At 67.1% G+C, this 56038-nt stretch carries 52 protein-coding genes and 1 other RNA gene (1 of these 53 cut by a window edge); 18 read left to right on the top strand and 35 right to left on the bottom strand.

Annotation, left to right across the window (positions count from 1 at the left end; translation table 11 throughout):
• From gph to ssrA, 3 genes are all read left to right on the top strand, one after another.
• Positions 1–257, top strand: the 3' portion of a protein-coding gene (gene gph, locus AXA74_RS17470) for a phosphoglycolate phosphatase (RefSeq protein ID WP_029577243.1). It extends 418 nt beyond the left edge of the window; the window shows 257 of its 675 coding nt (coding positions 419–675); the start codon falls outside the window, past its left edge; its stop codon occupies positions 255–257.
• 261 nt (positions 258–518) lie between these two features.
• Positions 519–1697 (top strand): MFS transporter, encoded by a 1179-nt coding sequence (locus tag AXA74_RS17465; protein ID WP_032964332.1) that lies wholly within the window; start codon positions 519–521, stop codon positions 1695–1697.
• 78 nt (positions 1698–1775) lie between these two features.
• Positions 1776–2164: a transfer-messenger RNA gene (ssrA, locus tag AXA74_RS17460) on the top strand.
• Between the two features lie 236 nt (positions 2165–2400).
• Here ssrA and AXA74_RS17455 read toward each other — a convergent pair.
• Genes AXA74_RS17455 through AXA74_RS17445 form a run of 3 tightly spaced genes read right to left on the bottom strand, consistent with a single transcriptional unit; the run spans position 2401 to position 4995 of the window.
• Positions 2401–3189 carry an SDR family NAD(P)-dependent oxidoreductase gene (locus tag AXA74_RS17455; protein ID WP_029578576.1) on the bottom strand — a complete coding sequence of 263 codons (789 nt, stop codon included), beginning with the start codon at positions 3187–3189 and terminating at the stop codon, positions 2401–2403.
• Positions 3174–3995, bottom strand: a complete 822-nt coding sequence (locus AXA74_RS17450; protein ID WP_032978157.1) for an alpha/beta fold hydrolase — start codon at positions 3993–3995, stop codon at positions 3174–3176. The genes AXA74_RS17455 and AXA74_RS17450 overlap by 16 nt, the downstream gene beginning before the upstream one ends.
• A 40-nt stretch (positions 3996–4035) precedes the next feature.
• Positions 4036–4995: a tripartite tricarboxylate transporter substrate binding protein gene (locus tag AXA74_RS17445; RefSeq protein ID WP_095075182.1), complete on the bottom strand. Its 960-nt coding sequence runs from the start codon at positions 4993–4995 to the stop codon at positions 4036–4038.
• Positions 4996–5119: 124 nt separating this feature from the next.
• Between AXA74_RS17445 and AXA74_RS17440 the strand changes: the two genes are divergently transcribed.
• From AXA74_RS17440 to AXA74_RS17430, 3 genes are all read left to right on the top strand, one after another.
• The gene (locus AXA74_RS17440) at positions 5120–5851 is read left to right on the top strand and encodes a Crp/Fnr family transcriptional regulator (RefSeq protein ID WP_126623594.1); all 732 of its coding nucleotides are present in this window, start codon (positions 5120–5122) and stop codon (positions 5849–5851) included.
• Between the two features lie 263 nt (positions 5852–6114).
• Positions 6115–7554, top strand: coding sequence for an NAD-dependent succinate-semialdehyde dehydrogenase (locus AXA74_RS17435; protein WP_032978160.1), 1440 nt, complete (start codon positions 6115–6117; stop codon positions 7552–7554).
• A 103-nt stretch (positions 7555–7657) separates the two neighbouring features.
• Positions 7658–7933, top strand: a complete 276-nt coding sequence (locus tag AXA74_RS17430) for a hypothetical protein (protein WP_029578580.1) — start codon at positions 7658–7660, stop codon at positions 7931–7933.
• Positions 7934–7937: 4 nt separating this feature from the next.
• Here the strand turns inward: AXA74_RS17430 and AXA74_RS17425 are convergent, their stop codons facing one another.
• Both AXA74_RS17425 and AXA74_RS17420 read right to left on the bottom strand, forming a co-directional pair.
• A complete protein-coding gene (locus tag AXA74_RS17425; protein ID WP_029578581.1) occupies positions 7938–8462 on the bottom strand; it encodes a DedA family protein in 525 nt (174 codons plus the stop codon).
• A 16-nt stretch (positions 8463–8478) separates the two neighbouring features.
• Entirely contained in the window at positions 8479–9210 is a 732-nt protein-coding gene (locus AXA74_RS17420) for an SDR family oxidoreductase (RefSeq protein ID WP_029578582.1), read from the bottom strand.
• 149 nt (positions 9211–9359) lie between these two features.
• Between AXA74_RS17420 and AXA74_RS17415 the strand changes: the two genes are divergently transcribed.
• Positions 9360–9680, top strand: coding sequence for a hypothetical protein (locus AXA74_RS17415; protein WP_029578583.1), 321 nt, complete (start codon positions 9360–9362; stop codon positions 9678–9680).
• A 12-nt stretch (positions 9681–9692) separates the two neighbouring features.
• Here the strand turns inward: AXA74_RS17415 and AXA74_RS17410 are convergent, their stop codons facing one another.
• Positions 9693–11303: a sensor domain-containing diguanylate cyclase gene (locus AXA74_RS17410; protein WP_029578584.1), complete on the bottom strand. Its 1611-nt coding sequence runs from the start codon at positions 11301–11303 to the stop codon at positions 9693–9695.
• Between the two features lie 71 nt (positions 11304–11374).
• Entirely contained in the window at positions 11375–12937 is a 1563-nt protein-coding gene (locus AXA74_RS17405; protein ID WP_032955821.1) for a sensor domain-containing diguanylate cyclase, read from the bottom strand.
• Positions 12938–13317: 380 nt separating this feature from the next.
• Here AXA74_RS17405 and AXA74_RS17400 point away from each other — a divergent pair, with 380 nt between their 5' ends.
• A complete protein-coding gene (locus tag AXA74_RS17400) occupies positions 13318–14157 on the top strand; it encodes a universal stress protein (protein ID WP_029578586.1) in 840 nt (279 codons plus the stop codon).
• A 15-nt stretch (positions 14158–14172) separates the two neighbouring features.
• Here AXA74_RS17400 and AXA74_RS17395 read toward each other — a convergent pair whose 3' ends face one another.
• The 3 genes from AXA74_RS17395 to AXA74_RS17385 all read right to left on the bottom strand — a co-directional run bounded on the left by AXA74_RS17395 (position 14173) and on the right by AXA74_RS17385 (position 16730).
• Positions 14173–14601 carry a YidB family protein gene (locus tag AXA74_RS17395; protein ID WP_029578587.1) on the bottom strand — a complete coding sequence of 143 codons (429 nt, stop codon included), beginning with the start codon at positions 14599–14601 and terminating at the stop codon, positions 14173–14175.
• Positions 14602–14682: 81 nt separating this feature from the next.
• Positions 14683–15891, bottom strand: a complete 1209-nt coding sequence (locus AXA74_RS17390) for a lytic murein transglycosylase (RefSeq protein WP_032955822.1) — start codon at positions 15889–15891, stop codon at positions 14683–14685.
• A gap of 32 nt (positions 15892–15923) precedes the next feature.
• Positions 15924–16730: a ferritin-like domain-containing protein gene (locus tag AXA74_RS17385; protein ID WP_032955823.1), complete on the bottom strand. Its 807-nt coding sequence runs from the start codon at positions 16728–16730 to the stop codon at positions 15924–15926.
• A gap of 53 nt (positions 16731–16783) precedes the next feature.
• Between AXA74_RS17385 and AXA74_RS17380 the strand changes: the two genes are divergently transcribed.
• Complete coding sequence (locus AXA74_RS17380) at positions 16784–17917, top strand: GNAT family N-acetyltransferase (RefSeq protein WP_032978163.1); 1134 nt, start codon at positions 16784–16786, stop codon at positions 17915–17917.
• Here the strand turns inward: AXA74_RS17380 and AXA74_RS17375 are convergent.
• Complete coding sequence (locus AXA74_RS17375) at positions 17914–18393, bottom strand: cyanophycin metabolism-associated DUF1854 family protein (RefSeq protein WP_029578591.1); 480 nt, start codon at positions 18391–18393, stop codon at positions 17914–17916. The two genes, AXA74_RS17380 and AXA74_RS17375, sit on opposite strands and share 4 nt — an antisense overlap.
• A complete protein-coding gene (locus AXA74_RS17370) occupies positions 18390–20666 on the bottom strand; it encodes a cyanophycin metabolism-associated ABC transporter (RefSeq protein ID WP_029578592.1) in 2277 nt (758 codons plus the stop codon). The genes AXA74_RS17375 and AXA74_RS17370 overlap by 4 nt, the downstream gene beginning before the upstream one ends.
• A gap of 265 nt (positions 20667–20931) precedes the next feature.
• On the opposite strand from AXA74_RS17370, the gene cphA (AXA74_RS17365) reads away from it, so the two are divergent.
• From cphA (AXA74_RS17365) to AXA74_RS17345, 6 genes are all read left to right on the top strand, one after another.
• Positions 20932–23544 (top strand): cyanophycin synthetase, encoded by a 2613-nt coding sequence (gene cphA / locus AXA74_RS17365; protein ID WP_060833236.1) that lies wholly within the window; start codon positions 20932–20934, stop codon positions 23542–23544.
• 70 nt (positions 23545–23614) lie between these two features.
• Positions 23615–26188, top strand: coding sequence for a cyanophycin synthetase (gene cphA, locus AXA74_RS17360; protein WP_032955825.1), 2574 nt, complete (start codon positions 23615–23617; stop codon positions 26186–26188).
• 146 nt (positions 26189–26334) lie between these two features.
• Entirely contained in the window at positions 26335–26865 is a 531-nt protein-coding gene (locus AXA74_RS17355; RefSeq protein WP_029578595.1) for a cytochrome b, read from the top strand.
• 303 nt (positions 26866–27168) lie between these two features.
• The gene (locus AXA74_RS17350; protein WP_029578596.1) at positions 27169–27369 is read left to right on the top strand and encodes a CsbD family protein; all 201 of its coding nucleotides are present in this window, start codon (positions 27169–27171) and stop codon (positions 27367–27369) included.
• Positions 27370–27416: 47 nt separating this feature from the next.
• Positions 27417–27581, top strand: coding sequence for a DUF1328 domain-containing protein (locus tag AXA74_RS23975; RefSeq protein ID WP_029578597.1), 165 nt, complete (start codon positions 27417–27419; stop codon positions 27579–27581).
• A 77-nt stretch (positions 27582–27658) separates the two neighbouring features.
• Positions 27659–27991: a BON domain-containing protein gene (locus tag AXA74_RS17345; protein WP_029578598.1), complete on the top strand. Its 333-nt coding sequence runs from the start codon at positions 27659–27661 to the stop codon at positions 27989–27991.
• Positions 27992–28068: 77 nt separating this feature from the next.
• Here the strand turns inward: AXA74_RS17345 and AXA74_RS17340 are convergent, their stop codons facing one another.
• The 10 genes from AXA74_RS17340 to AXA74_RS17295 all read right to left on the bottom strand — a co-directional run bounded on the left by AXA74_RS17340 (position 28069) and on the right by AXA74_RS17295 (position 37251).
• Positions 28069–28938 carry a PhzF family phenazine biosynthesis protein gene (locus AXA74_RS17340; RefSeq protein ID WP_029578599.1) on the bottom strand — a complete coding sequence of 290 codons (870 nt, stop codon included), beginning with the start codon at positions 28936–28938 and terminating at the stop codon, positions 28069–28071.
• Between the two features lie 93 nt (positions 28939–29031).
• Positions 29032–30408, bottom strand: a complete 1377-nt coding sequence (locus AXA74_RS17335) for a 4Fe-4S binding protein (RefSeq protein ID WP_032955826.1) — start codon at positions 30406–30408, stop codon at positions 29032–29034.
• A 27-nt stretch (positions 30409–30435) separates the two neighbouring features.
• Entirely contained in the window at positions 30436–31278 is an 843-nt protein-coding gene (locus tag AXA74_RS17330; RefSeq protein ID WP_029578601.1) for an FTR1 family iron permease, read from the bottom strand.
• A 10-nt stretch (positions 31279–31288) separates the two neighbouring features.
• A complete protein-coding gene (locus AXA74_RS17325) occupies positions 31289–31621 on the bottom strand; it encodes a cupredoxin domain-containing protein (protein ID WP_029578602.1) in 333 nt (110 codons plus the stop codon).
• A 2-nt stretch (positions 31622–31623) separates the two neighbouring features.
• Entirely contained in the window at positions 31624–32163 is a 540-nt protein-coding gene (locus AXA74_RS17320) for an iron transporter (RefSeq protein ID WP_029578603.1), read from the bottom strand.
• Between the two features lie 171 nt (positions 32164–32334).
• Entirely contained in the window at positions 32335–32895 is a 561-nt protein-coding gene (gene phaR, locus AXA74_RS17315) for a polyhydroxyalkanoate synthesis repressor PhaR (RefSeq protein ID WP_029578604.1), read from the bottom strand.
• Between the two features lie 94 nt (positions 32896–32989).
• The gene (locus AXA74_RS17310) at positions 32990–33727 is read right to left on the bottom strand and encodes a 3-ketoacyl-ACP reductase (protein WP_029578605.1); all 738 of its coding nucleotides are present in this window, start codon (positions 33725–33727) and stop codon (positions 32990–32992) included.
• A gap of 49 nt (positions 33728–33776) precedes the next feature.
• Positions 33777–35402 carry a class I poly(R)-hydroxyalkanoic acid synthase gene (gene phaC / locus AXA74_RS17305; RefSeq protein WP_032955828.1) on the bottom strand — a complete coding sequence of 542 codons (1626 nt, stop codon included), beginning with the start codon at positions 35400–35402 and terminating at the stop codon, positions 33777–33779.
• 143 nt (positions 35403–35545) lie between these two features.
• Positions 35546–36304, bottom strand: coding sequence for a peptidoglycan editing factor PgeF (gene pgeF / locus AXA74_RS17300; RefSeq protein WP_029578607.1), 759 nt, complete (start codon positions 36302–36304; stop codon positions 35546–35548).
• On the bottom strand, positions 36292–37251 hold the full coding sequence (locus AXA74_RS17295) for an RluA family pseudouridine synthase (RefSeq protein WP_032955829.1): 960 nt from the start codon (positions 37249–37251) through the stop codon (positions 36292–36294). Before AXA74_RS17295 ends, pgeF begins: the two co-directional genes overlap by 13 nt.
• Before the next feature lie 76 nt (positions 37252–37327).
• Between AXA74_RS17295 and AXA74_RS17290 the strand changes: the two genes are divergently transcribed.
• Positions 37328–38152 carry an outer membrane protein assembly factor BamD gene (locus tag AXA74_RS17290; protein WP_048940230.1) on the top strand — a complete coding sequence of 275 codons (825 nt, stop codon included), beginning with the start codon at positions 37328–37330 and terminating at the stop codon, positions 38150–38152.
• A 61-nt stretch (positions 38153–38213) separates the two neighbouring features.
• On the opposite strand, the gene AXA74_RS17285 is transcribed toward AXA74_RS17290, so the two are convergent.
• Genes AXA74_RS17285 through AXA74_RS17265 form a run of 5 tightly spaced genes read right to left on the bottom strand, consistent with a single transcriptional unit; the run spans position 38214 to position 43074 of the window.
• The gene (locus AXA74_RS17285; RefSeq protein ID WP_080700556.1) at positions 38214–39038 is read right to left on the bottom strand and encodes a polysaccharide deacetylase family protein; all 825 of its coding nucleotides are present in this window, start codon (positions 39036–39038) and stop codon (positions 38214–38216) included.
• On the bottom strand, positions 39035–39889 hold the full coding sequence (locus AXA74_RS17280) for a polysaccharide deacetylase family protein (protein ID WP_048940232.1): 855 nt from the start codon (positions 39887–39889) through the stop codon (positions 39035–39037). The genes AXA74_RS17285 and AXA74_RS17280 overlap by 4 nt, the downstream gene beginning before the upstream one ends.
• Positions 39890–39906: 17 nt before the next feature.
• Complete coding sequence (locus AXA74_RS17275; RefSeq protein ID WP_029578612.1) at positions 39907–41022, bottom strand: C45 family autoproteolytic acyltransferase/hydolase; 1116 nt, start codon at positions 41020–41022, stop codon at positions 39907–39909.
• Positions 41023–41056: 34 nt separating this feature from the next.
• On the bottom strand, positions 41057–42040 hold the full coding sequence (locus tag AXA74_RS17270) for a Bug family tripartite tricarboxylate transporter substrate binding protein (RefSeq protein ID WP_032978165.1): 984 nt from the start codon (positions 42038–42040) through the stop codon (positions 41057–41059).
• Between the two features lie 26 nt (positions 42041–42066).
• Positions 42067–43074, bottom strand: coding sequence for a Bug family tripartite tricarboxylate transporter substrate binding protein (locus tag AXA74_RS17265; protein ID WP_048940233.1), 1008 nt, complete (start codon positions 43072–43074; stop codon positions 42067–42069).
• Between the two features lie 120 nt (positions 43075–43194).
• Here AXA74_RS17265 and AXA74_RS17260 point away from each other — a divergent pair, with 120 nt between their 5' ends.
• Positions 43195–44103: a LysR substrate-binding domain-containing protein gene (locus AXA74_RS17260; RefSeq protein WP_029578615.1), complete on the top strand. Its 909-nt coding sequence runs from the start codon at positions 43195–43197 to the stop codon at positions 44101–44103.
• On the opposite strand, the gene AXA74_RS17255 is transcribed toward AXA74_RS17260, so the two are convergent.
• Positions 44076–46121 (bottom strand): ATP-dependent DNA helicase, encoded by a 2046-nt coding sequence (locus AXA74_RS17255; RefSeq protein WP_032955832.1) that lies wholly within the window; start codon positions 46119–46121, stop codon positions 44076–44078. The two genes, AXA74_RS17260 and AXA74_RS17255, sit on opposite strands and share 28 nt — an antisense overlap.
• 165 nt (positions 46122–46286) lie before the next feature.
• Here AXA74_RS17255 and tex point away from each other — a divergent pair, with 165 nt between their 5' ends.
• Entirely contained in the window at positions 46287–48668 is a 2382-nt protein-coding gene (gene tex, locus AXA74_RS17250; RefSeq protein WP_029578617.1) for an RNA-binding transcriptional accessory protein Tex, read from the top strand.
• Positions 48669–48729: 61 nt separating this feature from the next.
• Here the strand turns inward: tex and AXA74_RS17245 are convergent, their stop codons facing one another.
• The 7 genes from AXA74_RS17245 to odhB all read right to left on the bottom strand — a co-directional run.
• Positions 48730–50046 carry a tryptophan--tRNA ligase gene (locus AXA74_RS17245; protein WP_029578618.1) on the bottom strand — a complete coding sequence of 439 codons (1317 nt, stop codon included), beginning with the start codon at positions 50044–50046 and terminating at the stop codon, positions 48730–48732.
• Positions 50047–50089: 43 nt separating this feature from the next.
• A complete protein-coding gene (locus tag AXA74_RS17240; protein ID WP_029578619.1) occupies positions 50090–50428 on the bottom strand; it encodes a DUF3325 domain-containing protein in 339 nt (112 codons plus the stop codon).
• A complete protein-coding gene (locus tag AXA74_RS17235) occupies positions 50425–52029 on the bottom strand; it encodes a PepSY-associated TM helix domain-containing protein (RefSeq protein WP_029578620.1) in 1605 nt (534 codons plus the stop codon). The genes AXA74_RS17240 and AXA74_RS17235 overlap by 4 nt, the downstream gene beginning before the upstream one ends.
• A complete protein-coding gene (locus AXA74_RS17230; protein ID WP_029578621.1) occupies positions 52026–52322 on the bottom strand; it encodes a DUF3649 domain-containing protein in 297 nt (98 codons plus the stop codon). The genes AXA74_RS17235 and AXA74_RS17230 overlap by 4 nt, the downstream gene beginning before the upstream one ends.
• A gap of 148 nt (positions 52323–52470) precedes the next feature.
• Positions 52471–53562 carry a cell division protein ZapE gene (zapE, locus tag AXA74_RS17225; protein WP_029578622.1) on the bottom strand — a complete coding sequence of 364 codons (1092 nt, stop codon included), beginning with the start codon at positions 53560–53562 and terminating at the stop codon, positions 52471–52473.
• A gap of 77 nt (positions 53563–53639) precedes the next feature.
• Positions 53640–55067, bottom strand: a complete 1428-nt coding sequence (gene lpdA, locus AXA74_RS17220) for a dihydrolipoyl dehydrogenase (protein ID WP_029578623.1) — start codon at positions 55065–55067, stop codon at positions 53640–53642.
• 70 nt (positions 55068–55137) lie between these two features.
• Positions 55138–56038, bottom strand: a 901-nt coding sequence (odhB, locus tag AXA74_RS17215; RefSeq protein ID WP_060833235.1) for a 2-oxoglutarate dehydrogenase complex dihydrolipoyllysine-residue succinyltransferase, incomplete at its 5' end; no start/stop codon positions are given.

Below are 56038 nucleotides of genomic sequence, written 5' to 3'. Positions count from 1 at the left end.
ATGCCAAGCCGCATCCGCTGCCACTGCTGCACGCCGCCGAACAGGCAGGCTTCGCGACCAGCCGCTGCATTTACGTGGGCGATGATCTGCGCGATATCCAGGCGGCCCATGCGGCCGGCATGCCCGCCATTGCCGCCGCCTACGGCTACGTCAATGAAAACGAAGACATCGCCCACTGGCAGGCGGAAGGCCGGGTAGACTCGCCGCTGGCCCTGTGGGACGCCATCCGCCCGCTGCTGCCGCGCGGCCAGGCTTGAGAGCATAAAGAGGCACGCCCCGGCAGGGCGTGCCCCGCCCGGCGCCACGGGCGCCTCATGGGGTCGGACAGGCATTGTTCGATCCAGCCAACCACTTCTGGCGGCGCCAGCGTCTTTATCCCGACGCATTCCCGCCGCAAAATACAGACAATCCCCGGGCTGTCGCGCCGCTCGCGCCTGTTGTTCCTTCTCGCCCGCTCCCCCCTGTTTACCTTTCACCCACCGCCTACCGTGGTCCTGGCCACGGGAATCGAGAGATCCATGCTATTACCCATCGTGCTGCTGTCGGCGGCCGGATTCACTATTCTGACCACCGAATTCCTGATCATCGGCCTGCTGCCGCCCATGGCGCGCGAACTGCGGGTCACCGTCTCGCAGGCCGGCCTGCTGGTGTCGCTGTTTGCCTTCACCGTGGCCAGCGCCGGCCCCTTCCTGACCGCGCTGGCCGGCAATATCGAGCGCAAACGCCTGTTCATCGGCGTGCTCATCCTGTTCGGCCTGGCCAATGTGCTGGCCGCCTTGGCGCCCAATATCTGGATCATGGCCATCGCGCGTTTCGTCCCCGCGCTGGCCCTGCCCGTGTTCTGGTCGCTGGCCAGCGCCACGGCGGTCGAACTGGTCGGTCCGGCCCATGCCGGACGGGCCATCTCCATGGTGGCCTTCGGCATTGTCGCGGCCACGGTGTTCGGCATCCCCATCGGCGTGCTGATCTCCGATGCCTTCGGCTGGCGCGCCGCCTTCGGCGTGCTGGCGGCGGTATCCTTCGGCAAGGCCGTTCTGCTGGCCCTGAGCTTTCCGGCCATCCGCGTGGCCGGCGAGGGCCTGCGTTTCGGCGCCCAGTTGCGGATCCTGCGCGATCCCATGGTGATCGGCCATGTCCTGCTCTCGCTGCTGATCTTCACGGGCATGTTCACCGCCTATACCTATCTGGCCGACATGCTGGAACGGCTGGGCGGCTTTGACGGGCGCATCGTGGGCTGGAGCATGATGGGCTTCGGCGCCATCGGCATCGTCGGCAACAGCCTGGGCGGGCGGCTGGTCGACAAAAGCCCGCTGGGCGCGACCACGGTGTTCACCGCCCTGATGGCGGCCAGCCTGTCGGTGGTCACCTTGGTCATGGACGCGCCCCTCACGCTGGCCCTGACGCTGGGCGCCTGGGGCGTCGCCCAATCCGCGCTCTTTATCGTCTGCCATGTGCGCGTCATGAAGTCCGCGCCGCAGGCCCCGGCTTTCGCGGCTTCGCTGAACATCTCGGGCGCCAACATCGGCATCGGCCTGGGCGCCGTGGTGGGCGGCGATGTCATCGACCAGCTGGGCCTGCCTGCCCTGGGCTGGTCGGCCGCCCTCATCCTGGTGGCCGCGCTGGTACTGGCCATCGGCCTGATGACGCGCGCCCGTCGCCGCCAGGCGCCGCCCGTCTGCGACGGCATGGCCGGCTAGGCAACGGCCCCGGGGACGCGCCGAGCCCTTGAAATCCGGCGCCCCGCCCCTATTTGACGTACAATACGAAGTTCCCTAGGGGCCGATCCGGATTCGACGTGGGTCATGAAACAGCTCAGGGCATGCCGAGCACCAGTAAGCTCGTAAATCCACTGGAAACAAACAAACGCCAACGACGAGCGTTTCGCTCTCGCCGCTTAATCGGTGAGCCGTTGCACTGATCTGTCCTTGGGTCAGGTGGAGGAAGGCAACTTCCTAGGGGGGCAACCCTCGAACCACAGCAACGTTATTCACAAGGAATCGGTCTGCGCTGGGGTCACACGGCTCAGATTTAAATTACGTGAATCGCCTCGGTCCGGCCCGTTGATCGGCTAAGTCCGGGGTTAAATCCAAATAGATCGACTAAGCATGTAGAACTGACTGCGGAGGGCTTGCGGACGGGGGTTCAATTCCCCCCGGCTCCACCAATTCCGACAGTCCTGGACAGGGCTGTACAAGAGCGGCAAGGGAAACCTGGCCGCTTTTTTTTGTCTGCCGCCGCGCCCATGGCAAACAGGCGGCACGCCGGTAACACCGGCAATGCCGCCCGCCATGCCCGGGGCCGGCGCCGCTCTATGGCGGTGTCCGGCTCCTGCTGCTACGCACACTCGGCCGAGCTTTCCCGGCTTCGTCCCCCTTCCCTTCACGACAGACTTGCCGCGGCCTAGAAAGCCGCGTAGCCGCCATTGGCGGCGATGGCCTCGCCCGTGATCATGCGCGATTCACTGCTGGCCAGAAACAGCGCGATATTGGCGATGTCCTCGGGTTCGCCCTCGCGGTTCGGATAGCGCAGCCTGGACGCCTCGGAGGCCGGCTGGCCGGCGTCCTCGTGGTTGAGGATGCGTTCGGTGCGGATGCGGCCGGCGCAGATGGCGTTGACGCGCACGCCCTTGGGCGCATAGCTGGCCGCCAGGGCCCGGGTGAGGGAGATCACCGCGCCCTTGGCCGCCGTATAGGCGTGGCCGGCGAAGCTGCCGCGCAGTCCGGCACCCGAGGACATGTTGACCACCGTGCCGCCGCCCGCCTCGATGATGGCCGGGATGACGTGGCGGCAGCAGAGCATGGTCCCGTCCAGGTCGAGCCGCAGCGTGCGCGACCAGAGGTCCAGGTCCACCTGATCCACGGGCCCGTCGTAGGGCCTGGAGCCGCCCGCGCAATTGAACAGGATGTCGATCTTGCCGAATTCGGCCAAGGCGGCGGCCACCGCCTGTTTCACGGCCGCCTCGTCGGTGATATCGGCGGCCAGGGCCTGGGCGCGGCCGCCGGCCAGGCGGATTTCCTGCGCCAGCATGCCGGCGGCCTGCGCGCGCAGGTCCACCAGCACGACAGCGGCGCCCTCGGCGGCAAAGCGGCGCGCGGTCGCGCCGGCGATGCCGCCGGCGCCGCCGGTGATGAAGGCGACGCGGCCGGCCAGCCGGCCCGGCGCGGCGGCCCTGGTCAGGCCGCCGGCCATGCGACGCCGCCGTGGCGGGCCAGGAAGCTGCGCAGGTCGGCCACGCAGCGCTGCGGCAGGTATTCGCAGATGCTGTGCCGCTCGCCGTCGTAGACCAGGATCTCGGCCTGCTTGAGGTGGTCGCGCATGGGTTGGTAGGCATCCATCGCGCCGATCTTGCCCATGCCCGGAATCACCACCAGCGTCGGGCATTGGATGCGGTGCAGCTGGTCGCCCCATTCCTGTTGCGCCATATAGCCGACGAACTTGCCGATCCAGGGCAAGTTGTTGTCGGCCAAGGTATCGAGGAACTGCTCGCATTGCGGCGTGCCCACCAGTTGCGGCGGAAAGCGGTCATCGATGGTGTCGGCCAGGAATTGCCGCAAGCCGCGCCGGGCCACTTTGTCCAGCCAGGTCGAGGCCTGGCTGTTCTTCAGACCCGGGGCGGAGCCGAACAGCGCCAGGCTCTCCACCCGCGCCGGATGCTGCATGGCCAGGTACTGGCCCACATAGCCGCCGGCCGAGTTGCCGACGAAATGCACCCGCTGGCAGCCCAGATGGTCCAGCAGCGCGAGCATGTCGGCCACCAGCACATCGAGGTCCAGCGGCGCATCCAGCGAGGGTACCTGCGAGCGGCCATGGCCGCGCAGATCGACGCGCACCACGCGATAGTCGCGGCACAGGGCCGGCACCCAGGAGTAGAAGCGGTCGGCGCGGGCCATGGCGCCATGGACCAGCAGCAACGTGGGCGCTTCGCGCCATGGGTCGGTAAAGTCGTCGACGTAATAGCTCAGGCGCAGGCCGTCGCGCTCGTAAAACGCTTGCATATGACAATCTCGCTCTTCAAAGGACGGGCGGGCCCGCCGGTCAGTCCAGCTTGATGCCGGCGCGGGCGACGAATTCGCCCCAGTCCTTGATCATCTGGCGCATCTGCGCGGTGTGTGCTTCGGCGCTGTTGCCGATCAGCTCCAGCCCCAGTTCGCGCGTGCGCTTGAGCACTTCGGGGTCGCGCAAGGCGGCGGTGTAGTACTGGTTGAGCTTGGCGATGACCGCGTCCGGCGTCTTGGCCGGGGCGTACACGCCCCAGAAAGTGTCCGCGTTGACGCCCTTGATGCCGCGCGACTCGAAGGTCGGCACATCGGGCAGCAGCGGGCTGGGCGACGCGCCCGTGACGGCCAGGGCGCGCAGCTTGCCCGACTGGATATAGCTCAGTGCCGTGGTCGTGCCGCCAAAATACATCTGCACCTGCCCGCCCAGCAGCGCGGTCATTGCCGGCGCCACCCCCTGATAGGGCACATGCTCGATCTCGATGCCCGCGGCGCGGCGGAACATCTCGCCGGCCATGTGGGTGGAGGTGCCATAGCCGCCGGAAGCAAAGTTCAACATGCCCGGCTTGGCACGGGCCAGCGCGATCAGCTCGTCCAGGGTCTTTGCCGGCACCGAAGGATGGACCAGCAGAACAAGCGGCGCGCGCGCCAGCATGGTCACGCCGCGGAAGTCCCTGGCCGTGTCATACGGCATATTCTTCAAGAGCGAAGGGTTGACCAGCATCGAGAGATCGCCGCCCAGCACGGTGTAGCCGTCCGGCGCCGACTGCGCCACATGACCGGTGCCGATCACCGAGGCGCCGCCGGGGCGGTTGTCCACCACCAGGGGCTGGCCCGCGGCCTCGGCGACGGGTTTTTGCAGCATGCGCACGAGCACGTCGGTCGTGCCGCCGGCCGGATACGGCACGACGATGCGCATGGGGCGCTCGGGGAAGGCATCCGCCAGTGCCGGCGGAGCGGCCAGGAGCAGGGCCAGTACGGCAAGAAACCAACGCTTCATGAATATCCTCACAGCCAGTCAGAGAGTGTGCACGGGATTCTAGGGAGCGGGGACGGCGGCAAATATCAAGTACATTACATTTCCTGGAATCCCCGGGGCCGCGCCCCGCCGATAGAGATTGACGATGACCGCAGCGGCAGCACCGGAACCCGCCCGCGAGAAGGGCCGCGACGCGATACTGGCCCACCTGCGCGCCAGCCCCTGCTTTGCCGACATGCCCGGCCATGTGCTGGCCGCCTTCGCCGACATCGCCCAGTGGCGCACGCTGGCCCACGGGGAACTCTTCGCCAGCCGCGGCAGCGAAGCGCCCGGCGTGGTGCTCATCATCCGGGGCGCCATTCATACCAGCTCGTTTTCCGGCGAAGGCCATGAATTCGCGCTGTCCATGCTCGAATTCCGCGGCCTGTGGGGCCTGGCCGCCGTCCTGGACGGCGGCGGCATGATGCGCGACAGCCGCGCCTGCCAGGAGACCGAAATCCTCATTCTTCCCAAGCCCGCCTTCCTGGCCATCGTCGAGCGCGAGCCCGGCCTCTACCGGCATTTCGTCACCCTGCTGTGCCAACGCATCCGCACGGCCCATGCCATCATCGACGAGCTGGCCCTGCGCACGCTCAACCAACGCCTGCCGCGCCTGCTCTGCGCCCTCTCCGCGGACCGGCCGGCCACCGAACGCGGCATCGCCGTGCCGCAGACGCAGGACACGCTGGCAACCCTCATGGGGGTCTCGCGCAATGCCGTCAACCGCGAACTCAAGCAATTGGAGTCCCTGGGCCTGGTGGGCCTGGGTTATGGCGGTATCTGGGTGCGGGACGTGGCCGGCTTGAAAGCCCTCTATACGCAAGCGGATCCCGCTTAAGGGGGCTCCATGCCGGTCCGTTGCCGCCGGCTGGCGCGCAAGGCCCAGGCCGGAGAGTCCGGCGGCGTCCTCTCCCACGGCAATGCGCCCAGGGTTTCAGCATGGAATCATTCTTTCTATACTGGTCCGGACACACTGCCGCGGCGCAGGCCGATCAGCGCCCGCGCCCGGTGCGATCCCGGCCGCCTGCCCATGCGCGCAACCGACGGCCAGGATGGCGCGCCCGGCATGATGCCTTCCCTCCGTTCAACCATGGAACCCTCATGAGCGACTATCCCGACACTTTGCTACTGATCGACAACGAATGGCGCGAAGCCCAGGGCGGCGCGCGCATCGATGTCGTCAACCCCGCCACCGGCCAGAAGATCGGCCAGGTCGCGCGCGCCAGCCAGCACGATCTCGATCTTGCCCTGGCGGCCGCCCAGCGCGGCTTTGAAACCTGGCGCGACATGTCCGCCCACGAGCGCTGCGGCATCATGCGCCGCGCCGCGGCCCTGTTGCGCGAGCGCGCCGACGCGGTCGCGCGCCTGCTGACCCGCGAACAGGGCAAACCGCTGGCCGAGGCCCGCGGCGAGGTGCTCGCCGGCGCGGAGATCATCGACTGGTTCGCCAATGAGGCCCTGCGCGTCTATGGCCGCATCGTGCCTTCGCGCAACATGGCCGCGCAGCAGCTCGTCATCAAGGAGCCCGTGGGGCCGGTGGCGGCTTTCACGCCCTGGAACTTTCCGGTCAACCAGGTCGTGCGCAAGCTCGGCGCCGCCCTGGCCGCGGGCTGCTCCTTCCTGGTGAAGGCGCCCGAGGAAACCCCCGCTTCCCCGGCTGCCCTGCTCAATTGCTTCGTCGACGCCGGCATCCCCAAGGGCGTGCTGGGGCTGGTCTTCGGTTCCCCGGCCGAAATCTCCGCCTACCTGATTCCGCATCCGGTGATACGCAAGGTCACGTTCACCGGCTCCACGCCCGTGGGCAAGGAACTGGCCGCGCTGGCGGGCCGCCACATGAAGCGTGTGACGATGGAGCTGGGCGGCCACGCCCCCGTCATCGTGGCCGAAGACGCCGATGTCGAGCTGGCCGTGAAGGCTTCGGGCGGCGCCAAGTTCCGCAACGCCGGCCAGGTGTGCATTTCGCCGACGCGCTTTCTGGTGCACAAGAACATCAAGGCCGAATTCGAACGCGCCTTCGTGGCCCATGCCGAAAAACTCAAGCTGGGCGACGGCCTGGCCGAGGGCACGACGCTGGGCCCGCTGGCCAATGACCGCCGCCTGGCGGCCATGGACAAGATCGTCAGGAACGCCAGCGAAAAAGGCGCTCGCGTGGCCACTGGCGGCTCGCGGGTGGGCGGCGCCGGCAATTTCTTTGCGCCGACGATCCTGACGGATGTTCCGCTCGATGCCGACGTGTTCAACGAAGAGCCCTTCGGCCCGATCGCGGCGATCCGCAGCTTCGATACCCTGGATGAAGCCATCCATGAAGCCAACCGCCTGCCCTTCGGCCTGGCTGCTTACGGGTTCACGCGGTCGATCAAGACCGTGCATGCGCTGTCCCGCCGCCTGGAAGTCGGCATGCTGTGGGTCAACCAGCCCGCCACGCCTTCAGCCGAACTGCCCTTCGGCGGCGTGAAGGATTCGGGCTATGGCTCCGAGGGCGGCCCCGAGGCGCTGGAGGCCTACCTCGTGACCAAGGCGGTCTCGGTCGTCGGGGTCTGAGGCCGGGGCGGCCTGGCGGCCGGGCGTTATCGATTGGCGCGCGCGCGGCACGCGGGCGCGCCGATTGGCGATACCTTGGATACCGTCATACCAAGGAGCCGCCATGCGTGCAGAAGACATACTCCCCGACCACGTCGATCATCTCGACATCGACGGCCTGGCCGTGCGCAAAGGCACGGTGGCCGCCTTCCTGGCCAATGCGCGCGCCTGGGGCGATCGCGCGCGGGATGCCGGCAGCCGCAAGGCGGCCGAGGCCCGATTGCTCGCCAGCCTGCCGGCCTTGCAGGCCCTGGGATTGTTCGACGTCCTGGTGCCGCGCGATCCGGCCTTGCGCCGCCTGATCAACGCGGCCCAGGGTCAATACGAGCAGATGAGCTGAGCGGCTACGGTAGCCATTGGCTGCCCAGCCAGCCCGGGGCCAGCAGCGCGGCCGCCCAGAGCAGGGCCGATGACCAATTGGCCGCCTGGAAGGCGGCCGCCCGCATGCCGAAAACGCCCGCGGCCAGCGGTACGGTGGCCCTCAAGGGACCGAAGAAGCGGCACAGCACGATGCTCAGCACGCCCCAGCGCTGCACGAAGGCGGCCGCGCGCAACACCATGTGCGGGCGCTGCCTGAGCCAGTTCCAGTGCATGACGCGCGGACCGGCCCAGACGCCCAGGGCAAAGGACACCCAGTCGCCCAGCGCCGCTCCCAGCGAAATCGCCAGCCACACGTCGACAAACCCGGCTTCGCTCAGGCGGATGGCCGCGCCGATGGACAGCAGAAGCGCCGTGCCGGGAATGAACAAGGCCACCAGCGGCAGGGATTTGACGAAGGCGAGCACGAAGGCCAGCGGCGCAAGCCAGGGCCCCAGCGCCGGCAGCTTGGCGGCCAGCGCGGCATAGAGCGCGTGCAGCGATTCGAGCATCGGTGAAGGCAGGCCCCTAGGCCAGGCCGCCGTTGGCGCGCACCACTTGACCATGGACCCAGCGGCCGTCGGGGCCGGCCAGGAAACCGACCACATTGGCGATATCGACGGGTTCTCCCAGGCGCTCCAGCGGCGGGGCCTTGGTGAAGGTGGCGATCTGCTCGGGCGTCTTGCCGGTGAAGAACAGCTCGGTGGCCACCGGGCCGGGCGCCACGGCATTGACGGTGATGTCGCGGCCGCGCAGCTCCTTGGCCAGCACGCGGGTAAAACCTTCGACCGCGGCCTTGGTCGCCACATAAATGCCATAGCCCGGAAGATTGGTGGCCACCAGGGTGCTGGAGACATTGACGATGGCACCGCCCGCGCGCAGCCGCTGGGCGGCCAGCCTGAGCGTATTGAATACGCCGCGCACATTGACTTCCATCATCTGGTCGAACACCGTGTCGCTGGCATTGGCCAGGGGCACGGTCTGCAGCACGCCGGCGTTGTTGACCAACACATCCAGGCCGCCCCATTCCGCCTCGACGCGGTCGAACAGCGATGCCGCGCTGGCGGCGTCAGCCACATCGCCCTGCACGGCAATGGCGCGGCCGCCCTGCTCACGCAGGCCGGCCGCCAGCGCCTCGGCCTCGCCGCCGCGCGAAGCGTAATTCAGGGCGACGGCATAACCGTCCTGGGCCAGACGGGTGGCGATGGCAGCGCCTATGCCGCGCGATGCGCCGGTAATCAGTGCAGTACGGAAAGTCATGATGTCAGCCTCGTGTCGGGATAGGCGGATGATGAAGGACTTGCGCAAAACGATAATCTTGCCAGCTTTGTCATCAAAATTCCGTCTGCGTCGACAATCCGGGGCCGGGCTTGGCTACACTGGACCTGTCATCAAGCGCACGAAACCTTATGAACTGGCATGTATACCGGGTACCCCCTCTGGACGCGGGCTGGGATTTCCTGCTGACCGTGGCCGAGGCCTTGGCGCTGGCCGAGACATCGCTGGACGAAGGGCTGTCGCGCGATGATTGGCGTGCCGCCTTCAATGACGCCCAGGCCGCGGCCGAAGACGCCGGCTGGGAAGGCGACTTCCGTGGCGAGCCGCATATCCTCATGCTGCCCCTGGCGGGCCGGCTGGCGCCCGGCTTCGTCTGGAAGCAGGACAAGGCCGGCCTGTGCTTCGTGGCAAGCCCCTGCGCCCTGCCCTGGCTGGAAGCCGCCCAGGGCTGATGCGGCAAGCGCCTATTTGGCGCTGGCGATGATCTGCTGCGCATCGCGCATCCCCTGCGCCGTCATGACGCGCACGCGATTGCGCCCCTGCTCCTTGGCATCATAGAGCGCCTTGTCGGCGCATTTGATGACCGTATCCAGGTCCGGCCCGTGGTCGGGATAGCGCGCCACGCCGATGGACAGCGTGATCGGGGAGCAATCCTCGATGCGCGCCTGTGCCACGGCCTGGCGCAGGCGTTCCGCGAAGGCCGCCGCGCCGGCCAGCGAGGTGCGCGGCAACACCACCAGGAACTCATCGCCGCCCAGGCGGGCCACGGCATCGCCGCCGCGCGCCTGCGCCTCGATCATATGGCTCACCCGCGTGACCGCCAGGTCACCGATATGGTGGCCATGCTGGTCGTTGACACGCTTGAAATGGTCGATGTCGAACGCGATCACGGCCACGGGCGGCCCTTGCGTCTTCAATTCTTCCAGGGCCAGCGCGAGGCCGCGGCGGTTAAGCGCCCCGGTCAGGGGATCTCTGGAGCTTTCCTGGCGCAGCCGCCCCATGCGCTGCCCGATGGCCGAGACGCCCAGCAACAAGCCGCGGCGCAGATCGGCGGCCTCCTGGTACCAGCCCCGGATAGGGCGCAGTCGCTCGCTGACATCGCGCTCTTCCATCCGGCTGGCGATGGCCGCCAGCTGCCGCAGCGGGCGGGCGATGAGGTTGGAGAGCCAGAGGATGCCCGCGATCGCCAGCAGAATAGCCGGCAAGGCATAGAGCAGCGTGAGCGCCAGCGCGCGGTCCACGCGGGCCAGGGCCGCCTCGGTGGGTTTCTGCACGATCACGCCCCATCCCACCGACGCCACCGGCGCATAGCCCCCCAGCATGTCCACGCCCTCCTGGTTGAAAAAACGCATGGCGCCATGCTCGCCGCGCCGCACGGCCTGCTCGGCAGCGTTGTGCACGCTCTCGCCCTCGCGCTCGGCGACCGGGTGGTAGATCAGCATCCCCGAGCTGTCCACCACATAGGAATAAGAGCCGTCTTCATAGCTGTGCTCGCCGAGGATGGCGCGCACGATGCTGGGCGCATGCAGATAGATAGTGCCCGCGATATAACCCAGGGTCTGCCCATCGGCGCCGAAGATGGGCTGCGACAGCGACACCAGCCAACGCCCACTGTAAGGCGAACGAAACGGCTGGCTGGTCAACGGCCCCTGGGCCGCCATGGCGAGCTTGGCAAAAGGATGGATGAGGCGCTGGCCCGCCAGCCCTTCGGTATGCGAAGAGTCTGCCAGCACCACGCCCTTGGCATCGACCACGATGATGGAATTGAACAGGTCGCTCAATTGCACCAGGCGGTCGACCATGGCCTGCATGGCGTCCCTGTCCAGCGTGGGCTGCGCCTGCAATTCGTCGGCGGAGACGAAAAGCAGGCGGCGGCAACTGCGCAGATAGTTTTCGGTCACGCGCGCCAGCTTCTCGGCGTAGACGCGATGCGCCTGCAAGGTGTCCTGGATCAGCACGTCGCGCTTGACGCGATAGGTCGCGTAGAAACTGGCCGCCAGCGCCACGAAGAGAAAAAAAAGGCTGCACCAGAGGATCAGGCTACGCAGGCGAAAGCGTACGGAACTGTGCACCATGGGTCGGCTGAGAGCGTGGCGTTGCGTCTATCATACCGAGCCCGCGCCGCCGTCTCCTAGGCTCGCCTACCCTAGGCTGCGATATTGGCCGCGTCGCAGACGCGGTTGCGCCCGCCGCGCTTGGCCTCGTACAGCGCCTCGTCGGCCCGCGCCAGGACCTCGGTCAGGGAGGCGCCTTCGTGCGGATACACGGCCACCCCCACCGACACCGTGCAGGCGCCCCCGGGCACCGCCTGGAAGGACTCCACGGCGGAACGGATGCGTTCGGCGGCCTGCAGGGCCTGGGGCCGCTCGGTATTGGGCAGCAGCACCACGAATTCTTCGCCGCCCAGGCGGCCCAGGATGTCGCTGGCGCGGGCGCGGCTGCGCAAAAGCGCGGCGATGCCCCGGATCACGGCATCGCCGGCCGCATGCCCCAGCTCATCATTGATGGACTTGAAGTGGTCGATATCCACGGCCAGCACCGCCATGGCACGCCCATATCGGGGCTCGCTCTGCAGGATTTCGTCCAGCCCCCGGCGATTGAGCAGGCCGGTCAAGGCGTCGGTCAGGCTGTCCTGGCGCAACTGGTTGAACTTGGTGCCTATCTTGCGGCTCACGGCGGCAAGGGCGGCCTTGAGCTGTTCGGCCTCCCGATACCAGGCGCCGACAGCCGACAGCCGGTCGCCCACGCGCGGTTTGTCCAGATCGGCCGCCGCGCTGGCAAGCTGTGCCAGCGGGCGCGCGATGCGGTTGGCCAGCCACCACACGCACAGCAGGGATAGGCACAACCAGGGCAAGGAGGTCTGCAGCGTGCGCAGCAGCAGCACCTTGCTGCGCGAGAGCACCGAATCCACCGGCCGCTGCGCCACCACGCCCCAGCCGGTTTCCCGCACCAGCGCGTAGCCGCTGAGCATGTCCACCCCGTCGGTGTTGACCAGCCGCCGGGCGCCCTCTTCGCCGTTCATGATGGCGCGCACGGCGGGGTTCTGCTCGACGATCTGCCCCACGCGCCGAAGATTGGGATGAAAGAGCAGCACACCCCGGCGGTCAACGACATATTGGTAGGAACCGTTGCGGTGAATCTGCTCGCCCAGCATCTCGCCCAGCGCATTACGCTCGTGCAAAAACAGCAACCCCAAGACGAAGCCGCCGAAGCGGCCGTCCGGCAGGAATACGGGCTGGGACAGGGCGATGATCCAGCGCCCGCCCGGCGACAGGAAAGGATCGCTGATGCGCGGCAGCCGGCTGGCCAGGGCCTGCTCCATCTCGGTGGTGCTGATGCGCCGGCCTATCACGCCCGGCTCGGCCGGCACGATATCGGCGATTACGCCCTCGGCATTGATGAAAGCCGCGGCGTTGAAGCGCCCGCTCTGGTGCTTGAGGCGCTCGACCTCGCGCCGCACGCTCTGCTCGGAGGCCCCGTCGCTGCCGATCAACCGCGCCGAATAGGACAACTCATTGAGGCATTCGCGCAGGAAGATGTCCGCGCCGCGCGCAAGCTTTTGCGCGAAAGCACGGTTGTCCTCCAGCGAACTGCTCAGGAGTATTTCCCGCTGCACCACGGTGCTGGCATACAGGGCGCCGGCCAAGGCCAGCAGCAAGGACAGTATGCTCAGCCCCAGGGTCAGGCGGCGTAAATCGAGTCGACGCATCAGAACAGAGATCTAAGACGCAAGTCCGCAAGAGTTAGGATCATAGCCGCCCGAACCGCGGACGCAGAGAAATCCCTGGCCGTTATCGGCACCGGAATCCGGCCGATGGCCCAGGCTGTCCGAGTATTGCGGATTATTTCCACGCGCCGGGTGACCGGCCGTGGCGATTCTACCGGCAGGAGTGTCGCTGAAACCGCCCTGTCCGCCTATTGGCCGCAAGTACCGGTCAAGGAAGGAATTTGTGTCAGGCTGGCCGACTTGCGCGGCACGCGGGTTCGCGGGATAGTAAACACAGCGGGCCCGGGCGGTTTTCGGCCCCGCTTGCCCTCGCCGCAAGCGGCGAGGCCCGCGCCTCGGGGCGCGTGGTCAGGGAGAGCGCCATGAAGCAAGTCATCGCCTGCATCGCCGATTCGCCGCAAGCCGCCACCGTCTGCGACTATGCCATCTGGGCCGCGCGGCGCCTGGATACCGACCTGGAGTTGCTGCACGTCCTGGAACGCGAACCCGATGTCGTGCCGATCGCGGACCTGAGCGGCGGTGTCTGGATGGGGGCCCAGGACACCCTCCTGAATGAATTGGCCGAACTCGACAAGCAACGCGACGCGCTGGCCGAAGCCCATGGCAAGCAACTGGTGGACGTCGCCGTGGCCCGCGCCCGCGCGCAGGGCGCCCAGCGGGTCGATGGCAGCCAGCGCCGTGGCGCCCTGGTGGATATCCTGCTGGAGATCGAGCCCGACACCCGGCTCTTCGTGCTCGGCCGTCATGCCGACGGCCGCCCGCCCTCGCGCCTGTTGCCCGACCCGCACCTGGAAGCCTCGGTGCGGGCCCTGCGCCGCCCCGTGCTGATCGCCCAGGGCAATTACCGGGCGCCCAGCCACTTCCTGATCGCTTTCGATGGCAGCCCGACTGCCCGCCATACCGTGGACATGGTGTGCCGCAGCCCCTTGCTGACCGGCCTGCCTTGCGACCTGGTCACCGTCGGCAAGGGCGAAGGCCTGGACGAAGCCGCCGCCGCCCTGTCCCAGGCGGGATTCGCGCCGCGCACGGCGGTGCTGCCAGGCGAAGTCGTCCCGGCGCTGACGGCCTACGCGCGCGAGCAGCAGGTGGATTTGCTGATCATGGGCGCCTACGGGCACTCCCGCATCCGCCAATGGGTGCTGGGCAGCACCACCACCGCGCTGCTGCACCATGCGCCCGCGCCGGTGCTGATATTGCGTTGAGCTGCGCGGCGCCGGCTAGCCCGCCTGGCCGCGTCCGCCCAGCAGGCCGGCCAGCGAACCCAGCAGCTTGCCGGCGTCCAGGCCCTGGCCCGGCTCGACCGAGCCCTGCGGCGAGGCCTGGTCCACGAGCTTGGGCAGGATGGCGCTCAGGCCGTCGAGCACGGCGTTGCGGTCCTGGCCGGTGCGCTCGGCCAGGTCATTGACCATGCCTGGCTCCAGCGCCGATCCCAGTTGCTCGGGCGAAACGGGCTGATTGGGGCCGGACCCCAGCCAGGAGGCCACGATGGCGCCCAGTCCGCCTTGCTGCAACTGCTGCAGCAGGCCGGACAGGCCGCCCGGATATTTGCCGACGACCTCGATCAGGGCGGGAATGAGCGAGGCGGCGCCGCCGCGGTTGTTCTCGCCGCCGCCGGCCAGGGAAGTCAGGGTGTCCAAGAGACTCATCACACGCTCCTTCAGGCGTTCGGGGAAGGCCAGTATAGGGGTTGGCCCGGCGCGGCGCGCCGGCCGGTTTGCAACCAGTGGTTAGGGCTTGGCGCGCAAGGCCCGCAGCGTCTTCTGGCCGGCGCGGCCGTCATCGGGCAACCCCAGCTCCCGCTGCACCGCCTGCAGGGCCTGGCGGGTGCGCGTGCCGATGACGCCGTCGGGCGTGCCGATGTCATAGCCGCGCGCCACCAGCAGCTCCTGGATCTCCTTGCGTTCGGCCCGCGAGAGGCCCGGATCGTCGGTGGGCCAGGCGCGCGCGAAAGGCATGCCGCCGCGCAGGCGATCCGAGAGATGGGCGATCGCCAGGGCATAGCTCTCGGCGGCGTTATAGGAGTAGAGCGCGTCGAAATTGCGGGTCACGAGAAAGGCCGGGCCCTGCGGGCCAGCCGGCAGCAGCAAGCCGGCCGGCATGTCGCCAGCCGGCAGTGGCTTGCCATCGACCCGCTTGAGGCCGCGGGCGGCCCAGGCCGACATGGGCTGCTTGTTGCGCCGCCCGGCCGAGGAGGTGTCCATGCCCTCCGGCAGACTCACCTCGAAGCCCCAGGGCAAGGCATTGTTCCAGCCGGCGCGCTTGAGGAAATTGGCCGTGGAAGCCAAGGCGTCGGGCACGCTGTCGATCAGGTCGCGGCGGCCGTCGCCGTCGAAGTCCACGGCCAGGCGCAGATAGGTCGAGGGCATGAACTGGGTCTGGCCGAAAGCCCCGGCCCAGGATCCCTTGAGGCGGTCGACGGCCACATGCTCGTCCTGGACAATACGCAAGGTGGCCAGGAACTCGCCCCGGAAATAGCCCTGCCGCCGACCGAAGCAGCTCAGCGTCGACAAGGACGTCAGCAACGGCCGTCCGCCCAGGTTCTTGCCGAAATTGCTTTCCACGCCCCACACGGCCACGACCGTGGCCGGATCGACGCCATACTGCTCCTGGACGCGCGCCAGCACCTGGCTCCATTGCTCCAGGCCCTGGCGCCCGTCATCGATGCGTTCGGCATCGACCAGGCCGGCCATGTAGTCCCAGATCGGGGTCTTGAACTCCGGCTGGACATCGAGCAGGCCGATCACGTCCATGTCGGGCTTCAGGCCATCGGTGTAGAGGTCGTAGTTCTTGGCCGCCACGCCAGCTTCCGGCGCCTTGGCGCGCAGGTCGGCCAGGCATTGGCGATAGGTCGCCAGCTCGGCGGCGGTGGGTTCGGCATGGACGGGGCCGGCGGCCAGCACGGCGGCCGCGGCAAGCAGGATCGGAAGCGTCTTCATGCGGGCATTCTAAACGCCGCCGCTACCGCCGGCTATGCCTCCGGGACCTGCTGCTGCAAGGCCTCCAGCTCGGCCTCATCGAAACCGGCCGCGCGCCGCGCCTCGAGGTTGAAGGGGCCGCGCAGCCTGGGCGCGCCATGGCGGCGCGCCAGCTCGGCGTAGGCGGTCAACGGATTCCGCCCTTGCAAGGCGCAGAAATGGCGGTACCAGTGGTTGCCGATCGCCACATGCCCGATCTCGTCGCGCAGGATGATGTCCAGTATGGCCGCGCCTTCCGGATCCGCCGCCTGGGCCAGCTTGTCGCGGATCAGCGGCGAAGCATCCAGGCCGCGCGCCTCCAGCGTGCGCGGCACCAGGGCCAGCCGCGCCAGCAGATCGTCGCGGGTTTTCTCGGCCATTTCCCAGAGGCCGTTATGGGCCGGAAAATCGCCATAGCCGTACCCCAGCCGCCCCAGATGGCGGTTGAGCAGGTCGAAATGATGAGCCTCTTCGCGGGCCACCTTGAGCCAGTCGAGGTAAAAGCGGTCCGGCAGCCCCGGGAAACGCCAGATCGCGTCCAAGGCGAGGTTGATGGCATTGAATTCGATGTGCGCCAAGGCATGCAGCAGCGCCGCCCGCCCCGCTTCGGTCCGCACGGAGCGCTGGCGGACCTGCGCGGGCGCCACCAGCTCGGGCCTTGCCGGACGCCCCGGCAGGCCGGGCGGCGGCGCGAGCACGCAATCGGCGCCCACGGCCGTGGCCTCGTCCAGCGCCGCCACCGCCGCCAATTTACCCTGCCAGGACGGGACGGCCAGTGCCGCCAGCGCCCGGGCCCTGAGGCTGTCCGCCTGTTCTTGCATGATGCTCCCGTAATGAATGTCCGCGCGTCCCGCCGGGACTTTATCATTGCGCCATGGATGACGCTTACCGCCTGCAGGTCGACACGCCGCTGGCCAGCCTGGACCCCCGCGAATGGGACCGCCTGGCCGGCATCCACCCCGCGCTGTCGCATGCGTATTTTTCGGCCTTGCACGAGACCGGCTGCGCCAGTCCGCGCACGGGCTGGACACCCTTCTTCCTGACCCTGCACCAGGGCGCGCGGCTTGCCGGCGCCGTGCCGCTCTATCTCAAGACGCACTCGCGTGGCGAATACGTATTTGATCATGCCTGGGCCGACGCCTTCGAGCGCCATGGCCTGCGCTACTACCCCAAGCTGCTGGCCGCCGTGCCCTTCACGCCGGTCAGCGGCCCGCGCCTGCTGGCCACAGATGGCGAAGCCCGCGCCCATCTTGCCCGCGGGCTGGTCGAGCTGGCCTCGGCGCTGAAGCTGTCCTCGCTGCATATCCTGTTTGCGTCCAAGGAGGATATCGACGCCTTGCGCCAGGCCGGTTGCCTGGTGCGCGAAGGCGTGCAATTCCATTGGCGCAACGCCGGCCATGCCGACTTCGAATCCTTCCTGGCGGGATTCAATCATGACAAGCGCAAGAAACTGCGCCAGGACCGCAAGAAGGTCCTGGCGCAGGACGTGCGCTTCCGGCATTTGCGCGGGCGCGAGATCGGCGCGGCCGAACTGGCGTTTTTCCATGCCTGCTATGAACGCACTTACTTCGAACATGGCAACCCGCCCTATCTGACGCGGGGTTTTTTCGAACGCCTGCTGGCCACCCAGCCCGACAGCCTGGTGCTGGTGCTGGCCGAACGCCAGGGGCAGCCGCTTGCCTGCGCGCTGAATCTGCGCGGCGGCGACACCCTGTATGGGCGCTATTGGGGCACCATGGAGTTCCTGCCCGGCCTGCATTTCGAGACCTGCTATATGCAGGCCATCGAATACTGCATCGCGCAAGGGCTGGCGCGCTTCGAGGGCGGCGCCCAGGGCGAGCACAAGATGGCGCGCGGCCTGATGCCCACGCCCACCTGGTCGGCCCACTGGATCGCCGACCCGCGCTTTGCGGCGGCCATCGACGACTTCCTGGGCCGGGAGACCCGGGCGGTGAACGAATATCTCGACGAACTGGCGCGCCATACGCCTTTGCGGCGCGGCGCCTAGAGAAAGCGGTCGAGGATCTTGCGGCTATGGCGGTCCAGCGCCAGCGCGTCGCGGATCAAGTAATGGATGCCGTGGCTGTCGGAGATCAGCAGGGTCTGGCCGGCCAGGCGACGGATATCCTCTTCGCCCCGCAGCACAAAGCGCGTATCGCCCCGGTCGGTCTCGACCTGCCAGGTCGAGGGCGTGGCGTAGGTGGACACCGAGGCAATGCGCCGGATCTCGGGCATGAACTCGCGCCCGGCCAGATCTTCCTCGATGAGGGCGCGCGCGGCGGCCGGCGCGCTTTCCAGGCTGTCCAGCCAGAGCACCTCGCGCCCGTCGCCGGTCACCAGCGACAGCCCCCCGGCCGGGGCGCTGATCGGGAAGGCCCGCACCGGCATCACCCCTTCGTGCGTCTGCCCATTGCTGGTCAGCACCAGCTTGCCCATGGCATTGCGCCGAAGCTGAAAATCGACACCCATGATGCGCCCCGTCATGCCACCGCGGCGATGTCGCCATCGCCCGCCTCATTTTCGTTGTTGCGGGCCTGGGCCTGGTAGAGCTTGTAATACGCCCCTTCGGCCGCCATCAGGACTTCATGCGTGCCCTCTTCGACGATGCGGCCCCGGTCCAGCACGACAAGGCGATTGGCGCGGCGCAGGGTGCTCAGGCGGTGCGCGATGGCCAGCGTGGTGCGGCCGCGCACGAGATTGTCCAGGGCCTTCTGGATTTCTTTCTCGGTGGTGGTGTCCACCGAGGAGGTCGCTTCGTCGAGGATGAGGATGCGCGGATCGATCAGCAGCGCGCGGGCGATCGAGATGCGCTGGCGCTCGCCGCCGGACAGGGCCTGCCCACGCTCGCCGACCAGCGAGTCGTAGCCGTGCGGCAGGCGCAGGATGAACTCATGGGCATGGGCCGCGCGCGCCGCGGCGATGATTTCCTCGCGCGTGGCGTCCGGCTTGCCATAGGCGATGTTCTCGGCAATGGTGCCGAAGAAGAGGAAGGGCTCCTGCAGCACCAGGCCGATATTGCGGCGGTAGTCGGCCACGCGCAGCGATCGGATATCGACGCCATCGACGAGGATGGCGCCTTCGGAGACGTCGTAGAAGCGGCAGATCAGGTTGATGAGCGTGCTCTTGCCCGAGCCGCTGTGGCCCACCAGGCCTATCATCTCGCCCGGCGCGATGGCCAGGTTCATGCCGCGGATGACCGAGCGGTTGCCATAGCGGAAACCGACATCGCGCAGCTCGATGCGCCCCTGCACCTGGGGCAGCGCCACCGGTTTCTGGGGTTCCGGCACGCTGGAGACGTGGTCGAGGATGTCGAAGATGCGCTTGGCGCCGGCGGCGGCCTTCTGCGTCACCGAGACAATGCGGCTCATGGAGTCCAGGCGGGTATAGAAGCGGCCGATATAGGCCAGGAAGGCCGCCAGCACGCCCACCGTGATCTGTTTCTGCGAGACCTGCCAGATGCCGAAGATCCAGACGACCAGCAAGCCGATCTCCGTCAGCAGCGTGACCGTGGGCGAGAACAGCGACCAGACGGTGTTGACCCGGTCGTTGACCTCCAGATTGCGGTTATTGGCCTCGCGGAAACGCTGCACCTCGCGCTTTTCCTGGGCAAAGGCCTTGACCACCCGGATGCCCGGAATGGTGTCGGCCAGCACATTGGTGATCTCGCCCCAGATGCGGTCGACCTTCTCGAAACCATGGCGCAGCCGGTCGCGCACCACATGGATCATCCACATGATGAAGGGCAAGGGCAGCAGGGTGACCAGGGCCAGCCAGGGGTTGATCGAGAACAGGATGACCGCCGTCATGGTGATCATCAGCACGTCGGTGGCGAAATCCAGCAGGTGCAGCGACATGAAGACGCAGATGCGGTCGCTCTCGCTGCCAATGCGCGCCATCAGGTCGCCGGTGCGCTTGCCGCCGAAATACTCCAGCGACAGGGTCTGCAGGTGCGCATAGGTGGTGGTGCGCAGATCGGCGCCGATGCGCTCGCTCACCCAGGCCAAAATGTAGGTGCGCGCCCAGCCCAGGCCCCAGGCCACCAGGGCCGACGCCAGCAGGCCGCCCAGGTAGAGGCGGACCTTGCTGTAGTCGATGGCCTCCCCGTTCTGGAAGGGGATGAGCACCTCGTCCATGAGGGGCATGGTCAGATACGGCGGCACCAGCGTGGCGGCGGTGGCCAGCAGCGTCAGGACAAAGCCGCTGATCAGGGCGAACTGATAGGGCCGCGCGAACCGCCACAGGCGCAGCAGCGCCCAGGTCGAGGAAGGCTGCACCTCCTCGTCGCAGACGGGACAGTCATCCTGCCCTTCGGGGAGGGGATTCTGGCAGGTCGGGCAAACCGCCGTTTTTTTTTGCTGCGTTGCAGCGCTGGACAGCCGCAAGGCCTGTTGGCCCTCGAAAGCCGTCAGCAGCTTGAGGGCGGCGGGATTGCGGCCCAGCGTGAAGCGCCATTGGCCCAGGCGCTCCTGGCCATTGTCCAGCTCCAGGCATACCGCGCCGGCGTGGTCCTGCAGGCTCAGGCGCTGGCCCGGCGCATACGGAAAACCGCGCCATTGGCCGTCTTCCGGCGCGTGCGCGAGCAAACGACGGTCCGTCACCAGCACCAGGCCTGGACGAAAGCACAGACGTGCGTCAAGATCGGTCTCAAGCCAGCCCAACAGCGTCTCGCCGGCGTCCAACTGCGCGTCGACGTCGGTTTGCCACCTAGCAGGTAACTCGCGCCCCAGAGCGCCGGATTTAGGATCGTGTTTTTTCATCAGAACGCGTTTCGAGCCAAGCTTCGACCCGCCTTGGCGGCATCCTGCCTAGCCTGGGGCGGAATGCCTGTCCGTTCCTTACAACAGCGCGAGTTTATATGGCCCAAAAGGCGGCGTATAGTAGCAGCCGGTTTTCATATTTTCCACCGTAGGAAATCCCCCCGCCGAATCCCGCTTGGCCCTTCGTTTTCTCCGTGCGCCCCCCGGACCTCCTCGCGATCCGGGCTCCCTGCGCCAGCCAAGCGCTATAACCAAAGAACGAATCATGAAAAAGAAGGACATTGAATTTCTCGATGTCGTGGCTTTGCGCGGCCCGAATATTTGGACTTATCGTCCGGTTCTGGAGGCTTGGGTCGACATCGGAGCGCTGGAGGAATGCCCATCCAATGTCATTCCGGGTTTCTATGAACGCCTGACCGCCTGGCTGCCCACCCTGATCGAGCACCGCTGCAGCCCGGGCGTGCGCGGCGGTTTCCTGCAACGATTGCGCGAAGGCACCTGGCCGGCCCATATCCTGGAGCATGTGACGCTGGAATTGCAGAACCTGGCCGGCCTGCCCGGCGGCTTTGGCAAGGCGCGCGAAACCTCCACGGTGGGCGTCTACAAGGTCGTCGTGCGCGCCTGGCACGAAGTCGTGACCCGCGCCGCCCTGTCGACGGCCCGCGACCTGGTCATGGCCGCCATCGAAGACCGCCCCTTCGACGTCGACGAGGCCGTGTCCGATCTGCGCCGCCTGGTGGACCGCCACTGCCTGGGCCCCAGCACGGCCTGCATCGTGGACGCCGCCGATGACCGCGACATCGCCTATACCCGCCTGTTCGAGGGCAATCTGGTGCAGTTCGGCTATGGCGCGCGCCAGCGGCGCATCTGGACGGCCGAGACCGACCGCACCAGCGCCATCGCCGAGGGCATTTCGCGCGACAAAGACCTGACCAAGACCATCCTGGAAACCTGCGGCGTGCCCGTGCCCGAGGGGCACCTGGTCGACAGCGCCGAACAGGCTTGGGAGGCGGCCGAACGCATTGGCCTGCCCGTGGTGGTCAAGCCCTATGACGGCAATCATGGCCGGGGCGTCTTCACCAATCTGTCCACCCGCCAGGAGGTCGAGTCGGCCTATGCCGTGGCGGTCGATGAAGGCAGCGGCGTCATCGTCGAGCGCTTCGTGCCCGGCAATGAGCATCGCCTGCTGGTGGTCGGCGACCGCATGGTGGCCGCCGCCGCCGGCGAACCGGCCTGGATTACCGGCGACGGCGTCTCCACCGTCGAGGCGCTCATCGACAGCCAGATCAATACCGATCCTCGCCGCGGCCGCACCGAAGACCACCCGCTGAACCCGGTGCGCCTGGATTCGGCCGCGCGCCTGGAAATCGCCCGCCAGGGCCTGTCGGCCGACAGCGTGCCGGCCGCCGGCCGCCGCGTGCTGATCCAGCGCAGCGGCAACGTCGCCTTCGACGTGACCGACCGCGTCCACCCGGACACCGCCGAACTGGTGGCCCTGGCCGCGCGCGCCGTGGGCCTGGACATTGCCGGCGTGGACCTGGTGGCCGAAGACATATCGCGCCCCCTGCAAGAACAGCGCGGCGCCATCGTCGAAGTCAATGCCGGCCCCGGCCTGCTGATGCACCTGAAGCCGGCCGACGGCACGCCGAGGCCGGTCGGGCGCGCCATCGTCGACCATCTCTTCCCGGAAGGCGAGGACGGCCGCATTCCCATCGTGGGCGTGACTGGCACCAACGGCAAGACCGTGGTCGCCCGCCTCATCAGCCGCCTGCTGCATCTGTCGGGCAAACAGACCGGCCTGGCCTGCAGCGAAGGCCTCTACCTGAACAAGCGCCTGGTGCAGAAAGGCGATTGCGCCAACTGGGCCGCGGGCCGCCGCGTGCTGATGAACCGCAACGTCGAAGCCGCGGTCATCGAGAACGACAGCGGGGTGATCCTGGGCCAGGGCCTGGCCTACGATCGCTGCCAGGTCGGCGTGGTGACCAATATCGACGAAGGCGACCACCTGGGCGACTTCGATATCAACGAGACCGAGCGCCTGTTCACCGTCTTCCGCACCCAGGTCGATGTCGTGCTGCCCACGGGCGCGGCCGTGCTCAACGCGCGCGACCCGCGCGTGGTCGAAATGGCCGAGCTGTGCGATGGCGAAGTGCTGTTCTTCGGCATCGACCCGCAGCTGCCGCCCCTGGCCCGGCATCGCGCCGACGGCAAGCGCGCGGTCTTCATCCGTGACGGGCAGATCGTGCTGGCTCGCGGCGAGCACGAGGAAAAGCTGGCCGATATCGCCGCCGTGCCCCTCACGCATGGCGCGCGCGTGGACTTCCAGACCGAGAACGTGCTGGCCGCCGTGGCGGCCGCCTGGGCCCTGGACATCCCGGTCGATCTCATCCGCGCGGGCATAGAGACCTCCGACATCGACCAGGCCGACGCGCCCTGGCAGTTCACCCTGTTCCAGCGCGACGGGGTCACGGTCGTGGTCGATGACGTGCATAACGCGCCCGGGTTGCGCGCCCTGTCGGCGGCGGTGCGGCGCTTCCCCGCCAAGCGCCGCGTGGCCGTGTACTCGGCAGGCGCCGACCGGCGCGATGCCGACCTGGTCGAACAGGGCAGGCTGCTGGGCCAGCTGTTCGATCTCGTGGTGCTCTATGACGACGCCACCGTGAAAAGCCGCCGTCCGGCCGGCCAGGCGCGCGCGCTGCTTCGCCAGGGCCTGGAGGACAGCGGACGGCCGGTGCGGATCCTGGACGAACCCGACCATGCGCGGGCCATCCAGCATGTGCTCGATGGACGCGCCAGCGACGATTTCATCCTGCTGCAATCCGATGAAGCTTTCTCCGGCCCCACCATCGACCTGGTGCGCCGCTGGATTCAACAATAACAACGACCGACAAACACACTGCTGGCGCCGCTCCCCGGGGCGGCGCGCTTGGAAGACAGGAAAGCCTGCCATGGAAGTCTCCCGAATCCGCGCTCTGCGAGGCCCCAATCTCTGGAGCCGTAATACCGCCATCGAGGCCATCGCGGCCTGCGCCGACACCGAATGCTCGATCGACGACATGCCTGATTTCGAGGCCAGGCTGCGCGCGCGCTTTCCCCAGATCGGATTGCTGCGGCCGGAAGGCCATAGCGGCGCCGTCTCGATGGCGCATGTGCTGCAGGTCACCGCGCTGGCGCTGCAGGCGCATGCCGGCTGCCCCGTCACCTTCGGCCGCACCTCGCCCACCGTCGAGCCCGGCATCTTCCAGGTGGTGGTCGAATACAGCGAAGAAGAAGTGGGCCGGCTCGCCATGGAGCTGGCCCAGGCCTTGATCGATGCGGCGCTGCGCGACCAGCCCTTCGACCTGCCCCAGGCGCTTGCCCGCCTGCGCGAGCTCGACGAAGACGTGCGCCTGGGGCCCTCCACGGGCTCCATCGTCAACGCCGCCGTCGCCCGCGGCATTCCCTACCATCGCCTGACACAGGGCAGCATGGTGCAGTTCGGCTGGGGCAGCCGCCAGCGCCGCATCCAGGCCGCCGAAACCGATCACACCAGCGCCATCGCCGAATCGATCGCGCAGGACAAAGACCTGACCAAGATGTTGCTGGACGCCGCGGGCGTGCCGGTACCGTTGGGCCGCTCGGTGGACGACGCCGAAGCCGCCTGGCAAGCCGCCCAGGAATTAGGCGGCCCCGTGGTGGTCAAGCCTCGCGACGGCAGCCAAGGCCGGGGCGTGGCGGTCAATATCGAGACCCGCGAGCGTGTGCTGGCCGCCTTCGAGGCGGCCTCGCAGATCAGTTCCGAAGTCATCGTCGAGCGCTACATCCCCGGCCATGACTTCCGCCTGCTGGTCGTGGGCAACACGCTGGTGGCGGCCTCGCGCCGCGACCCGCCGCAAGTCACCGGCGACGGCGTGCACACGATCCGCGAGCTGGTGAACGAGGTCAACGCCGACCCGCTGCGCGGCGACGGACACGCCACCGCGCTGACCAAGATCCGCCTGGACGACATCGCCCAGGGCGTGCTGAGCAAGCAAGGCTATACGCCCGATTCCGTTCCGCCGGCCGGTACGCTGGTGGTGTTGCGCAACAACGCCAACCTGAGCACCGGCGGCTCGGCCACCGACGTCACCGACGAGGTGCACCCGGAGCTGGCCGCGCGTGCCGTCACGGCCGCGCGCATGATAGGCCTGGACATCTGCGGCGTGGACGTCGTGGCCGAGACGGTTCACCTGCCGCTGGAAGACCAGCATGGCGGGGTCGTCGAAGTCAACGCCGCGCCCGGCCTGCGCATGCATCTGAACCCGTCGTTCGGCAAGGGCCGGGCCGTGGGCGAAGCCATCATCAACCAGATGTTCGCCGAGGGCGATGACGCCCGCATTCCTATCATCGCGGTGGCCGGCACCAACGGCAAGACCACCACCGTGCGCCTGTCGGCCCATATCCTGGCGTGCAGCGGCAAGCGCGTGGGCATGACCAATTCCGACGGCGTCTATGTGGGCAAGCGCCGCATCGATACCGGCGATTGCAGCGGCCCGCGCAGCGCGCGCCGCATCCTGCTGCATCCCGACGTGGACGCGGCGGTATTCGAGACCGCGCGTGGCGGCATCCTGCGCGAAGGCCTGGCCTTCGATCGCTGCGATGTGGCCATCGTGACCAATATCGGCATGGGCGACCACCTCGGCCTGGGCTATATCAGCACTGTCGAAGACTTGGCCGTGGTCAAGCGCGTGATCGTGCAGTACGTGCGCAGCAAGGGCATGGCCGTCCTGAACGCGGCCGATACCCATGTGGCCGAGATGGCCAGCGCCTGCCCGGGCGACGTCACCTACTTCGCCCAGGACCGCAACCATCCTGTCATGGCCACGCACCGCGCCCAGGGCAAGCGCGTGGTCTACCGCGAAGGCGACAACATCGTGGCCGCCGAAGGCAGCGAAGAAGTGGCTATCCCGCTGTCCCGGATCCCCCTCACGCGCAACGGCGCCATTACCTTCCAGGTCGAGAACGCCATGGCCTGCGTGGGTGCCGCCTGGGCGCTGGGCATCGATTGGCAGACCATCCGCCAGGCGCTGGCTTCCTTCGTCAACGACGCCCAGACCGCCCCCGGCCGCTTCAATGTGTTCGACTATGGCGGCGCCACCCTGATCGCCGACTACGGCCATAACCCGGATGCCATCCAGGCGCTGGTCCAGGCCGTGGATGCCATGCCTGCCAAGCGGCGCAGCGTCGTCATCAGCGGCGCGGGCGACCGGCGTGACGAGGATCTGCGCCAGCAGACCGAAATCCTCGGCGACCACTTCGATGACGTGCTGCTCTACGAAGACCAATGCCAGCGCGGACGCGAGGACGGCGAAGTCATCGCCTTGCTGCGCCAGGGCCTGGCCCAGGCCAGGCGAGCCTCCCACATCGAGGAAATCCGAGGCGAATTCATCGCCATCGATCGCGCGCTGGCCCGCCTGGCGCCCGGCGACCTCTGCCTGATCCTGGTGGACCAGGTCGAAGAAGCGCTGGCGCATATCGCCAGCCGCGTGGCCGAGAAAGGCTGATCCACCCAGGCGCGGGCATGGACCGCGCCTGGGCCGCCTGAACAAGAATTCTTCAGCAAAAATTCGCGAATTGACTCGAATCAAGCAAATAGACAGCTGACTTCCCCTACGATAGGGGCTCCGCCAGCCATGGAGCCCCAGCCGATATGTCCGAGATAACCGCCGCCCGACGCTATACCCGGGGCGCCGTCGCCCTGCATTGGATTACCGCCGTGTTGGTCGCGCTGGCCTATCTTGCGATCGAGATCCGGGGCCCCAAGGGCGACCCTGGCCGCCCCCTCTGGACCGGCATCCATGAATGGGCCGGGACCCTGGTGCTCGTGGCCGCGCTGGTGCGCGTGGCTTGGCGCGCCCGCCACGAGCCGCCCGCCGACCTGAACGAATCCGTGCTGCTGTCCATCCTGGCACGGCTGGCCCACCTGGCCTTGTACATCTTCATCCTGGCCCAGCCGCTGCTGGGCATGCTGACGCTGAACCTGGCCGACCGCCCCGTCACCCTGATCGGCCTGGATTGGAGCTTCCGCATCGCCGGCCCCAATCCCGAGTGGCGCCCGCTGATCAAAGAGGCGCACGAACTCATCGGCAACCTGTTCTACTTCGTGATCGGCCTGCATGCCCTGGCCGCGCTATGGCATCACTATGTGAAGCGCGACGAGACCCTGCGGCGCATGCTCTGAAGCCACATCTCGTTACCCGGCCGGCTCAAAGCGGGTCAAAACTTGTCCGAAATGTAACTTCACCCGGCCTCCCCGCCCCGGGGAAGCTTGCGACGCCTTGCGCGCCCGCCACCCCCGCCCCACCCTCTGAAAACGTGTCCACGGACCCCGCCGTCCGGGGCATTTTGGTGTCCGTTACATTCGCCCACAGCCAGGTTTGACACCCTGCGCACCCGGCTTTTAGGGTAGACCCATGCCGATCGGCCACCCCCGGAAGCATCGCCCGGCCAGGCGATCTTCCCAACAGCAACGCAAGGAGGCGAGATGAACAACGACATCATTGCGGGCAAGTGGAAGCAATTGAGCGGCAAGGCCAAAGCGGCCTGGGGCGAACTCACCGACGACGAGCTCACCCGCACCGAGGGCAACGCGGAACGCCTGGCGGGCCTGATCCAGGAACGCTACGGCAAGACGCGCGAAGAAGCGCAAAAGGAAGTCCGCGAGTTCTTCGACAAAAACCGCTGAGCTGACTGCCTTCCGCGGCCAGCCTCAACCCTGCGAGGAGAATCATCATGCTGTACTACGCGGCTGTTTTCTTCGTGATCGCCATCATCGCCGCGGTACTGGGCTTCGGCGGCATCGCCGCCGGCGCCGCCGGTATCGCCAAGATCCTGTTCTTTGTCTTCCTGGTGCTCGCGCTGCTTTCCATCCTCAGCGGCACACTAAGAAAGAAATAGCACCCGGATATGCGGCCCCAAGCCGCGGCGCTAAAGATTGAGCGTCCCCGAGCAACACAACCATAGGGAGAACGACCATGAAAACTCGTCAACTGTTCGCCGCCATCGCCCTGGGCACGACCGCGGCCTTCGCCACCTTGGCCCATGCCGCCGACGGCAAGCCCAAGCAGTCGGTGGGTGAGTACGCCAGCGACACCGCCATCACGGGCAAGGTCAAGGCCGCCCTGGTCGCCGACAAGGACCTGAGCGCGCTGGATGTGGCGGTGGAAACCAATAACGGCGTGGTCACCCTCACCGGCACGGTGGGCACGGCCGCCCAGGCCGACAAGGCCGCCGTGGTGACCCGAGGCGTGGAAGGCGTCAAGCAGGTCAACAACAACGTGAAGGTCGACCCCGCCAAGGCCAAGTAAGCGCCGCGCATCAGTCGCATGATTGATCGCCGGATTTCCCGGGCTGCACACAGCCCGGGTTTTTTATGGCGCGCGCCTCAGGGCAGGCGGACCACGCCCTCGCCCACGGTGATCACCCGCCCGCCGACCCGGATCCGCTGGCCGGCGTCCACATCGAGAAACAGACGGCAAGGACGGCGCACCAGATCGCCCTGCTCCACCAGCACGCCGCCTGGAATATCGCGGCCCTGCGTCAGCAGCCAGCCGCCGAGATTGGCGCAAGCCGAGCCCGTGCCGGGGTCCTCGACCACTCCGGCGCCGCGGGCGCTGAAATAGCGCGCGCACACCACTTCGCGGCCCTCGCGCCGCTGCCCCTCGAAGGCAAAGGCATAGAGCACCCGCCGCCCATCGCGGCTCTGGCCCCAGCGCTGGGCATCATGGGGCGTGGCCCGCTTGACGGCCTGCGGCGAGGCCAAGGGCACGACACATTGCTCGATACCCGTATCCACCCAGACCGGATCGCCGGCCAGATCCTCGGTCGACAAGCCGAGGAAGGCCGCCACCTCGGCCCGGCTGGCTTCGGCGGGCCGCAGGCGCGGCGCCTGGGCCGAAGGCGCCACCAGGGTCCAGACATCGCCCTGGGCGCGAACCGGCACGCGCCCGGCGGCCAGCGACAAGGTGACCGTATCCTGGATCGCCAGGCCCAGGTCGCGCAGCACATGGGCCGTGCCCAGGGAGGGATGACCGGCAAACGCCATTTCGTGCGTGGGCGTCATGATGCGCACATCGGCCACGCCCGGCTCGGGGCGCTCCAGCACAAACGTTGTCTCGGAAAGATTGAATTGCAAGGCCAGATCGCGCATGACGTCCACGGGCATGCCGCGGGCATCTTCAAATACGCAAAGCGGGTTGCCGCCGAAAAAGGATTCGGCGAACACATTGACGAGGCGATAACGGAAATCAGGCATGGCGGCAGCGCTGCAAGGGACCTCCCCTCAAGGGGAAAGCCCCAATATAGCGGCTGCCCGCCCCCGCGCGACAGATACAGCCGCGCATGATTTTCACCAGGCGGCGAAGAACAGCCACCAGGCCAGGCAGAACGGCGCCAGGCCCGCTGCCACCAACAGCCATGACATGACACGGCGCGCCAGCCCCGCGGGGCGCTGGCCCAGCACGCGCCAGGCCAGGCGCAGGGTCCAGAGCACGGCCAGGGCCAGCAGCGTGAACCGCAGTGGCGCCACCCACCCGGTGCGCACACCTTCGTGCTGCAGCAACGTCACCGTGGTGGCCGACAGGCCCAGGAAGACGCCGACGCCGGCCGAGGGGATAAGGGCCTGCGCCAGCTTGTGCACGCCGGCCAGCCCGGTGGCTTGGGCCTGGGGACTGACGCGATCGGCCAGCCACAGGCCGGCAAACGCCGCCCCGCCCACACAGACCGTGGCCCCCGCCACGAAGGCCAGGATGCCGGCGCCGTCCAGCCAGGAGAAGCTGTCATTGACCTCGGGATAGTGCGTCAAGATAAACCAGGGTGCGCTGTCGATCAGCGGCCAGGTGATGTCGCGCTCGACCAGCCAGGTCGCCGCCCATTGCTTGAAGGCCACGAACCAGGGGCTGGCGCTCCAGAGAAAGGCGCCTATGGCCACGCCCATGAGGCCGAAACAGATCAAGGCCGTCTGCCAGCCATCGCCGTGGGCGACGTTGACGATTTCTTGCTCGGGCGAGCGCGGCGTAAGCGCGATCGCGCCGCGGTAGCCGCTGCAACGGCCGCACATATGGCAGTCGCCCGCGCCTTTCATGTGGCGCAGGGGCACCAGCGGCGCGCAGTTGACCGGCTCGATGCGGATCACGGGGTGGCGCCAGGCCTGTTCATCGACCTTGTAGTGCCAGGGGGCCAGCTTGGCCAGCAGGTTGAACACCCCATTGACCGGGCAGAGGTATTTGCACCAGACCCGCTTGCTGTGGCCGTAGCGATAGCCGACGATCATGGCCGCCACGGTGGAGCCGCCCAGAACCGCCAGCACGGCCAGCGGATACTGGTAGACGCTGACCAGCTGGCCATAGACGGTGGTCAGCGCGAAGGCCACGAAAGGCCAGCCGCCCCAGCGCATCCATTTCGGAATGGCGCGCCCCTGGCCGCGTTCGCTGGCCCATTCGGTGAGCATGCCTTCCGGGCAGAACCAGCCGCACCAGGCGCGCCCCATGATGGGCATGGACACCAGCACAAAAGGCCACCAGATGCCCCAGAAGGCGAACTGCGCCAGCACGGTCAGGTTGTTGAAGACCGACGCCGTATTGCCCGGCAAGGGCAGGAACACCGGCACGATCAGGAGAAAAGCGTATATCGCGACGATGCCCCACTGCAGCTTGCGCAACAGCGGGGCATGATCGCGAAGAAAATCAGCAAAGCGGGCGGTAGCCCGCCCGAGCGCAGAACCCATTGCTAAACCTCGTCGGCCGCCTTTGTCTCAGCGTGCCGTCACTTGCGCAGCCTGGGCCTGCGCATCGGTGCGGCGCAGAAGCAACCACACCACCAACCAGTAAGCCAGCCAGACCAGCACTGAAATCAATGCCGGATAGGCCCGATAACCCGCGAAATCCGCCAGGATCTTGCCCAGGCCGCTGCTGTCATCGAGCAGCCAGGCGCTATCCCACACCGGATCGACGATGGTGGGCAGCACGTCCAGCGAGATCAGGTGGTCCAGGCCGCCCACCAGGAGCGAACCGGCCAACAGCAGCAGCAGGACTTCGGTGATGCGGAAAAACCGCCGCCACGTGATCAGCTTGCCGCCCAATTGCAGCAGCCAGAAGGTCAGCAGCGCCACCAGGAAACCGCCCACCCCGGCCAGGGCCAGCATGACGGGGCTGCCGCCGTCCTGGGCCGCCGCAACCGTGCCATAGAGAAACACCACGGTCTCGCTGCCTTCGCGGGCCACCGCGATCATCACCAGGACCAGCAGGCCCCACCAATTGTCATTGGCGACGGACTGCCGCGCCCCGCCTTCGAGCTCGCGCTTGAGGGTGCGGCCGTGGCGCTTCATCCAGACCACCATCTGCACGACCAGCACGCAGGCCAACAGGGACATGCCCGCCTGGAACCACTCCTGCCCGGTGTCGCTCAGCCACTCGGACACGCCCAGCAGCACCAGGGCCAGCATCAGCGCCAGGCCCAGGCCCGCGGCGACACCGCCCCACAGATAAGGCAGGCCGCGCCGGCCCTCGGGCGTCGCGCGCAGCCATGAATAGAGAATGCCCACCACGAGGAGGGCTTCGACGCTTTCGCGCCAGACGATGAATGCGACCTGTTCCATAAGGGCCCGGTTATTCCTTGGGCTTGACCACCAGCGTGCCCTTCACGTTCTGGTGAAAATCATCGAAAAAGGGATATTCGCCGGGCCGCGAGATCGTGATGACCACAAACGACTTCACGCCGGGGCCCAACACCTTTTCCTTGCGCAGCGGAATCGATTCGAACTCCACCGGCTCATTGCTCTCGTTGATCAGTTCGATCTTGAAACGGCCGGCCGGCACTTCCAGCCTGGCCGGCTCGAACGTGCCGTCAGGCTTGAAGGTGAGCGTAAAAGTCGGCATCTCGTCCGCATGCGCGGGCGCCCAAAGCATCAGGGCCAGCAAAAACGCCCACAGGCCTCGCACGATCAGTACCCGCCCTTCTTGCCGGTGCCGGCATAGACGAATTCATATTCGAGTTCGAAGGGCTCGAACCACGGGCCCACGCCGGTTTCCTTGTCAACGTGGCGGCCGAAGTGCGACATTTTGTCGGCCGTCGGCGGCTGGATGGTGTACTTGAGCTTGTACTTGCCCGGGCCCTCCAGCTTGACGTTGTCGCCGTAATGCGGGCCGTCGTTGGCCACCATGGGCATCAGATGGCCCTTTTGCACGTTCTGGCTGCCGACCTTCTGGATCTCGAAATTCACGACCAGGTAAGGCATCCATTCGCCTTCCGGGAAACCCGTGGGATTGTTGGCCAACGCATGGATATCAGCCTCGAGGTGGATGTCGGAATCCTTGGCCGGACGCATCACGCCCGGAGGATCCATTTCGATGGGCTGCAGGTAAACCGCGCCGATCTCCATGCCACCCTTTTCCACCGGCTTGCCGATCGGATACTCGGCGGCCATCGCGGCGCCGGAAACAGTCATCGCGGCCACGGCCAGCCAGAAGGCTTTTTTCAACATTGGGTTTATCCTCGGGAAAGTATCAGCTTGCACAAAACACAAACAAGAACTGTTTTCATTAATGTAGCGGCAACAAGCTGACAGCGACCTTAATTAATCCCGTATCAGGCCCACAAAAAAGCAAGACGGCGCCCGATGGGACGCCGTCTTTCAGACCGCTTTCAGAGGCGCTTATTTGCGTCCGCCGCCCTGCCCTGGCGGGAACGGAAAGTTGGCGAACATGGCCCGCGTCTGGTCCTGCATCTGGTCCTGCATCTGCACGAACAGATTCTTGCTCTGGTCGATGTAGTTGTTCATCATTTTCTGCAGCATGGGCGTCTGCACATTCATGAACTGCGTCCAGGCTTCCGGACCGAACTGGCTGCCGTACAAGCCCTTGGACTGTTCGGCCATGCGCTGCTGGATCTCCATGAAGGCCTGGATGTTCTTCTCCAGGTAGGAACCCATGATGCCCTGCATGGCGTGCCCATAGAAGCGGATGATCTGCGACAGCATGGTCGAGGAGAACATCGGCATGCCGCCGCTTTCCTCTTCGAGGATGATCTGCAGCAGGATGCTGCGCGTGAGGTCCTCGCCGCTCTTGGCGTCGACCACCTGGAAGTCTTCGTTGGCGAGCACCAGTTGCTTGACGTCGGCCAGCGTGATGTAGGTGCTGGTCTGCGTGTCGTACAAGCGGCGGTTCGGATATTTCTTGATCAGACGCTGGGGGGCGTCGGATTGAGCTTGCGTCATGGCTGTCCCCGAGATCGGGAGATCTCTTTAATTCTCAACGATTTTACGTGCTTTGCCGGACAGGCGTCAGCCTGCCCGGCCCCTCCAACGGGTATCAACCCATGTGCAAACCGCCATTGAGCGAGAAATCCGCGCCCGTGGCGAAGCCCGATTCATCCGAGGCCAGCCACGAACACATCGAGGCGATTTCCTCGGGCGTGCCCAGGCGGCGCACCGGAATGGTGGCGACGATCTTCTCCAGCACGTCGGGGCGGATGGCGCGCACCATGTCCGTGCCGATATAGCCCGGAGAAATGGTGTTGACCGTGACCCCCTTGCTGGCGACCTCCTGGGCCAACGCCATGGAAAAGCCGTGGATACCGGCCTTGGCGGTGGAGTAGTTGGTCTGGCCGAACTGCCCCTTCTGGCCGTTGACCGAACTGATATTGATGATGCGCCCCCACTGGCGATCGACCATGGCGTCGATGACCTGCTTGGTGACGTTGAACAGGCTGTTCAGGTTGGTATCGATCACGGCGCGCCAATCGTCGACCGTCATCTTGCGGAACAAACCGTCGCGGGTGATGCCGGCGTTGTTGACCAGCACATCCACCTCGCCCAGCTCGGCCTTGATCTTGTTGAAAGCCTGGACCGTGGACTCCCAATCCGAGACATTGCCCACCGAGGCATGGAAGGTGAAACCCTGGGCGGCTTGTTCATCCAGCCATTGCTGGTAGTTGCGGCTGGGCCCGCAGCCCGCCACCACACGGAAGCCATCCTTGGCCAGGCGCTGGCAGATGGCGGTTCCGATGCCGCCCATGCCGCCGGTCACGTATGCCAGTTTTCCGCTCATATTGACTTCCTCCTGTTTCGACGCAAGCTTTGAATGAAATAGACAGTCTTCAGACCGCCCTGACTTTGACGTACCTGCCGGGTGCCGGTTCTATGGGCGCGTACTTTTTGCTGCCCAGTTTGCGGCGAGCGGCTACTTGCTTGCCTGCGTGTCCGGCCAGCCACTGTGTCCAATCGGGCCACCAGCTGCCGGGATGCTCCACGGCGCGCGCCAGCCAGGCATTGGGATCGCCTGGCAGGGCCGCGCCCGACTCGTCCGCCCAGAAGCTGCGGCGCTTCTTGGCGGGCGGATTGACGACCCCGGCGATATGGCCCGACGCCCCCAGCACGAAGCGCATGGGGCCGCGCAGCAGCTGCGTGCTCGCATAGGCCGATTGCCAGGGCACGATGTGATCCTCGCGCGAACCATAGATATAGGCCGGCATGCTCAGGCGGCTCAGGTCGAGCGGCGTGCCGGCCGCCTGGGCCACGCCCGGCACCTTGAGGTTGTTCTCGAGATAGGTATTGCGGAAATACCAGGAGAAGAATGGACCGGGCAGGTTGGTGCTGTCGGCGTTCCAGAACAGCAGGTCGAACGCCGGCGGCGTCTGGCCCTTGAGATAGTTGGCGACCACGTAGTTCCAGACCAGCTCGTTGGGGCGCAGGAAGGAAAAGGTGGTGGCCAGATCGCGCGCGGACATCAGCCCGCCCTGTCCGAGCTGGTGGTCGCGCAGCAGCGCATGGCCCTCGTCGACGAAGACCTTGAGCACGCCGGTGTCATGGAAGTCCAGCAGCGAGGTCAGCAGCGTCAGCGCGGCCACGGGCTTTTCGCCGCGCGCATCGGCCAGCGCCAGCGCCGCGGCCAGCATTGTGCCGCCCACGCAAAAGCCCAGGCCGTTGACCTGCTCCTGGCCCGTGATGTCCGAGGCCACCGACAGCGCCTTGAGCACGGCCTCGTCGAGATAATCGCTCCAGGTGGCGGTGTCCACGCCATCGCGGTCGGAAGACAGCGGATTGCGCCAGGAAACGATGAAAACCGTATGGCCCGCCTGCACCGCATGGCGCACGAAGGAGTTCTCGGGCTGCAGGTCCAGGATGTAGTACTTGTTGATATTGGGCGGCACCACCACCAGCGGCCGCTCGTAGACCTTGTCGGTCTGGGGCGCATACTGGATCAGCTGCATGAGGCGGTTTTCGTAGACCACCTCGCCGGGCGTGACCGCCACATTGCGGCCGATCTCGAACTGGCTCTCGTCGGTCTGGGTGATGCGACCCTTGCGCAGGTCGGCCATCAGATTGGCCAGGCCTGCATTCAAGGCGCGGCCGGCCGTCTCGACGATGGATTGCTGGGCGTCCGGGTTGAAGGCCAGGAAATTGGCGGGCGACAGCGCATCGACCCATTGCATGATGGAAAAACGCAGCCGGCTGCGCAGCTGCTCGCTCACCTGGGCGGCCTCGACCATGCGATGCAGCACCCGGGCAGACAGCAGGTAGGCATGGGCCATCAGCAGATGGCGCTTGTCGGCCAGCCAGGCCGGACTGGCAAAGCGCTTGTCGGCCGGGGCGGACAATATGCCGCGCTGGGCCTCATCGCAAATGCGCAGCCATTCTCGGGAAAACTCGGCCTGTATCTCTGCCAGAGCATCCGGTGCCACGCTCACCGGGACAGGCCATGCGGCGGAAAGATGGGCGGTCACTTCGACACCTTGTTATCGGAACTGCGCGATTCGATGGTGCATGTCGGCAAAATGGCTGTCAATGCGGGTAATCCAAGGCTAAACGCCGCCAGCATAACCCGGCGTCCGGGGCGGTTCGGCGGGGCGGCTTGATGCAGATCAACTCAGGCGGCCAGCCAAGCCAGCATGGCCATACGGCCCGTTTCGCGGTCGCGGCGATAGGAGAAGAAACGCGCCCGGTCTCCGTAGGTGCAAAGACCGCTCAGCTCCACCCGGGCCACCCCGGCCCGTTGCAGGCGCAGGCGCGCCAGGCCGGGCAGGTCGGCCATCCACTTGCCGGGCGCGTGCGGGCGGAAGCAGGCCGCCGCCTCGACATCGGCGGGCGCGCCGAAGGCCTCCAGCACGTCGGCGCCCACCTCGAAGAAGGCCGGTCCTATCCCCGGCCCCACCCAGGCCCGCCAGCCGCCGGCGGCCGGTTTTTTGCGGCGCATCAATTCCAGCGTGTGTTCCAGCACGCCGGAGGACAGGCCGCGCCAGCCGGCATGCGCGGCGCCCAGCACCTGGCCGGCCTCGTCGGCCATGAGCACAGGCAAGCAGTCCGCCACCAAGACCGCCAATACCTGGCCGGGCCGGGTGGTGACGCTGGCATCGGCGGCGATTTCGCCGTCCGGCGGCGGCAGGTCGGCATCGTGCACGGCATTGCCATGCACCTGCCGCAGCCAGCGCGGCTCGCCCGGCAGCGCGGCCGCCAGCCGGCGGCGGTTCTCGGCGACCGTCTCGGGACGGTCGCCGGCGCGGATGCCGAGATTGAAAGTGTCATGCGGCGCCACCCCCGCCCCGCCCTCGCGGGTGGTACAGAAATAGGCCACGCCGGGCCAGTCCTGGCCGCTGACCACGGGCAGGCCGGCCATCACGCGATCCATGTCACAGCTCCCTGTACGTCTTGCATGTCCGGAGGCACGGCCGCCTCGAAAGCCAGCTCGCCGCGCCCGCCCGGGTCATCGAAATGCAGCGCCCGGGCATGCAGCATCTGGCGCGTGGCCCCCGCCAGCGCGCGCCCGCCGTAAAGCGTGTCGGCCAGCAGCGGATGCCCCAGACTGGCCAGATGCACCCGGATCTGGTGAGTGCGCCCGGTCTCCAGGCGGCAGATCACCTCGGTGACACGCTCCTCGGCGGCCTGGCCCTGGCGCGCGGGCCGGTAATGGGTGACGGCCGGCTTGGCCGCGATGGGGCGTTCGACACTCATGCGCACGGGCACGCGGGCATCGCGGCCGATGGGCCGGTCCACGGTGCCGGCGGCGCGCAGCCATCCATGCGCCAGGGCGATGTACTCGCGTCCCATGCTGCGCGCCTGCAATTGGCGCACCAAATGGGTCTGCGCCAGTTCATTGCGGGCCACGACCATCAGGCCGGAGGTATCCTTGTCAAGCCGGTGAACGATGCCGGCCCGGGCCACCCGGGCCAGCTCGGGGTAGCGATACAGCAGCCCGTTGAGCAAGGTGCCGCTCCAGTTGCCGGCCCCGGGATGGGTCACCAGCCCGGCCGGCTTGTTGACGACGATCCAGTCCGAACTGGCGTCCACCACCTCGAAATCGACCGGTTCCGGCGAAAATGCCAGACTTTCGGGCGCGGGTTGCTCCCATACCGTCAGCTGGTCGCCCGGCCCCACCGGCTGGCGCACCTTGGCCGGCGCGCCGTTGACCAGCACATGGCCGGCCTCGATCCAACCCTGCAGGCGGCTGCGGGAATGCCCGGGCATCAGGCCGGCCAGCACCTTGTCCAGGCGGTCGGCGGGGGTGTCCGGAGGGATGAAAATCGCCAAAGGCTCGTCGTCGGAGAGCGGCTCGGCGCTGGCGGCTGTATCGGACATGGCACAAATCATATAATCAGCCCAGCATGCTAACACCAAGGAAACGACTCTCGTGATTCTCCGCAACGCTGCTCCCATGAATCCCGCCTCCCGCCGCGGGAAGGCCCTGAGCGCCGCATTGGCGCTCGCCGCCGTGCTCCTGGTCTCCGGTTGCGGCTCCTCCGACACCAAGTACGACAAGACCGCCGGCTGGAGCGCCGAGCAGCTCTATGCCGACGCCAAGCAGGAAGTCGCCGCCGGCAACTGGAAAGAAGCCCGCGACCGCCTGACCGCCATCGAGAGCCGCTACCCCTTCGGCACCTATGCCCAGCAGGCCTTGATCGAGCTGGCCTATGTCAACTGGAAGGACGGCGAGAACGAACAGGCCCTGGCCGCCATCGACCGTTTCCAGCAGCTCTATCCCAACCATCCCGGCACGGACTACGTCCTCTACCTGAAGGGGCTGATCAATTTCACGCCGGCCAGCGCCTTCATGACCAATATCACCGGCCAGGATCCGGCCGAGCGCGATCCCAAGGGCCTGCGCGCGTCCTATGACGCCTTCAACGAACTGATCAAGCGCTACCCGCAAAGCAAGTACACGCCGGATGCCGAAAAGCGCATGACCTGGCTGGTCAACGCCATCGCCATGAACGAAGTGCACGTCGCGCGCTACTACTACACGCGCGGCGCCTATGTCGCGGCCATCAACCGCGCCCAGACCGTCATCACCGACTTCGAGGGCGCGCCGGCCACCGAAGAGGCGCTCTACATCATGACGCTCTCCTACGACAAGCTGGAGATGAAGCAACTCAAGGAAGATACCGAGCGCGTGCTGGACAAGAACTTCCCCAACAGCAAGTTCAAGACCGAAGGCTTCAAGGACGACAAGAGCTGGTGGAACCCCTTCCAATTCCGCTGATCGTCTGCGCAATGAACAACGGCTCCCCCAGGGAGCCGTTGTTTTTCGGGACGGGCGGGCGTCAGAGCTGCGGCGCGGGCATCACCGGATAGGGCTCGGCGGCGGGATGGGCGGCCCGCCAGGCGGCGGCCAGCGCATCGCCGCGATAGAAGGCCACGCCAGGGCGCGCGCGCAGTTCGCGCAAGAACTCGCCCACGCGGCGCGCGCGCGGCAAACGCCCCGAACCGCTGTCGCCCCGGGTATGCAGTGTCAGATTGACGTAGCCGCCGGCGCAATACTGGGCATCGGCCTCCTCGCGCCAGGCCTGGGCGGCGCGGGCGTCGCTGTGGCGCTGGGCAAAGAAACTGCTGTCGGTCAGATAATCGAACACCGGCAGCTCCACCAGGGCCGGGCCGTCGCCGTGGCCCATGACATAAGGGTTGTCGTCGTCCTGGGCGCTGCTATCGTAGGCATAGCCCGCCTCGGCCAGCGCCGGCAGCGTTGCCGCCGTCACCAGGCCGTTCAGGGCACGCCATCCCTGGCTGCTCACTCCGCTCACCCGGGCCAGGGCCTCGCGGTCACGGGCCAGCTGGTCGAGCTGCTCGGCGGCGCCGGCGCGCTCGCGCACCCAGCCGCGCACCGCCAGCTCGTGCCCGCCGTCGAGAATGGCGGCCAGCACCCGCGGATGCCGTTCCATGTCCTGCGGGACAACGAAGAAACTGGCCTTCACCCCGTTGTCTTCCAGCGCCTCGAACAGGTTCCAGATACCTTCGCGCGCGCCGTAGCGGCCGTAGGAGTAGCGGCCGAACAGACCGGCCTGGCCGGCGTTGGCCGCGTCCACCGCGTCGATGTCGACATTGATGCCCACCATCACCGGGCAAGCGGCAAGCCCTTGTTTCGCGCTCATACTCGCACCTCATCGAATTGCTCGCCGGCGCTGGCGACCCAGCGCCGGATCTCGCTCAGCGTGGCGAATCTCACGCCCTCATGACGCTGGATATGGCGCAAGGTCTCCTCGACCGCGCGCACGCGCCGCGGCGTGCCCGACCCCCAGCCGGCGCGCGGATGCACGGTCAGCATGAAGAACCCGCCGCGCGCATAACGCTCGTCGAACTCGTCGCGCCACTGCGCCTGCACTTCGGACACCGGCGTCATGGAGAAATGGAAGAACGGAAAATCGTCCAGGCTGTAGGTATTGTTGGGGATTTCGACCATGCTGCGCCCCTCCCCCAGGTCCAGCACATAAGGACGGTCCGCGTCCTTGTCGCTGCTGTCGTACTCATAGCCCAGCTCGTGCAGCACGGGTAGCGTCACGCTGGTCTTCTGGCCGGACGGCGAGCGCCAGCCACGCGGCGCCGTGCCCAGCAGATCCGACAATATGCGATGCGTCAGCCGCAGGCGCCGGGTTTCTTCGGCCGGCTCATACAGCGTACCTTCATGCACATAGCCGTGCGCGGCGACTTCGTGGCCGTCGGCATGGATGGCGCGCACGGCCTGCGGCGAGCACTGGGCGTCGTAGCCAGGCACGAAGAACGTCGCCGGGATGCCCAGGCGCTCGAGCATGTCCAAGTGGCGCGGCACCCCGCGGCGCGCCGAGTAGCGGCCGGCCGAGTGCATGCCGAAGGGCTCCAGGCCTTTGCCGACCTCATTGCCGGTGCCGTCGAAATCCACGGTATAGGCCACCACGCAGCGCGCGCCGGCCAGCGTGGCCAAGGCCTCGGGCCGGGCCGCCAAGCGGGTCAATTGGGGATATGGCATCGTTGCTCCTTGCCGGCTCAGTCGGCAAAACCGTAAGCGGTGAACTCGGCGGACACGGCCGGCAGCGCCGCGACCTCCATGAGGCGCGCGGCCGGCTGCATCACGACGGTGGCGACCGTGGCGCTCAGATTGCTGGCCAGGTTCAGCCTGGGCGGGCGGCAGACCGACCAGGGCGAAGCGAAATCGTCCAGCAAGGCGGCCTTGATGTGCGCGACCTCGATGGCGCCGCGATGCGGCTCGAGCAGCTCTCGCACGCGCGTATCCCGATACAGGGTGTCGGGCGTGGAGGCAATGCCGGTGTCGCGCAGCTTGCCCAGCGCGACGGGGCTGAGCCAATGGTTGGCATGCACCAGCAGGCCGTCGCTGGGATGCAGCAGGAAAGTCTCGTCCGGCGCGCACTCGAAGTTGACGGCCACGCCGCCCGCGTGGCTGACCATCATGTTGTTGGAGCCGGACTTGCGCGTCACATAGGCCGCGCGCATGGCCAGCGCCAGGTGCTCCTGCTCGAGGATCTTGCGCCGGATGAGGGGCAGCGGCACGCCGACCTTGCGGTAGTCCAGGCTGGACTCCAGGAAGTTGGCGGTCAGCGCGATGCCGGCTGCGTTCAGGCCCGACCGGGCCAGGCCGCCGGCCTCGGTGAACGTCAGGATGTCCGGCCCGTCCTCGCGGCGCACACGCAGCACCACGGCGGTCTCCGCGCACTCGTGCTTCCAGTCCCAGTTCTGGGCGTGCAGCAGCTGGCCGCGCGCGGTGGCGCCCGGCATGACGACCACGCCGGTGCAGCCGTCATCGACTTCGCCGGCAGCCTGCAGGCGCTCGCGCAGCGCCGGGCTGGCCGCCAGCTTGAGGACTTCGCTGCGCGCATTGAGCAGCACCACATCCTCGAACGGGATGCCAGCCCCCTCGGCGATGCCGCGCATCTCCTCGACGTGCGCGGCATCGAAACCCTCCATCACCGGCAGATAGTCGCGGATCACCGCCGCCAGCTTGGGCTGGTCCAGGCCGAGCTTCTGTATCTGCGCCGAGTAGTGGCTGACGCCCTTGACGATGCGCTCGGCGGCCTTGCGGCCGTATTGCCGGCCCCGCTCCCGCGGCGCGCCCGATATCTCGATCAATGGAAATGCCTGGGTCATAGTGTTCCTTGCATAAGGCGCGCAGCGCCCTGGTTCAGATCAATTTGGCGCGGCGCAACTGCTCGCCGCTGCTTTCATAGGCCTCGCGGGCATAGGCCGCGAAGTCCTGGGGGTCGCGATACCACGCGGGCTGGTTGAGCACGGCCAGCACCTGGGCAACCGCCGGCGCCTGCATGGCGCGCTTGAACCCCTGGTGCAGGGACGCCACGATATCGGGCGCCATGCCCTTGGGGCCCACCAGGCCCATGGGCGCGCTCAGCACGACCTCGAAACCCTGCTCGCGCGCCGTGGGCACCTGCGGCCAGGCCGCAAAACGGCTTTCGCCCAGGGCTGCCAGCAGCCGCAGTTTGCCGCTCTTGATCTGCGGCACATAAGTACCCACCGAATCGATCACGACTTCCACATGCCCGCCCATCACGGCGGTCACCATGTCCGAGCCGCTTTTGAACGGAATATGCTGGAACTTCGCGCCATAGCGGGCTTCGATATCGACCATGGACACGGGCACCAGGGTCGTGGGATCACCCGCGGCGTACTGGACCTGGCCCGGACGCTGCTGGCCGGCCCGCATGAAATCGGCAAAGGTCTTGAACGGCGAGTCGGCGCGCACCACCGCGCAGAACTCCAGGCTGGTCATGCCGATGACGTAGCTGAAGTCGGTCAACGGTGAGAACCCGATCTGCGGCTCCAGCCAAGGAGCGCGGAAGGTGGAGCCCGTGGTCATGGCCAGCGTGTAGCCATCGGGGCGCGCCCGGGCCACGACGGCGGCCGACAGCGTGCCGCCGGCCCCGGGTTTGTTCTCGACCAGGATGTTCTGGCCGAAGACCGGCGTGGCGGCCATGCTCAGGGCGCGCATGTACTGGTCCACCGTGCCGCCCGCGCCGAAGGGGCACAGCAGGATAATGGGACGGCTGGGGAAATCGGCCGCGCGCGCATGGCGGCCCAGCACGGAGGCGGCCAAGGGCGCGCCCAATGCAGCCAGCACGCGGCGGCGCCTGACGGAAAATCGGCTCGGCATAAGCATAGCTCCTGAGGGGTGCGGCTTCAGCCCGCGGTCACCTTGCCGGCCTTCACCAGCCTGCCCCACTTCTCCGACTCGCGGGCGATGAACTCGCCCATCTCCTGCGGCGTGGTGTACTGGGTTTCCAGGCCGGCCGCCTTCAAGGCATCGAAGGCGTTGCCGTCTATGGTCTTGCGGATGGCGTCGTTGAAGACCCGGAGGGCGGCATCGGGCGTGCCCGCCGGCGCCATCACCCCGCCCCAGCCTATGGCCACGATGGACGGGAAGCCGCTTTCGGCGATCGTGGGCACATCAGGCAGGACGGGCGAACGCTGCGCGCCCGTGGTCGCCAGCGCCAGTACCTTGCCCGCGCGGATGTGGGGCAGCTGGTTGATCACCGTGTCCATGAAGACCGGGAACTGCCCGCCCAGGAAATCGCTCACCGCGGCCGCGGCCGAGCGATAAGGCACGCCGGGCAGGTCCAGCCCGGCTTCGCTTTTGAGCAATTCCATGGCGAGGTGGCTGGAACTGCCATTGGCCGTGATGCCATAGAAAAACTTGCCCGGATGCTTGCGCAGCAGCGCGACCAGGTCCTTGAGCGTCTTGGCCTCGAAATCGGGGCGCACGACCAGCACATTGTTGTATTTGCAGACCAGCGAAACCGGTGCGAAATCCTTGACCGGGTCATACGGCAGGTCGGGATAGAGAAACTGGTTGACCGTATGCGTGCCGGTAATGGCAAACAGCAGACTGTGGCCATCGGGCTTGGCACGGGCGACGGCCTGGGCGCCGATGATGCCCGCGGCGCCGGGCATGTTCTTGACCACCACGGCTTGGTTGATGCCCTCGCTCAAGCCCTTGGCCGTCACGCGGGCCACCACATCGGTGCCCGCGCCCGGCCCGCCGGGCACGACCATTTCCACGGGCCCCTGGCCCGCCAGCCCTTGCGCCAGCGCCTGGCGCAGCGGCAAGGCCAGCGCCGTGGCCGCTGCCAGGCCCAGCGCCTGGCGGCGCGACATGGAAATACCGCCCAACAAAGATTTGTCCAACATGGCTTCCCCCTGCGCGATTGATCGCGTTTCTTTGGAGGCGCCACTGTGAGTCAATTCTCATAGAAAGTAAAACTAGAATATATTTTCACTATCAAAAGAAAATCTTGTGTAGGTGGGGGCATGAGCAGCATCCGCGTTTTCCGCAGTTTCGTGGCCGTGGCCACGCACGGCTCGTTCGCCGCCGCATCCGAGCATGTCAGCCTCACCCCGGCCGCCGTGGGCCTGCAGATCCAGACGCTTGAAAAGGACCTGGGCTACACCGTCTTTGACCGCGTGGGCAAGACCGTGGTGCTCAATCAGCGCGGCCACCGCCTGCTGCCGCGCGCGCGGCAATTGCTCGTGATGTATGAAGATATGCAGCATATGCAGCTTGACCAGCGGGAGCTGGCCGGCACGGTCAAGGTGGCCTGCATCGCCACGGCCATGAGCATGGTGGTGCGCGCGGTGCTGCGTATCCGCGAGCGCTACCCGCGCCTGGGCATCGAGCCCGGCATCAGCTACTCGGGCGCGCTGGTTTCGCGCATCAAGGAAGGCGAGATCGATGCGGCGGTGTCGGTACGCAGCCCGCACAAGCTACCGGCCGGCGTGCTCTACACACAGCTCTATCGCGAACCGCTGGTCTTCATCGCCAATGCCCGCACGCCCCGCGCCGATCCGCGCGAGATCCTGGCCACGCGCATGTTTCTGCGTGTATCGCGCAGCTCCAATACGGGCACGCTGATCGACGAGTTCATGCGCCGCCTGCACCTGCGCACCCACGATGTGCTGGAGATGAATGCCATGCGCACCATCATCGACATGGTCAAGGAAGACCTGGGCGTCACCTTGCTGCCCTTGCCCCGCGGCACCGATTGGGACCGCGATCCGGACCTGCGCCTGGAATACTTCGACGATCCGCAGGCGCACCGCAACATCGGCTTGTTCGAAAGCGAGAGCCGCAGCTTTCTCACCAGCATCCTGCGCGAGCATCTGCAGGACCTGGCCGCGCCGGCCGGCGCGGCTCAGTCCTCGCCCGTGTGCCGCCGGTAGAAGGCCAGGGCCTCGCCCATATCCCGGGTGCGCGCAAACGGCGGCAGGCCGCGCCATAGCCGCTTGCCATAGGGTTTTTCGACCAGCCTGGGGTCGCCCACCATCAGCACGCCCCAATCCGTCTCGGTGCGGATCAGCCGGCCGGCGCCCTGCTTGAGCGAAATGGCCGCCTCGGGCAATTGGTACTCGGCAAAGGGGTTGCCGCCCTGTGCCCGGCAGGCGCGCAAGCGCGCCTCGATGACAGGATCATCCGGCGGCGCGAAGGGCAGCTTGTCGATGGCGACCAGGGTCAGCATATCGCCGGGCAGGTCTATGCCCTCCCAGAAACTCGCGCTGCCCACCAGCACCGGATGCGCAAGGCGGGCAAACTTGTCAAGCAGGTCGCGCCGCGTGGATTGGCCTTGCTTGAGCAAGGGCCACTCATGGCCGGCGTCCTCGAAAGCCTCGGCCAGCAACTCGGCGGTCCGGTCCACCGCCCTCAAGGTGGTGCACAGCACCAGCGCCCCGCCGGGGTTGGCCTCCAGCAGGGGCAGCAGGCTGTCGACAAAGCGTTGCGCGAACTGCGGCGCCTGCGGCTCGGGCATGTCGCGCGGCACGAACAACAGGCCCTGCTCGGCATAATCGAAGGGAGACTCCCAACGGCCCGTGCGGGCATCGGACAGCCCCAACTGCCGCGTGAAGTGACCGAAATCGCCCTGCACCGACAGCGTCGCCGAGGTCAGCACCCAGGCCTGGCTGGGCTTGCGGTAGCGCGAAAATGCCTGGGCGACCGACAGCGGCGCGGCGTGCAGGCGCACATGGTGCTGGCCCTGCTCGACCCAGCGCACCGCCGGCCCGCTCCAGGACGGCGCATTCTGCGCCAGCCGCGCCATGTCGTCGGCCACCGGCGCGTTGGCGTCCTCGCCCCAGCCTTCATCGCCGCCTTGCCGTGGCGGCGTGGCCCAGCGCGCCAGCTTCACACAGAGATCGGCGCCCTGCCGCGCCGCGGCCGCCAGATCGGGGTGTTTTTCCGCCACCTGGGCCAGGGCCCGCGTGGCCGCGTCCAGCACGCCGCGCAATTGCGCCAGCGCCGCGTCGAAGACCTCGGGCTCGGGCACGGCTTCGAAGGTGGCCTTACGCCCCGGCATGCGCTCGAGCGGCGCGCAGACCAGGCGCAATTCGCGCGCGGCCGTCTCGACCTGCCGGCTGACATCGCTCCACTTGGCGGCCTCGCGCGCATAGGCCAGGCCGGCGGCCTCCAGCGCGCGCGAGAAATCCAGCAACTGGTGCGTCGACACACTGCTGCCCAGAAAGCGCGTGGCCGTATCGGGCAGCTGATGCGCCTCATCGAAAATCACCGTGTCGACTTCGGGCAGCAGGTCGGTCACGCCTTCCTCGCGCAAGACCAGGTCGGCCATGAACAAGGCGTGGTTGACCACCACGATGTCGGCCTCCTGGGCCTGGCGCCGCGCCTTGACAACAAAGCAGTCGCGGATGCGCGGGCACTCCTGGCCCAGGCAGTTCTCGCGCGTGGACGTCACGCGATGCCAGATATCGGCGTCCTCGGGGATCTGCGCTAGGTCGGCGCGGTCGCCCGTCTTGGAAATGCCGGCAAAGACCTGGATCTGGCGCAATTGGGCGATTTCGCTGCGCGACTTCAGCGCCCGTTCGTCGCCCTGCATGCGGTCCAGGTGATAGTGGCAGACATAATTGCCCCGGCCTTTGAGCAGCGCCGCCGTCACCGGCGCGGCCAGCGCGGCGCGCACCTTGGGCAGGTCGCGCGCGTAGAGCTGGTCTTGCAGGGTGCGCGTGCCCGTGGATATCAAGACCTTGCCGCCCTGCACGATGGCCGGCACCAGATAGGCCCAGGTCTTGCCCGTGCCCGTGCCCGCCTCGGCGACCAGCGTGGCGCGGTCGGCCATGGCGCGCTCGATGGCCTGGGCCAGCTCGACCTGGGCATGGCGGGGCCGGTAGCCGGGCATGGCCTGGGCCAGCGGGCCGTCGGCATCGAAAAATTCTGAAATATCCAGGTCCAGCATCGGGAATGACATGCGCTAAATTGGATGCCATATTAACGCGCCGCCAGGGTCCCGTCCCCGAGCGGATGCGGACCGGATTGCGCCACCCGCCCTGCTTGGCACAGGTGGCTTGTGGCACAATCCGGCCCTTGCTTACCCCTCTTTTTCCCTTGTCGACGTATCGAGATGTCTGAAACTTCCGCCCTCACGAACGCCGCGCCGGGCGTCGATCACGCCCGGATCATCGAGCAGCTCGCCACCGAATTGACGGTGCGCGCCAGCCAGGTGGCCGCGGCCGTGGAACTGCTGGACGATGGCGCCACCGTGCCCTTCATCGCGCGCTACCGCAAGGAAGCCACCGGCGGCCTGGATGACGGCGCCCTGCGCACGCTTGAAGTCCGCCTGTCCTATTTGCGCGAGCTCGAAGAGCGCCGCCTGGCCATCCTGGACTCCATCCATCAGCAGGGCAAGCTGACCCCCGAACTGCAACAGGAAATTGCCAGCGCCGACACCAAGCAGCGCCTGGAAGACCTCTACGCCCCCTACAAACCCAAGCGCCGCACGCGCGCCCAGATCGCGCGCGAAGCCGGCCTGGAGCCGCTGGCCGACGCCATCCTGGCCGACACGGCCTGCGACCCGGCGGCGCTGGCCGCGCAGTATCTCAATCCCGAAGCGGGGGTCAACGACGCCAAGGCCGCGCTGGACGGCGCGCGCGACATCCTGGCCGAACGCTTTGCCGAGAACGCCGACCTGCTGGCCAATATGCGCGAATACATCTGGTCCACGGGCCTGCTGTACTCCAAGATGGTCGACGGCAAGGAAGCCGAGGGAGCCAATTTCCGCGACTGGTTCGATTTCAACGAGCCCCTGCGCACCCTGCCCTCGCACCGCGTGCTGGCGCTCATGCGCGGCCGCCAGCAAGGCGTGCTGGAATTGCGCGTGGGCCTGCAGGAAGAACTCGAGGCCCAGACGCCCCACCCCTGCGTGGCGCGCATCGCCGGCTTCCTGAAGCTGGGCAACGACCTGTTCGCGCTGGATGCCTCGCCGCGCGCGCGCTGGCTGGGCGAGGTCTGCCGCTGGACCTGGCGCGTCAAGCTGCTCACGGCCTTCGAGAGCGAATTCTTCGGGCGCCTGCGCGAAGACGCCGAAGCCGAGGCCATCCGGGTCTTCGCCGCCAATCTCAAGGATCTGCTGCTGGCCGCGCCAGCCGGCCCCAAGACCGTGCTGGGCCTGGATCCTGGCATCCGCACGGGCTGCAAGATCGCCGTCATCGACCGCACCGGCAAGGTGGTGGACACCGCCACCGTCTACCCCTTCGAACCGCGCATGGACCGCAAGGGCACCATCAACACGCTGGCCGCGCTGTGCGCCAAGCACAAGGTCGAGCTCATCGCCATCGGCAACGGCACGGCCTCGCGCGAAAGCGAAAAGCTGGTGGCCGACATGATGAGCCAGTTCCCCGAACTTTCGCTCACCCGCGTCGTGGTGTCCGAAGCCGGCGCCTCGGTCTACTCCGCCTCCGAGGTGGCCGCGCTTGAATTCCCCGACCTGGACGTGACCCTGCGCGGCGCGGTGTCCATCGCCCGCCGCCTGCAGGATCCGCTGGCCGAGCTGGTCAAGATCGACCCCAAGGCCATCGGCGTGGGCCAGTACCAGCATGACGTCAACCAGCGCGAGCTGGCCCGCTCGCTGGACGCCGTGGTCGAGGACTGCGTCAACGCCGTGGGCGTGGACGTCAACACCGCCTCGGCCGCCCTGCTAGCACGTGTCTCGGGCCTGAACAGCTCGCTGGCCAAGAACATCGTCAGCTGGCGCGACGAAAATGGCGCCTTCCCCACGCGCGAGACCCTGCGCAAGGTGCCGCGCTTCGGCGACAAGGCCTTCGAACAGGCGGCCGGCTTTCTGCGCATCCCCGGCGGCGAAAACCCGCTGGACGCCTCGGCCGTCCACCCCGAAGCCTATCCCGTGGTCGAGCGCATCGTGGCCCGCATCCAGGCCGACGTGCGGCAGATCATCGGCCAGCGCGAGGCGCTCAAGGGCGTCTCGCCGGCCGATTTCACCGATGAGCGCTTCGGCCTGCCCACGGTGCGCGACATCTTCGCCGAACTGGAAAAACCCGGCCGCGATCCGCGCCCCGAGTTCAAGACGGCCCAATTCAAGGAAGGCGTCGAGACCCTCAACGACCTGCACCCCGGCATGCTGCTCGAAGGCGTGGTCACCAACGTGGCCAACTTCGGCGCCTTTGTCGACATCGGCGTGCATCAGGATGGCCTGGTGCACATCTCCGCGCTGGCCGAGAAATTCGTCAAGGATCCGCGCGACGTCGTGCGCGTAGGCCAGACCGTGACGGTCAAGGTGCTGGAGGTCGACGTGCAGCGCAAGCGCGTAGCGCTCACCATGCGTCTTAATGATGCCGCCGAACCGCGCCGCGCCGCGGCCCCGCGCAACGAACGCGGCAACGCCGGCGCCCAACGCGGCGGCCCCCGCCGCAACGATGGCGGCGGCGCGCGCAGCGCCCCGCCTGCCAACAGCGCCATGGCCGACGCCTTCGCCAAGCTCAAGCGCTAAGCGCCACGAAAAAAAATCCGCCCCTGGGCCCAGGGGCGGATTTTTCTTGGAGCCGCGGTTTTTATTCCTGGCGCAGGCTGGCCAGGGCCTGCCGCACCTTGTCGGCCTGACCCGGGCCGCGGGCCACCACGGCGCCGTCCAGCAGGATTTCCACGCCGCCGTCCTGCTCACGCAGCTGGGCATCGGCCAGGCGCCGCATGAGGGCGCCGGCCTCCTTGGGATCGGCGTGGCGGTCCGACAGCAGCAATTCTTCACCGTCCGCGGCCAGCAGGCGGAAGCGGAAGCTGCCGTCGGTGTCGCGGAAACTGACAAAGCGGGCGTCCTTGGCGGCGGCCTTTTTGCCGGCGCCCTTGCCGGCCGCCTGGCCCGCGCCCAGGGTGCGCAGGCCTACGGCGTCGCGCAGGCGCGCCATGAGGGGGCTGGCCAGCTTGCGCGCCTTGCTCGCGCCGGCCTGCAGGATGTCCTCGATGCGTGCCGGATTGGCCATCAATTCGTTGTACTTCTCGCGCATGGGAGCAATATCGCGTTCCAGGCGGTCGCCCAGGACCTGCTTGGCATCCCCCCAGCCCAGGCCGGTCTCGAGCTCGCGGCGGAAGGCGGCGATCTCGTCCGGCTGGGCAAAGGCGCGATACAGCGTGAACAGATGCGAGGCCTCGGCGTCCTTGGGCTCGCCCGGCTGGCGCGAATCGGTCACGATGCGCGAAATCGCGCCGCGCAAGGCCTTGGCGCCGCCTTCGAACAGAGGAATAGTGTTGTTGTAGCTCTTGGACATCTTGCGGCCGTCCAGGCCAGGCAGCGTCGCGACCTCTTCTTCGACCTGCACTTCCGGCAGCACAAAGAAATCGCCCTGGTACAGGTGATTGAAGCGCTGGGCGATGTCGCGGGCCATTTCCAGGTGCTGCACCTGGTCGCGTCCGACCGGCACCTTGTGCGCATTGAACAGCAGGATGTCCGCGGCCATGAGCACCGGATAGGAGAACAGGCCCATGGTCACGCCGTCATCGGGCTCCACTCCCTTGGCCTCGTTCTGGTCCACGGCGGCCTTGTAGGCATGCGCGCGGTTCATCAGGCCCTTGGCCGTCACACAGGTCAGGAACCAGCAGAGTTCGGTCGTCTCCGGGATATCGGACTGGCGATAGAAAGTCACGCGCTCCGGGTCCAGGCCGGCGGCCAGCCAGGTCGCGGCGATCTCCAGGCGCGAGCGCGCCACGCGGGCCGGGTCATCGCACTTGATCAGGGCGTGATAGTCCGCCAGGAAGAAGAAAGCGTCCACGCCAGGCTGTTCGCTGGCGCGCACCGCGGGGCGGATGGCGCCCGCATAATTGCCCAGGTGGGGGGTGCCGGTGGTGGTGATGCCCGTAAGAACGCGAATAGTCATGAGACGAAAAAGTAAGCGGCCGAAGACAGAACAAGCCCCCAGTTTACCGTGCCAGGCTTGCCAGGGCGGCAAACAGGGGGGCCGCGGCCAGGCAGGCCCCGCCTGTCCCCAAGGCCAGGCGCGGGCGGTAGGCCATGATCCAGATGAGCAAAAGGCCCGCCAGGGTGAGCATGCCGGTCCAGAGCACGATGCCATAGGACCAGCCGTCGATCCGCGCGCACAGCACAAGCGACAAGGCCAGGATCAGGGCGCCGGCCGTCCTCAGGGCGCGGCGCAGGCCGGTCCGCAACCCACGATCGAAGACCTCCTCGAAATGACGTTCCATGGCCATGGAGAGCACGCAGAAACCGCCATAGGCCAGGCAGAAAGCGGCGGCGTTCATCCCTGTCCCTCCAGCGCGCGCGCCTCGATGGCGGCGCGCGAGGGACGCGGTGCGGCGGCCTTGCCGCGCGCGCAACGGCGCGCGACCCAGGCCAGCAAAAGCCCCGTGGCGAGGCAGCTGAGGTCGAAGCCGGCCATGACCCAATCGCCGGCGCGCAAGGACACGCCCAGGTGGCGCGAAGTCGTCATGGCGTTGACCGCCGGCAGCAGCGCGAAGGCCAGCGCGGCCAGCGCCAACAAGTCGCGCCATTTGCTGCGGTAGCGGACGAAGGCATAGGCGAGGCTCGCGCCCCAGGCGATGAAAAAGCTGCGCGACTCCCATAGCTCATGCTTGGGCAGGTCCAGCGGCAGAAGCCGGTTGGCGAGAAAAAAAGCCGCCACGCCCAGGCATACCCCGGCCACCGTGCCGGCATTCAAGGCGTCGATCACCCGCAAGGACAGCGTGTCGCCCCGCCCCGCCGGCAGCTTCTGGCGGCGCTTGGCGACCCAGAGCACCAGGCCGGTGCCTACCATGGCCGTGCCGGCCAGGCTCACCAGAAAGTACAGCCAGCGCAGGACCGGCTGGGCGAACAAGCCCAGATGCAGCCCGACGATGGTCCCTGCCGTCGTGGCCACGGCGCTTTCGGCCTCGCGGCTGACGCGCATCTGGCCCGTGACGCCGTCAAAGGACACCGTGGGCGCCAGGCGCCCATAAGAGACGCGGTCGGCGGTCGAACGCGACACCGTCACCACCGCCCCGGCATCGCCCGGATGGTTGACGACCAGGCGGCCGGCCTGCCCGCCTGGCCAGCGCTCCTCGGCCGCCTGCACCAGCGGCGCCAGCGGCGTAAGGGGCGCGGCCGTCTTCTGCGCCGGCGTCAGCGCGAAAGCCGGAAAGAGCTCATCGAAATAGGCCCGCTCATTGTCGTAGGCGGCCACGATGCCGGCCGGCATCAGCATGGCCATGAAAAGCACCAGGCCGCTGAAAGTGATCATCAGATGGAACGGCAGGCCCAGCACCGACAAGGCGTTGTGGCCGTCCATCCAGGCGCGCTGCCCGCCCTTGCGCGGCCGGAAAGTAAAGAAATCCGTGAAGATCTTTTTGTGCGTGATAACGCCGCTGATGATGGCCACGAGCATGAACATGCCGGCGATGCTGGCCAGCCAGCGTCCCCACGGAAAGCCCATTTCGAGTTCGAAATGGAAGCGATAGAAAAATTCGCCGCCCCTCGTGGCGCGGGCGGAGATTTCCTGCCCCGTGGCGGGATCGAGCTGTACGCGCTTGAAGGCGCGCTCGCCCGGCGGCGGCTTGGGACGCTGGTAGGAGACCGAGATGAAAGGCTCGCGCGGCGTCGGGATGCTGATGAACCAGCGCGTGGCATCGGCGGCATGCTCGCGCAGATAGCGTTCGGCGGTCTCGACCGACTTGAGCGGCGAGGCCATCTGCGAGGTGATTTCAGGCTGCATCCACCGAGTGATCTCGGGCCGGAAAAACGCCAGCGAGCCCGTCAGGAACATGGCGAACAGCACCCATCCGAAAATCAGCCCCGACCAGGTGTGCAGCCAGGACATGGCTTGGCGCAGGCCCTCGGCCTGCCGGCGGGCGGGTTTGGCGGCCGTCATCGCGCCCCCAGCCAGTACAGCCCGGCCAGCAACAGCGCCGGCGCCATGACGCCAGCCCAGGCGCGCCAGGCGCTATAAGTCGCGAACACCCAGATCACCGCGCAGGCATAGACCACGAACGACAGCATTTGCGCCGTGACCACGGCATCGACGCGCGGCAGCGGCAGCCAGACGGCCAGGCAGGCCGCGGCGGCCGACGCCAGCACATAGCCGCCGCCGATGGCGGCCACGGCGCGGGAGGCCACGGCAAGACGGTAGCGCAGCAGGCCCGCGCCGGTATTGGGAGCTTTCACATTGATGCCAAGGAAGAGGAGGCCGATGCCATTTAAAGGAACCTGCAAATTATAATCATTCCTAATTGCAATGATCCAGACATGACCTCCCCTCCCCCGCCGGACCTGCCGCCGCCGCGCAAAAAACCCCGCGAAGGCGGGGTGCGGGTCAGAGCGTGCCGATCTGCCGGCGTTCGGACTCCAGGTATTCGCGCGACTGCATCTCCAGGATGCGCGACACCGTGCGATGGAACTCGTTGGCCAGCGCGCCTTGCGTGTAAAGCTCCTCGGGCGGACATTCGGCCGACATGATGAGCTTGACCTTGTGGTCGTAGAAGACGTCGATCAGCCAGGTGAAGCGGCGCGCCTCGGAAGCCTGCCGCGGCCCCATGCGCGGCACATCCGAAAGAATGACCGCATGGAAGCGGTTGGCCAGCTCGAGGTAGTCGTTCTGCGAGCGCGGGCCGCCGCAAAGCGTGGCGAAGTCGAACCACACCACGGAGCCGGCCAGCGCCTGGGCGCGGATTTCGCGATGCTCGATATGCAGCACGGGATCCTGGGGCGCCGTATCGGCCAGCTTGCCGAAGGCCTCGTCCAGCGCCTGGCGCGAGGCGGCATCCAGCGGGTAATGATACGACTGCACTTGCTCCAGCGAACGGCGCCGGTAATCGATGCCCGAATCCACGTTCAGCACGTCCATGCGACTTTGGATCAGCTCGATGGCCGGCAGGATGCGGTCGCGATGCAGCCCCTCGGGATAGAGGGTCGAGGGCTCGTAGTTCGAGGTCATGACGAAGGACGTGCCGTACTCGAACAGCTTGAGCAGCAGCCGGTACAGAATCATCGCATCGGCCACGTCGGAGACGTGGAACTCATCGAAGCAAATGAGGCGGTAGCGCTTGGCCACCCGCCGCGCCACTTCGTCGAGAGGGTCTTGCATGCCCTTGACGTTCTCGAGCTCGCGGTGCACGCCGCGCATGAATTCATGGAAGTGCAGGCGCGTCTTGCGCACCACCGGGACGGTGGCATAGAAGGCATCCATGAGGAAGCTCTTGCCGCGGCCCACGCCCCCCCACAGATAGACGCCGCGCGGGACGTCCGGACGGTTCAGGAGCTTTTTCAGGGCATTGGAGCGCATCGCCTTGAAGCGCACCCAGTCGTCGTAGTACTTCTGCAGGCGGTCGACGGCGCGCAATTGCGCCTCGTCCGGCTTGTAGCCCCGTTCGGCCAGGGCGTTCTCGTAGTATTCGCGGGCGTTCATGTCGGAAATCTAAGAGCGCAAACGCCGCCAACCCTTGCGGATTGACGGCGTCGCGATGGATCAGGACGCGAGCGGAATCAGAAATTCAGCGTGCGCTTGTCCACCGCCAGGGCGGCTTCCTTGACGGCTTCGGACAGCGTCGGGTGCGCATGGCAGATGCGCGCGATGTCTTCGGCAGCGCCGCGGAATTCCATGATAGTCACGGCTTCGGAGATCAGCTCGGAAGCCATGGGACCGATGATGTGCACGCCCAGGACCTCGTCGGTCTTGGCATCGGCGATCACCTTGGCAAAGCCCGTGGTGTCGCCGATGGCGCGCGCGCGGCCGTTGGCCATGAAGGGGAAGGAGCCGGCCTTGTACTCGCGGCCTTCGGCCTTGAGCTGCTGCTCGGTCTTGCCCACCCAGGCGATTTCCGGCGAGGTGTAGATGACCCAGGGCACGGTGGCGAAGTTGACATGGCCATGCTGGCCGGCGATGCGCTCGGCCACGGCAACGCCTTCTTCCTCGGCCTTGTGCGCCAGCATGGGGCCGCGCACCACGTCGCCCACCGCCCAGACGTTGGGCAGGTTGGTCTTGCAGTCGCCGTCCACGGCGATGAAACCGCGCTCGTCCAGCTTGAGGCCGACCGCTTCGGCGTTCAGGCCACCGGTATAGGGCACGCGGCCGATCGAGACGATCAGCTTGTCGACCACCAGCTTCTGCTCGCCGCCCTTGGCGTCGGTGTAGGGAATGGTGATGGACTTGGCGGTCGCCTTGATCTCGCCGATCTTCACGCCGGTCTGGATGTCCAGGCCCTGCTTGGTGAAGGCTTTCAGGGCCTCCTTGGCGACCTGCTGGTCAGCGGCGGCCAGGAACTCCGGCATGGCTTCCAGGATGGTGACTTCGGCGCCCAGGCGACGCCACACGCTGCCCATTTCCAGGCCGATCACGCCGGCGCCGATCACGCCCAGCTTCTTGGGCACGGCCGACAGGTTCAGCGCGCCATCGTTGGACAGCACGTTCTTTTCGTCGAAGGGCAGGCCCGGCAGCTCGCGCGCCGACGAACCGGTGGCCACGACGACATGCTTGGCCACGAGGTCTTCTTCGGCGGTGCCGGTGACCTTGATGGCCCAGCCGCCCTCGACCTGGCCGGCGAAGGCGCCCTTGCCATGGAAGAAGGTGACTTTGTTCTTCTTGAAGAGGAACAGGATGCCGTCGTTGTTCTGCTTGACGACCTTGTTCTTGCGGCCGATCAGCGTATCCAGGTTCAGCTTGACATCCTTGACCTCGATGCCGTGCTCGGCGAAGTGGTGGTTGACCTCTTCGTAGTTTTCCGAGGACTGCAGGAGCGCCTTGGACGGGATGCAGCCGACGTTGGTGCAGGTGCCGCCGGGAGCGGCACCGCCGTCGCCATTCTGCCAGGCGTCGATGCAGGCCACCGACATGCCGAGTTGAGCGGCGCGGATCGCGGCGATATAGCCGCCGGGGCCGGCGCCGATGACGACGACGTCGAATTGTTTGGACATAGTGTTCTCGCGGGGGAAATAGGAAGGAAGACGGGCCGGGCGCGCACGCCCGGCCCCGCCCGAAGCCGGATTACAGGTCCAGCAGCAGGCGTTGCGGGTCTTCCAGCGCTTCCTTCATGGCGACCAGGCCCAGCACGGCTTCGCGGCCGTCGATGATGCGGTGGTCGTAGGACATGGCCAGGTAGTTCATCGGGCGGATGACGATCTGGCCGTTCTCGACAACCGGACGCTCCTTGGTGGCGTGCACGCCCAGGATGGCCGATTGCGGCGGGTTGATGATCGGGGTCGACAACATCGAACCGAACACGCCGCCGTTGGAGATGGAGAACGTGCCGCCGGTCATTTCTTCGATGCCCAGCTTGCCGTCGGCGGCGCGCTTGCCGAAGTCGGCGATGGTCTTCTCGATTTCAGCGATGGTCAGCTGGTCGGCGTTGCGCAGGATGGGCACCACCAGGCCACGCGGGCTGCCGACAGCGATACCGATGTCGAAATAGCCGTGGTAGATGATGTCCTTGCCGTCGACCGAGGCGTTGATGACCGGGTATTTCTTGAGGGCGGCCACGGCGGCCTTCACGAAGAAGGACATGAAGCCCAGCTTGACGCCGTGTTCCTTCTCGAACTTGTCCTTGTACTTGTTGCGCAGGTCGATGACGGCCTGCATGTTGACCTCGTTGAAGGTCGTCAGGATGGCGTTTTCTTGTTGCGATTGCAGCAGGCGCTCGGCCACGCGGGCACGCAGGCGGCTCATGGGCACGCGCTGCTCCGGACGGCCGTCCAGCGACAGCGTCGGGGGCGCGACCGGGGCGGCCGGGGCCTTGGCGGGCGCGGCGCCGGCGGCCAGGGCATCGCCCTTGGTCACACGGCCGTCGCGGCCGCTGCCGGCCACGTTGGCGGCGTCCACGCCCTTCTCGGCGAGGATCTTGGCGGCGGCGGGCGAAGCCACGCCGGCGGCCGAGGTGCTGGCGGCGGCC

This window comes from Bordetella hinzii LMG 13501, from assembly GCF_001548475.1.
Taxonomy (GTDB): domain Bacteria; phylum Pseudomonadota; class Gammaproteobacteria; order Burkholderiales; family Burkholderiaceae_B; genus Bordetella; species Bordetella hinzii.
This window is presented reverse-complemented; position numbering and strand designations above follow the sequence as displayed.

Bases quoted from the DNA above. Each gene is read 5' to 3' on its own strand.
- AXA74_RS17265 (WP_048940233.1), bottom strand. From the start codon at position 43,074: ATGTTGGACAAATCTTTGTTGGGCGGTATTTCCATGTCGCGCCGCCAG.
- AXA74_RS17270 (WP_032978165.1), bottom strand. From the start codon at position 42,040: ATGCCGAGCCGATTTTCCGTCAGGCGCCGCCGCGTGCTGGCTGCATTG.
- AXA74_RS17440 (WP_126623594.1), top strand. From the start codon at position 5,120: ATGACCGCAGCGGCAGCACCGGAACCCGCCCGCGAGAAGGGCCGCGAC.
- AXA74_RS17370 (WP_029578592.1), bottom strand. From the start codon at position 20,666: ATGAAAAAACACGATCCTAAATCCGGCGCTCTGGGGCGCGAGTTACCT.
- AXA74_RS17335 (WP_032955826.1), bottom strand. From the start codon at position 30,408: ATGGGTTCTGCGCTCGGGCGGGCTACCGCCCGCTTTGCTGATTTTCTT.
- pgeF (WP_029578607.1), bottom strand. From the start codon at position 36,304: ATGGATCGCGTGATGGCCGGCCTGCCCGTGGTCAGCGGCCAGGACTGG.
- AXA74_RS17375 (WP_029578591.1), bottom strand. From the start codon at position 18,393: ATGACGGGGCGCATCATGGGTGTCGATTTTCAGCTTCGGCGCAATGCC.
- AXA74_RS17285 (WP_080700556.1), bottom strand. From the start codon at position 39,038: ATGAGCGCGAAACAAGGGCTTGCCGCTTGCCCGGTGATGGTGGGCATC.
- AXA74_RS17350 (WP_029578596.1), top strand. From the start codon at position 27,169: ATGAACAACGACATCATTGCGGGCAAGTGGAAGCAATTGAGCGGCAAG.
- tex (WP_029578617.1), top strand. From the start codon at position 46,287: ATGTCTGAAACTTCCGCCCTCACGAACGCCGCGCCGGGCGTCGATCAC.
- AXA74_RS23975 (WP_029578597.1), top strand. From the start codon at position 27,417: ATGCTGTACTACGCGGCTGTTTTCTTCGTGATCGCCATCATCGCCGCG.
- AXA74_RS17445 (WP_095075182.1), bottom strand. From the start codon at position 4,995: ATGAAGCGTTGGTTTCTTGCCGTACTGGCCCTGCTCCTGGCCGCTCCG.
- AXA74_RS17455 (WP_029578576.1), bottom strand. From the start codon at position 3,189: ATGGCCGGCGGCCTGACCAGGGCCGCCGCGCCGGGCCGGCTGGCCGGC.
- AXA74_RS17430 (WP_029578580.1), top strand. From the start codon at position 7,658: ATGCGTGCAGAAGACATACTCCCCGACCACGTCGATCATCTCGACATC.
- AXA74_RS17465 (WP_032964332.1), top strand. From the start codon at position 519: ATGCTATTACCCATCGTGCTGCTGTCGGCGGCCGGATTCACTATTCTG.
- AXA74_RS17280 (WP_048940232.1), bottom strand. From the start codon at position 39,889: ATGCCATATCCCCAATTGACCCGCTTGGCGGCCCGGCCCGAGGCCTTG.
- AXA74_RS17405 (WP_032955821.1), bottom strand. From the start codon at position 12,937: ATGCGTCGACTCGATTTACGCCGCCTGACCCTGGGGCTGAGCATACTG.
- zapE (WP_029578622.1), bottom strand. From the start codon at position 53,562: ATGAACGCCCGCGAATACTACGAGAACGCCCTGGCCGAACGGGGCTAC.
- lpdA (WP_029578623.1), bottom strand. From the start codon at position 55,067: ATGTCCAAACAATTCGACGTCGTCGTCATCGGCGCCGGCCCCGGCGGC.
- AXA74_RS17400 (WP_029578586.1), top strand. From the start codon at position 13,318: ATGAAGCAAGTCATCGCCTGCATCGCCGATTCGCCGCAAGCCGCCACC.
- AXA74_RS17330 (WP_029578601.1), bottom strand. From the start codon at position 31,278: ATGGAACAGGTCGCATTCATCGTCTGGCGCGAAAGCGTCGAAGCCCTC.
- AXA74_RS17295 (WP_032955829.1), bottom strand. From the start codon at position 37,251: ATGTCCGATACAGCCGCCAGCGCCGAGCCGCTCTCCGACGACGAGCCT.
- AXA74_RS17420 (WP_029578582.1), bottom strand. From the start codon at position 9,210: ATGACTTTCCGTACTGCACTGATTACCGGCGCATCGCGCGGCATAGGC.
- AXA74_RS17415 (WP_029578583.1), top strand. From the start codon at position 9,360: ATGAACTGGCATGTATACCGGGTACCCCCTCTGGACGCGGGCTGGGAT.
- AXA74_RS17435 (WP_032978160.1), top strand. From the start codon at position 6,115: ATGAGCGACTATCCCGACACTTTGCTACTGATCGACAACGAATGGCGC.
- AXA74_RS17340 (WP_029578599.1), bottom strand. From the start codon at position 28,938: ATGCCTGATTTCCGTTATCGCCTCGTCAATGTGTTCGCCGAATCCTTT.
- cphA (WP_032955825.1), top strand. From the start codon at position 23,615: ATGGAAGTCTCCCGAATCCGCGCTCTGCGAGGCCCCAATCTCTGGAGC.
- AXA74_RS17235 (WP_029578620.1), bottom strand. From the start codon at position 52,029: ATGACGGCCGCCAAACCCGCCCGCCGGCAGGCCGAGGGCCTGCGCCAA.
- AXA74_RS17290 (WP_048940230.1), top strand. From the start codon at position 37,328: ATGAATCCCGCCTCCCGCCGCGGGAAGGCCCTGAGCGCCGCATTGGCG.
- AXA74_RS17310 (WP_029578605.1), bottom strand. From the start codon at position 33,727: ATGAGCGGAAAACTGGCATACGTGACCGGCGGCATGGGCGGCATCGGA.
- cphA (WP_060833236.1), top strand. From the start codon at position 20,932: ATGAAAAAGAAGGACATTGAATTTCTCGATGTCGTGGCTTTGCGCGGC.
- AXA74_RS17255 (WP_032955832.1), bottom strand. From the start codon at position 46,121: ATGCTGGACCTGGATATTTCAGAATTTTTCGATGCCGACGGCCCGCTG.
- AXA74_RS17345 (WP_029578598.1), top strand. From the start codon at position 27,659: ATGAAAACTCGTCAACTGTTCGCCGCCATCGCCCTGGGCACGACCGCG.
- AXA74_RS17245 (WP_029578618.1), bottom strand. From the start codon at position 50,046: ATGACTATTCGCGTTCTTACGGGCATCACCACCACCGGCACCCCCCAC.
- AXA74_RS17380 (WP_032978163.1), top strand. From the start codon at position 16,784: ATGGATGACGCTTACCGCCTGCAGGTCGACACGCCGCTGGCCAGCCTG.
- AXA74_RS17355 (WP_029578595.1), top strand. From the start codon at position 26,335: ATGTCCGAGATAACCGCCGCCCGACGCTATACCCGGGGCGCCGTCGCC.
- AXA74_RS17385 (WP_032955823.1), bottom strand. From the start codon at position 16,730: ATGCAAGAACAGGCGGACAGCCTCAGGGCCCGGGCGCTGGCGGCACTG.
- AXA74_RS17425 (WP_029578581.1), bottom strand. From the start codon at position 8,462: ATGCTCGAATCGCTGCACGCGCTCTATGCCGCGCTGGCCGCCAAGCTG.
- AXA74_RS17395 (WP_029578587.1), bottom strand. From the start codon at position 14,601: ATGAGTCTCTTGGACACCCTGACTTCCCTGGCCGGCGGCGGCGAGAAC.
- AXA74_RS17240 (WP_029578619.1), bottom strand. From the start codon at position 50,428: ATGAACGCCGCCGCTTTCTGCCTGGCCTATGGCGGTTTCTGCGTGCTC.
- AXA74_RS17320 (WP_029578603.1), bottom strand. From the start codon at position 32,163: ATGTTGAAAAAAGCCTTCTGGCTGGCCGTGGCCGCGATGACTGTTTCC.
- AXA74_RS17410 (WP_029578584.1), bottom strand. From the start codon at position 11,303: ATGGTGCACAGTTCCGTACGCTTTCGCCTGCGTAGCCTGATCCTCTGG.
- AXA74_RS17275 (WP_029578612.1), bottom strand. From the start codon at position 41,022: ATGACCCAGGCATTTCCATTGATCGAGATATCGGGCGCGCCGCGGGAG.
- AXA74_RS17260 (WP_029578615.1), top strand. From the start codon at position 43,195: ATGAGCAGCATCCGCGTTTTCCGCAGTTTCGTGGCCGTGGCCACGCAC.
- AXA74_RS17450 (WP_032978157.1), bottom strand. From the start codon at position 3,995: ATGCAAGCGTTTTACGAGCGCGACGGCCTGCGCCTGAGCTATTACGTC.
- phaR (WP_029578604.1), bottom strand. From the start codon at position 32,895: ATGACGCAAGCTCAATCCGACGCCCCCCAGCGTCTGATCAAGAAATAT.
- AXA74_RS17390 (WP_032955822.1), bottom strand. From the start codon at position 15,891: ATGAAGACGCTTCCGATCCTGCTTGCCGCGGCCGCCGTGCTGGCCGCC.